General features: G+C 37.6%; 60 protein-coding genes and 1 pseudogene. 59 read left to right on the top strand and 2 right to left on the bottom strand.

Annotated elements, in window-relative coordinates; translation table 11 throughout:
• Positions 1 to 170: 170 nt before the first annotated feature.
• From J2S74_RS24160 to J2S74_RS23955, 42 genes and pseudogenes are all read left to right on the top strand, one after another.
• The gene (locus tag J2S74_RS24160; RefSeq protein WP_307331292.1) at positions 171 to 797 is read left to right on the top strand and encodes a YphA family membrane protein; all 627 of its coding nucleotides are present in this window, start codon (positions 171 to 173) and stop codon (positions 795 to 797) included.
• Between the two features lie 213 nt (positions 798 to 1,010).
• The gene (der, locus tag J2S74_RS24155; protein ID WP_307331324.1) at positions 1,011 to 2,327 is read left to right on the top strand and encodes a ribosome biogenesis GTPase Der; all 1,317 of its coding nucleotides are present in this window, start codon (positions 1,011 to 1,013) and stop codon (positions 2,325 to 2,327) included.
• Positions 2,328 to 2,341: 14 nt separating this feature from the next.
• A complete protein-coding gene (gene plsY, locus J2S74_RS24150; RefSeq protein WP_307331288.1) occupies positions 2,342 to 2,953 on the top strand; it encodes a glycerol-3-phosphate 1-O-acyltransferase PlsY in 612 nt (203 codons plus the stop codon).
• A gap of 11 nt (positions 2,954 to 2,964) precedes the next feature.
• Positions 2,965 to 3,996, top strand: a complete 1,032-nt coding sequence (locus J2S74_RS24145; protein ID WP_307331285.1) for an NAD(P)H-dependent glycerol-3-phosphate dehydrogenase — start codon at positions 2,965 to 2,967, stop codon at positions 3,994 to 3,996.
• 82 nt (positions 3,997 to 4,078) lie between these two features.
• Positions 4,079 to 4,345, top strand: a complete 267-nt coding sequence (locus J2S74_RS24140) for a stage VI sporulation protein F (protein WP_307331282.1) — start codon at positions 4,079 to 4,081, stop codon at positions 4,343 to 4,345.
• A gap of 361 nt (positions 4,346 to 4,706) precedes the next feature.
• Positions 4,707 to 4,910 carry a DUF2768 domain-containing protein gene (locus tag J2S74_RS24135; protein WP_307331279.1) on the top strand — a complete coding sequence of 68 codons (204 nt, stop codon included), beginning with the start codon at positions 4,707 to 4,709 and terminating at the stop codon, positions 4,908 to 4,910.
• 33 nt (positions 4,911 to 4,943) lie between these two features.
• Complete coding sequence (locus J2S74_RS24130) at positions 4,944 to 5,672, top strand: YphF family lipoprotein (RefSeq protein WP_307331276.1); 729 nt, start codon at positions 4,944 to 4,946, stop codon at positions 5,670 to 5,672.
• A 342-nt stretch (positions 5,673 to 6,014) separates the two neighbouring features.
• On the top strand, positions 6,015 to 7,493 hold the full coding sequence (spoIVA, locus tag J2S74_RS24125; protein ID WP_307331274.1) for a stage IV sporulation protein A: 1,479 nt from the start codon (positions 6,015 to 6,017) through the stop codon (positions 7,491 to 7,493).
• Positions 7,494 to 8,046: 553 nt separating this feature from the next.
• Positions 8,047 to 8,319, top strand: a complete 273-nt coding sequence (gene hbs / locus J2S74_RS24120; RefSeq protein ID WP_307331272.1) for a non-specific DNA-binding protein Hbs — start codon at positions 8,047 to 8,049, stop codon at positions 8,317 to 8,319.
• 179 nt (positions 8,320 to 8,498) lie between these two features.
• On the top strand, positions 8,499 to 9,065 hold the full coding sequence (folE, locus tag J2S74_RS24115; protein WP_307331269.1) for a GTP cyclohydrolase I FolE: 567 nt from the start codon (positions 8,499 to 8,501) through the stop codon (positions 9,063 to 9,065).
• 66 nt (positions 9,066 to 9,131) lie between these two features.
• Positions 9,132 to 9,350, top strand: a complete 219-nt coding sequence (gene mtrB, locus J2S74_RS24110) for a trp RNA-binding attenuation protein MtrB (protein ID WP_307331266.1) — start codon at positions 9,132 to 9,134, stop codon at positions 9,348 to 9,350.
• Between the two features lie 169 nt (positions 9,351 to 9,519).
• Positions 9,520 to 10,335: a heptaprenyl diphosphate synthase component 1 gene (locus J2S74_RS24105; RefSeq protein ID WP_307331263.1), complete on the top strand. Its 816-nt coding sequence runs from the start codon at positions 9,520 to 9,522 to the stop codon at positions 10,333 to 10,335.
• A 3-nt stretch (positions 10,336 to 10,338) separates the two neighbouring features.
• On the top strand, positions 10,339 to 11,043 hold the full coding sequence (locus J2S74_RS24100) for a demethylmenaquinone methyltransferase (RefSeq protein ID WP_307331261.1): 705 nt from the start codon (positions 10,339 to 10,341) through the stop codon (positions 11,041 to 11,043).
• 37 nt (positions 11,044 to 11,080) lie between these two features.
• Positions 11,081 to 11,941, top strand: coding sequence for a UbiA-like polyprenyltransferase (locus tag J2S74_RS24095; RefSeq protein ID WP_307331255.1), 861 nt, complete (start codon positions 11,081 to 11,083; stop codon positions 11,939 to 11,941).
• Positions 11,938 to 12,540, top strand: a complete 603-nt coding sequence (locus J2S74_RS24090) for a UbiX family flavin prenyltransferase (protein ID WP_307331251.1) — start codon at positions 11,938 to 11,940, stop codon at positions 12,538 to 12,540. The genes J2S74_RS24095 and J2S74_RS24090 overlap by 4 nt, the downstream gene beginning before the upstream one ends.
• A complete protein-coding gene (locus J2S74_RS24085; RefSeq protein WP_307331250.1) occupies positions 12,537 to 13,394 on the top strand; it encodes a menaquinone biosynthesis protein in 858 nt (285 codons plus the stop codon). The genes J2S74_RS24090 and J2S74_RS24085 overlap by 4 nt, the downstream gene beginning before the upstream one ends.
• A 14-nt stretch (positions 13,395 to 13,408) precedes the next feature.
• Entirely contained in the window at positions 13,409 to 14,380 is a 972-nt protein-coding gene (gene hepT / locus J2S74_RS24080; RefSeq protein ID WP_307331248.1) for a heptaprenyl diphosphate synthase component II, read from the top strand.
• 154 nt (positions 14,381 to 14,534) lie between these two features.
• Complete coding sequence (gene ndk, locus J2S74_RS24075) at positions 14,535 to 14,978, top strand: nucleoside-diphosphate kinase (RefSeq protein ID WP_307331322.1); 444 nt, start codon at positions 14,535 to 14,537, stop codon at positions 14,976 to 14,978.
• A 233-nt stretch (positions 14,979 to 15,211) separates the two neighbouring features.
• Positions 15,212 to 15,988, top strand: coding sequence for a CheR family methyltransferase (locus J2S74_RS24070; RefSeq protein ID WP_307331319.1), 777 nt, complete (start codon positions 15,212 to 15,214; stop codon positions 15,986 to 15,988).
• 180 nt (positions 15,989 to 16,168) lie between these two features.
• Entirely contained in the window at positions 16,169 to 17,341 is a 1,173-nt protein-coding gene (gene aroC / locus J2S74_RS24065; RefSeq protein ID WP_307331245.1) for a chorismate synthase, read from the top strand.
• Positions 17,341 to 18,420, top strand: a complete 1,080-nt coding sequence (gene aroB, locus J2S74_RS24060) for a 3-dehydroquinate synthase (RefSeq protein WP_307331242.1) — start codon at positions 17,341 to 17,343, stop codon at positions 18,418 to 18,420. The genes aroC and aroB overlap by 1 nt, the downstream gene beginning before the upstream one ends.
• Positions 18,421 to 18,423: 3 nt before the next feature.
• The gene (aroH, locus tag J2S74_RS24055; RefSeq protein ID WP_307331240.1) at positions 18,424 to 18,807 is read left to right on the top strand and encodes a chorismate mutase; all 384 of its coding nucleotides are present in this window, start codon (positions 18,424 to 18,426) and stop codon (positions 18,805 to 18,807) included.
• Positions 18,808 to 19,075: 268 nt separating this feature from the next.
• Positions 19,076 to 20,584: an anthranilate synthase component I family protein gene (locus J2S74_RS24050; protein WP_307331237.1), complete on the top strand. Its 1,509-nt coding sequence runs from the start codon at positions 19,076 to 19,078 to the stop codon at positions 20,582 to 20,584.
• Positions 20,581 to 21,597: an anthranilate phosphoribosyltransferase gene (gene trpD / locus J2S74_RS24045; protein WP_307331235.1), complete on the top strand. Its 1,017-nt coding sequence runs from the start codon at positions 20,581 to 20,583 to the stop codon at positions 21,595 to 21,597. Before J2S74_RS24050 ends, trpD begins: the two co-directional genes overlap by 4 nt.
• An 8-nt stretch (positions 21,598 to 21,605) precedes the next feature.
• The gene (gene trpC, locus J2S74_RS24040; RefSeq protein ID WP_307331316.1) at positions 21,606 to 22,388 is read left to right on the top strand and encodes an indole-3-glycerol phosphate synthase TrpC; all 783 of its coding nucleotides are present in this window, start codon (positions 21,606 to 21,608) and stop codon (positions 22,386 to 22,388) included.
• Positions 22,372 to 22,983 (top strand): annotated as a pseudogene (locus J2S74_RS24035) (phosphoribosylanthranilate isomerase); the annotation flags it as partial. The gene trpC and the pseudogene J2S74_RS24035, both read left to right, overlap by 17 nt.
• Before the next feature lie 3 nt (positions 22,984 to 22,986).
• Positions 22,987 to 24,201, top strand: coding sequence for a tryptophan synthase subunit beta (gene trpB / locus J2S74_RS24030; protein WP_307331314.1), 1,215 nt, complete (start codon positions 22,987 to 22,989; stop codon positions 24,199 to 24,201).
• Entirely contained in the window at positions 24,198 to 24,995 is a 798-nt protein-coding gene (trpA, locus tag J2S74_RS24025) for a tryptophan synthase subunit alpha (protein ID WP_307331232.1), read from the top strand. The genes trpB and trpA overlap by 4 nt, the downstream gene beginning before the upstream one ends.
• A gap of 54 nt (positions 24,996 to 25,049) precedes the next feature.
• Positions 25,050 to 26,129: a histidinol-phosphate transaminase gene (hisC, locus tag J2S74_RS24020; protein ID WP_307331229.1), complete on the top strand. Its 1,080-nt coding sequence runs from the start codon at positions 25,050 to 25,052 to the stop codon at positions 26,127 to 26,129.
• Between the two features lie 13 nt (positions 26,130 to 26,142).
• The gene (locus J2S74_RS24015) at positions 26,143 to 27,246 is read left to right on the top strand and encodes a prephenate dehydrogenase (protein WP_307331226.1); all 1,104 of its coding nucleotides are present in this window, start codon (positions 26,143 to 26,145) and stop codon (positions 27,244 to 27,246) included.
• An 11-nt stretch (positions 27,247 to 27,257) separates the two neighbouring features.
• Positions 27,258 to 28,547: a 3-phosphoshikimate 1-carboxyvinyltransferase gene (aroA, locus tag J2S74_RS24010; protein WP_307331224.1), complete on the top strand. Its 1,290-nt coding sequence runs from the start codon at positions 27,258 to 27,260 to the stop codon at positions 28,545 to 28,547.
• Between the two features lie 317 nt (positions 28,548 to 28,864).
• The gene (locus J2S74_RS24005; protein ID WP_307331221.1) at positions 28,865 to 29,758 is read left to right on the top strand and encodes a hypothetical protein; all 894 of its coding nucleotides are present in this window, start codon (positions 28,865 to 28,867) and stop codon (positions 29,756 to 29,758) included.
• An 89-nt stretch (positions 29,759 to 29,847) separates the two neighbouring features.
• Positions 29,848 to 31,122 carry a tetratricopeptide repeat protein gene (locus J2S74_RS24000; RefSeq protein WP_307331219.1) on the top strand — a complete coding sequence of 425 codons (1,275 nt, stop codon included), beginning with the start codon at positions 29,848 to 29,850 and terminating at the stop codon, positions 31,120 to 31,122.
• A gap of 120 nt (positions 31,123 to 31,242) precedes the next feature.
• Positions 31,243 to 32,262 carry a hypothetical protein gene (locus J2S74_RS23995; RefSeq protein ID WP_307331216.1) on the top strand — a complete coding sequence of 340 codons (1,020 nt, stop codon included), beginning with the start codon at positions 31,243 to 31,245 and terminating at the stop codon, positions 32,260 to 32,262.
• A gap of 180 nt (positions 32,263 to 32,442) precedes the next feature.
• Entirely contained in the window at positions 32,443 to 32,988 is a 546-nt protein-coding gene (locus J2S74_RS23990; protein ID WP_307331213.1) for a ReoY family proteolytic degradation factor, read from the top strand.
• Positions 32,989 to 33,103: 115 nt separating this feature from the next.
• Positions 33,104 to 33,580 carry a YpiF family protein gene (locus tag J2S74_RS23985; RefSeq protein WP_307331210.1) on the top strand — a complete coding sequence of 159 codons (477 nt, stop codon included), beginning with the start codon at positions 33,104 to 33,106 and terminating at the stop codon, positions 33,578 to 33,580.
• 176 nt (positions 33,581 to 33,756) lie between these two features.
• Entirely contained in the window at positions 33,757 to 34,263 is a 507-nt protein-coding gene (locus J2S74_RS23980; protein ID WP_307331208.1) for a Rieske (2Fe-2S) protein, read from the top strand.
• 24 nt (positions 34,264 to 34,287) lie between these two features.
• The gene (qcrB, locus tag J2S74_RS23975; protein ID WP_307331205.1) at positions 34,288 to 34,959 is read left to right on the top strand and encodes a menaquinol-cytochrome c reductase cytochrome b subunit; all 672 of its coding nucleotides are present in this window, start codon (positions 34,288 to 34,290) and stop codon (positions 34,957 to 34,959) included.
• 31 nt (positions 34,960 to 34,990) lie between these two features.
• Positions 34,991 to 35,785 carry a menaquinol-cytochrome c reductase cytochrome b/c subunit gene (locus J2S74_RS23970; protein ID WP_307331203.1) on the top strand — a complete coding sequence of 265 codons (795 nt, stop codon included), beginning with the start codon at positions 34,991 to 34,993 and terminating at the stop codon, positions 35,783 to 35,785.
• 122 nt (positions 35,786 to 35,907) lie between these two features.
• Positions 35,908 to 36,495 carry a lipoprotein heptaprenylglyceryl N-acetyltransferase LhaT gene (gene lhaT, locus J2S74_RS23965; protein WP_307331311.1) on the top strand — a complete coding sequence of 196 codons (588 nt, stop codon included), beginning with the start codon at positions 35,908 to 35,910 and terminating at the stop codon, positions 36,493 to 36,495.
• 109 nt (positions 36,496 to 36,604) lie between these two features.
• Positions 36,605 to 37,426, top strand: coding sequence for a sporulation protein YpjB (locus J2S74_RS23960; protein WP_307331200.1), 822 nt, complete (start codon positions 36,605 to 36,607; stop codon positions 37,424 to 37,426).
• A gap of 105 nt (positions 37,427 to 37,531) precedes the next feature.
• Positions 37,532 to 38,221 (top strand): zinc metallopeptidase, encoded by a 690-nt coding sequence (locus J2S74_RS23955; protein WP_307331196.1) that lies wholly within the window; start codon positions 37,532 to 37,534, stop codon positions 38,219 to 38,221.
• Between the two features lie 60 nt (positions 38,222 to 38,281).
• Here the strand turns inward: J2S74_RS23955 and J2S74_RS23950 are convergent, their stop codons facing one another.
• Complete coding sequence (locus J2S74_RS23950) at positions 38,282 to 39,154, bottom strand: YitT family protein (RefSeq protein ID WP_307331193.1); 873 nt, start codon at positions 39,152 to 39,154, stop codon at positions 38,282 to 38,284.
• 156 nt (positions 39,155 to 39,310) lie between these two features.
• Between J2S74_RS23950 and J2S74_RS23945 the strand changes: the two genes are divergently transcribed.
• The 14 genes from J2S74_RS23945 to J2S74_RS23880 all read left to right on the top strand — a co-directional run bounded on the left by J2S74_RS23945 (position 39,311) and on the right by J2S74_RS23880 (position 53,887).
• Complete coding sequence (locus J2S74_RS23945; RefSeq protein WP_307331190.1) at positions 39,311 to 39,652, top strand: nucleotide pyrophosphohydrolase; 342 nt, start codon at positions 39,311 to 39,313, stop codon at positions 39,650 to 39,652.
• A 1-nt stretch (position 39,653) separates the two neighbouring features.
• Entirely contained in the window at positions 39,654 to 40,448 is a 795-nt protein-coding gene (gene dapB / locus J2S74_RS23940) for a 4-hydroxy-tetrahydrodipicolinate reductase (protein WP_307331188.1), read from the top strand.
• 172 nt (positions 40,449 to 40,620) lie between these two features.
• A complete protein-coding gene (gene mgsA, locus J2S74_RS23935) occupies positions 40,621 to 41,046 on the top strand; it encodes a methylglyoxal synthase (RefSeq protein WP_307331185.1) in 426 nt (141 codons plus the stop codon).
• Positions 41,043 to 41,756, top strand: a complete 714-nt coding sequence (gene bshB1 / locus J2S74_RS23930) for a bacillithiol biosynthesis deacetylase BshB1 (RefSeq protein WP_307331183.1) — start codon at positions 41,043 to 41,045, stop codon at positions 41,754 to 41,756. The genes mgsA and bshB1 overlap by 4 nt, the downstream gene beginning before the upstream one ends.
• Positions 41,753 to 42,898, top strand: coding sequence for an N-acetyl-alpha-D-glucosaminyl L-malate synthase BshA (gene bshA, locus J2S74_RS23925; RefSeq protein ID WP_307331180.1), 1,146 nt, complete (start codon positions 41,753 to 41,755; stop codon positions 42,896 to 42,898). Before bshB1 ends, bshA begins: the two co-directional genes overlap by 4 nt.
• The gene (locus J2S74_RS23920) at positions 42,892 to 44,058 is read left to right on the top strand and encodes a CCA tRNA nucleotidyltransferase (RefSeq protein WP_307331177.1); all 1,167 of its coding nucleotides are present in this window, start codon (positions 42,892 to 42,894) and stop codon (positions 44,056 to 44,058) included. The genes bshA and J2S74_RS23920 overlap by 7 nt, the downstream gene beginning before the upstream one ends.
• Entirely contained in the window at positions 44,055 to 45,023 is a 969-nt protein-coding gene (locus tag J2S74_RS23915) for a biotin--[acetyl-CoA-carboxylase] ligase (RefSeq protein WP_307331174.1), read from the top strand. The genes J2S74_RS23920 and J2S74_RS23915 overlap by 4 nt, the downstream gene beginning before the upstream one ends.
• 477 nt (positions 45,024 to 45,500) lie before the next feature.
• Positions 45,501 to 46,334: a 3-methyl-2-oxobutanoate hydroxymethyltransferase gene (gene panB, locus J2S74_RS23910; protein ID WP_307331171.1), complete on the top strand. Its 834-nt coding sequence runs from the start codon at positions 45,501 to 45,503 to the stop codon at positions 46,332 to 46,334.
• A gap of 5 nt (positions 46,335 to 46,339) precedes the next feature.
• Positions 46,340 to 47,188, top strand: a complete 849-nt coding sequence (gene panC / locus J2S74_RS23905; protein WP_307331168.1) for a pantoate--beta-alanine ligase — start codon at positions 46,340 to 46,342, stop codon at positions 47,186 to 47,188.
• Positions 47,189 to 47,303: 115 nt separating this feature from the next.
• Complete coding sequence (gene panD / locus J2S74_RS23900; protein ID WP_307331308.1) at positions 47,304 to 47,687, top strand: aspartate 1-decarboxylase; 384 nt, start codon at positions 47,304 to 47,306, stop codon at positions 47,685 to 47,687.
• 82 nt (positions 47,688 to 47,769) lie between these two features.
• Positions 47,770 to 48,816 (top strand): tetratricopeptide repeat protein, encoded by a 1,047-nt coding sequence (locus J2S74_RS23895; RefSeq protein WP_307331165.1) that lies wholly within the window; start codon positions 47,770 to 47,772, stop codon positions 48,814 to 48,816.
• 65 nt (positions 48,817 to 48,881) lie between these two features.
• Positions 48,882 to 51,650, top strand: a complete 2,769-nt coding sequence (dinG, locus tag J2S74_RS23890; RefSeq protein ID WP_307331162.1) for an ATP-dependent DNA helicase DinG — start codon at positions 48,882 to 48,884, stop codon at positions 51,648 to 51,650.
• A gap of 72 nt (positions 51,651 to 51,722) precedes the next feature.
• Positions 51,723 to 52,580: a ComEC/Rec2 family competence protein gene (locus tag J2S74_RS23885; RefSeq protein ID WP_307331160.1), complete on the top strand. Its 858-nt coding sequence runs from the start codon at positions 51,723 to 51,725 to the stop codon at positions 52,578 to 52,580.
• A gap of 11 nt (positions 52,581 to 52,591) precedes the next feature.
• Positions 52,592 to 53,887 carry an amidohydrolase gene (locus J2S74_RS23880; RefSeq protein ID WP_307331158.1) on the top strand — a complete coding sequence of 432 codons (1,296 nt, stop codon included), beginning with the start codon at positions 52,592 to 52,594 and terminating at the stop codon, positions 53,885 to 53,887.
• A gap of 125 nt (positions 53,888 to 54,012) precedes the next feature.
• Here the strand turns inward: J2S74_RS23880 and J2S74_RS23875 are convergent, their stop codons facing one another.
• Positions 54,013 to 54,183 carry a hypothetical protein gene (locus J2S74_RS23875; RefSeq protein WP_307331156.1) on the bottom strand — a complete coding sequence of 57 codons (171 nt, stop codon included), beginning with the start codon at positions 54,181 to 54,183 and terminating at the stop codon, positions 54,013 to 54,015.
• 164 nt (positions 54,184 to 54,347) lie between these two features.
• Between J2S74_RS23875 and J2S74_RS23870 the strand changes: the two genes are divergently transcribed.
• From J2S74_RS23870 to asnS, 3 genes are all read left to right on the top strand, one after another.
• Positions 54,348 to 54,857: a cell wall elongation regulator TseB-like domain-containing protein gene (locus tag J2S74_RS23870; protein ID WP_307331152.1), complete on the top strand. Its 510-nt coding sequence runs from the start codon at positions 54,348 to 54,350 to the stop codon at positions 54,855 to 54,857.
• A gap of 21 nt (positions 54,858 to 54,878) precedes the next feature.
• A complete protein-coding gene (locus tag J2S74_RS23865) occupies positions 54,879 to 56,066 on the top strand; it encodes a pyridoxal phosphate-dependent aminotransferase (protein ID WP_307331149.1) in 1,188 nt (395 codons plus the stop codon).
• Between the two features lie 148 nt (positions 56,067 to 56,214).
• Positions 56,215 to 57,504, top strand: a complete 1,290-nt coding sequence (gene asnS / locus J2S74_RS23860; RefSeq protein WP_307331147.1) for an asparagine--tRNA ligase — start codon at positions 56,215 to 56,217, stop codon at positions 57,502 to 57,504.
• The last annotated feature ends 167 nt before the right edge of the window (positions 57,505 to 57,671 follow it).

Here is a 57,671-nt window from a genome sequence, read left to right as displayed (position 1 = left end):
AAGACTTGTTGCTTTTCCCGCTGGAGTCACCGCGCCTTCCGCTACGCCAAGCTTTTTAAACAAAGCAACAAACTGTTGTGAAAACAGCCTTTTCAAACAATTAAGTATATTTTACCCATTATTTTGACGATTATGTTATAAGAGATTTTTTTTTGAGAGGAGGTTTAATAATGGAGGGTTTTTGGTTCTTTTGGGTAATGTGGCTTATTATTATTGGTTTTTTCTTTTTTGACAATAATAAGAAACGAAGTGAAAAGTGGGTATTCCTATGTCTATTACTAATCATTTGTTCAACTATAGTTATTCCCGTTTGGAACATTACTTTGCGATTGTCTTTTATTATTTTGGGATGTTTGTGTTTTTATCATATTGGAAAACTTAAATGGAGTGATAAAATTTATTGTTATGTAGTCCTCACTTTTATATCAGGGATGTATTTATTAGTACAATATTTCATCTATTTTGAACCTGTATGGTTGTATGTTTCTCCCCGTACAATGACGTGCTTTATTGCACTTATCACAACCATTATTTTTATTAAAAACCATATAAAACGAATTACAATTATGATTGCAGGACTTTTTCAAGGAGAATTATTGTTCTCTTTAATGTTGTGGGAACGTTCCCATATATACTTTTATTCCGTTATTCTCGGTGATTATCTCTTTATGGATATTTTTTCCATATCTCTTTTGGGTATAATCAGCTGGAATGGTCTTGAGTTGGCAGTGAATTTGTTCCGCAATAGAATAACCTATCAACCAGCTCCAACGAGTCACAAAAAACTAAATGCATAGATTAAAAAAAATTTGTGGAACGGTATTTCATTTTGATATAATGTTGTAGCCATGTTTTTCCTTTCCTAAACCAATGATTTAGGAAGGGTATTCTTTGTGGAAAAAATCAGTTTTAATAAAAACAGCATAAAAATGTTATAAAAGTGTTTTGCCAGAAATTTATTGGCACAAACTAATCTATACCAAAAGTAACTTAGGAAGCGAGGAATGGAAGTGCCTAAACCAGTATTAGCAATTGTAGGAAGACCTAATGTGGGTAAATCAACAATATTTAATCGTTTAGTTGGTGAACGTATTGCCATTGTAGAAGATAAACCAGGAGTAACTCGAGATAGAATTTATAGCTCTTCTGAATGGTTAAATCGAGAGTTTCATGTGATTGATACAGGTGGTATTGAAATTAATGATGAACCCCTAATGGTTCAAATGCGATACCAAGCAGAACTTGCAATAGAAGAAGCGGATGTTATTTGCTTTGTTGTTAATGGAAGAGAAGGAGTAACTGGCGCAGATGAGGAAGTAGCACAACTTTTATTCCGTTCTAAAAAACCAATAGTTCTTGGGGTGAATAAAATGGACGACCCCTCCTTGCATGATCGTTTATATGAATTTTATAGCTTAGGAATAGGTGATCCCATACCAATCTCAGGTTCTCATGGAATTGGTTTAGGTGATTTATTAGATAAGGTTGTGGAACATTTCCCTGTCGATGAAGGGGAGGAGTATGACGATGATACGATCCGAATAAGCTTAATCGGTAGACCAAATGTGGGAAAATCTTCACTGGTTAATGCTATTTTAGGAGAAGAACGAGTAATTGTCAGTGATATACCAGGTACTACACGTGACGCTATAGACACCCCCTTTACTAGGGATGGACAGGACTATGTGGTTATCGATACTGCAGGGATGAGGAAAAAAGGAAAAGTATATGAAACTACAGAAAAATACTCAGTATTAAGAGCGTTAAAGGCAATAGAACGGTCTGATGTAGTACTAATGGTTATTAACGGTGAAGAAGGATTGATTGAGCAAGACAAAAAAATTGCAGGCTACGCTCATGAAGCTGGACGGGCTGTTATTTTAGTCGTTAATAAATGGGATGTTGTTGAAAAAGACGATAAAACTATGCAAAAATATGAGGAAAAGCTCCGGGAAGAACTGTTATACTTAACTTATGCACCTATTCTGTTCCTTTCTGCCAAAACAAAGAGGAGATTACATCACCTCCTTCCATTAGTACAAGAGGTAAGTGAAAATCATAATTTACGTGTACCAACGCATGTATTAAATGATGTAATAGTGGATGCAGTTACGATGACACCGACACCAACGGATCATGGAGGAAAAAGACTTAGAATTAACTACGCAACACAAGTCTCTGTTGCACCGCCTACCTTTGTGTTATTTGTTAACGATCCAGAATTGCTACATTTCTCGTATCGAAGATATTTAGAGAATAACATTAGAAAAACATTTAATTTCAAGGGTACACCAATTAGAATACTCGCAAGAAAGAAAAATGAATAATCTGGAGGCAAGCCATGGCAGGGTTAATATGTATTGTAATTTCTTATTTAATCGGTTCCATTAGTTTTAGCTATTTAATAGCTAAGAAGATTAAAAAAGTGGACATACGTCAACATGGAAGCGGAAATGCAGGGGCTACCAATACTTTACGTGTTTTAGGGGTAGGTCCTGCCATAGCTGTTCTGTTATTAGATTGTGCAAAGGGAATTGCTGCAGTATTATTAGGGATTGTCTTAACTAGCGACCCTTTGATAGCAGCAGCAAGCGGATTGGCTTCCATTGTAGGTCATAATTGGCCAGTATTTTTTGGATTTCGTGGTGGAAAGGGTGTTGCTACAACTGTAGGGGTTTTAGCTACACTTGTTTTTACTGCTGCACTTATTTCAGGAATTATTGCAATTATTACAATTGTTATAACTCGATTCGTTTCATTAGGTTCCTTAATTTTTATTGTTGGAACCTCTATAATATCAGTAGTATTTAGTCCCCAGTTGGCTTATCCAAGCTATTATCTATATTTTCTAGTAGCGATAAGTCTTTTATCGATTTGGAGACACCGAACGAACATAGAGAGGTTACTTAAAGGGGAAGAAAGTAGAATTGGGCAAAAAGCAACCTCAAAATAAGGAGGGTTTTTATGGCTAAGGTAGCAGTTTTAGGTTCAGGCAGCTGGGGAACAGCACTATCCATTGTTTTGGCGGACAATGATCATAAGGTGTACTTGTGGGGGCGTTCGGAAGAACAAATAAAGGATATTAATGAAAATCATGAAAATAAGCGCTATTTGCCTAACGTAAATATACCAGAATCAATTGTTGGAAGTACGAGCCTTAAGGAGTCACTAGTAGATGCTGATGCCATATTATTAGTCGTTCCCACAAAAGCCATGCGTAGTGTATTGAAAGATATCATAGGAAATATTTCAAGTCCAACCATTTTTATTCATGCAAGTAAGGGGATTGAACCGGAAACACACTATCGGGTATCGGAAATTATTGAAGAAGAAGTCCCCCATAATCTAAGGGCTGCAGTTGTAGCCCTATCAGGGCCTAGTCATGCAGAAGAGGTAAGTATGCGACAGCCTACCACTGTAACTAGCTCCTCATTAAATACAGAAGCTGCTACATATGTGCAAGACTTATTTATGAACCAACACTTTAGGGTTTACACAAATCCAGATTTAATTGGAGTGGAAATAGGAGGATCCTTAAAGAATATCATCGCTATTGGGGCTGGCATGACTAATGGTTTAGGATTTGGAGACAATGCGAAGGCTGCCCTTATGACAAGGGGGCTGGCAGAGATTGCAAGACTTGGGGTAAAGCTAGGGGCGAATCCATTAACATTTGCGGGTCTGTCAGGACTTGGAGATCTAATTGTTACTTGTACAAGCGTCCATAGTCGTAATTGGCGAGCAGGGAACATGTTAGGAAAAGGAAAAGCTCTAGAGGAAGTCTTAGAAGAAATGGGAATGGTTGTAGAAGGAATCAGGACAACGAAGGCAGCTTATCAACTGGCTAAGCAAATGGGAGTGGATATGCCCATTACAAAAGTTCTGTATGATGTTTTATTTCATAATAAGACACCAGAAGATGCTGTCTCGGAGTTAATGGGTAGAGTAAAGAAACATGAGGTAGAATATTTAAAAATAGACAAATTGGACACATAGTTTATTAAACTTATGTATAAAATCACACTCTCTTCACCAGTGCATATGATATCTTGACATCTTGCATGAGGAGGGCTCCACTTTGGACGAGAAAAAAAATCCTTTATTTGATCAGTTGGAAAAAAAGACAAACGTGAAGCAACAAGACTTATTTAACTTAGCTAACTCCGTTAGCAACGCCGACTTACAAAAAGAAGAAAATGTTCGTCAGCTTATTCACCAGGTTGCCCAACTGGCCAACGTCCCGGTTTCTAAGGAGAAGGAAGATGAACTTGTAAAGGCAATTACCACTAAAAATGTGCCAACAGACTTTGTTAGCTTGGCAAAAATGTTTCAACAGAAGAAGTAATTTTTAGGCATCTGTTCCATCGAACCCCTTTTCTCAAGCATATACTAAAACGGAAAACCATAAAAAGGGCTGATATTCCATGAGTTAGTATTTAGTCTGTAAGGTTGAAGAAAATTTGCCCCTTTTTTCAACCTTTATTATTTTTATAGAGTTCAAAGACGGTCTAAGAAAATAAACAAAAGCTAGACTTTATACAAAGAGGGAGTCTCCTAAGGTATGACTTTAACCTTAGGAGACTCCCTCTTAAGTTACCACTATTTCAACGGTATTTAGTTATAAAACTGTGCATCTCTTTTGTATTTATGATATAATAATCCGGTGAATTTACTATAGAAATATAGGTGACTAATGGGGTGAAAGCGTGACAAATGATCCAATGTTAAACATGTGGATTTCTTTTATTGGTATGGGGTTAATGTTCGTTTCCGTTGTGGTAACCATTTTTGCCAAGGAGAAATTACATGGTTTTTTAAGATACTTTTTATTAACAATTAGTTTTATATGTTTAGTTGTTGCAGGTATCATCGTATTTTTAACTGTTTTTGCCGGACCTACCCCGGAATAATACTTAAATTCAGTTTATAAGGGGATATTTTTTATGAGTTTTATTCGTACAAGTCTACTATTTTTCTTAGCTATCCTTTTATTGACAGGGTGTATGTATCCAGATGAACGTCGTGTTGAGAACAGGGTTCCTTATCCTGATCAAATTCAATCTGTTCAGTCAGCAGTGATTCAATATCGTCAGGGCAACGGTGTCCTCCCTGTTAGTGATAGGGGTGAAGAAACTTCTATATTTCAAAGGTATCCAGTTAACTTTTCACAGCTTATTCCTAATTACTTACAATCTCCCCCTGGTAACTCCTTTGAAAGTGGTGGTGTTTTTCAATATGTTCTACTTTATCCGGATGAAATACCAGAGGTTAAGGTAATAGATTTAACCATGAGTAGAACAATTCAAGAATTTTCAAGAAGAGTTCAATTGTACCGAAGGGAGCATAGTTTTGCCCCTGTAGCTGAATTTGCCGGTGATGAATTATTAAGATTGGATTTTGAAGCACTAAATTATGATGAGGAACCAACGGTGGATAGTCCTTACCATCCAAATCACCGATTACCACTTCTCATGCAGACTAATGGAGAGATTGTAGTAGATTATACATTAGATATTAAATATTTCATCGAAGAGTACGGTCTAGGTGAGTATTCCTATGGAGATGATCTCCGTTGGTTATTGGTTGAACACTCTCCTTTTATACCGGTTAACTCTCGTCCACAGACAATTAATGAAGACGGTACTGCGGAATTTTTAAAGATAAACAATTAAATATTTTTTTATAAATAGGATTTTCCTATGTTCTAAACTGCCTCCCTTCTCAATATACATACAAGAGAAAGGGAGGCTTTTTTCTTGACATTAGTAAAATCCCCCTTTTCTCCAAGGCTCGCAGTGCGAATTCTCAGGGGATGTGGTAATGATACTAATACTTTATCCAGTATATAAATGAATAGTTTAGGTTATGAAATGGGACAAATTACATGAATTTAGCATCGATTGAATAATACCTTGTCATAATTGTTGGACAACATCATAAATATATACTGTCTTTCTATCGTAAGGGATGCTAAAGGAGAATTTAATTTTTGAATATGATCGGGAGGGGATTTTGTGGAGAAAATTGATATTTTCAAAGATATTGCGGAACGAACTGGTGGTGATATTTATTTAGGAGTAGTAGGGTCAGTTAGAACTGGTAAATCAACTTTTATTAAAAAATTTATGGAGCTGGCTGTTATCCCTAATATTGAAAATGAAGCCGATCGAGCTAGAGCACAGGATGAACTTCCACAAAGTGCAGCAGGAAAGCAAATAATGACAACAGAGCCAAAGTTTGTACCAAACCAAGCGGTTTCCATTCAGGTAGATGAGGGCTTAGAAGTAAATGTCCGTGTAGTTGACAGTGTTGGCTATGCTGTCCCTGGTGCCAGAGGATATGAGGATGAAAATGGGCCAAGAATGATTAACACTCCTTGGTATGAAGACCCTATCCCGTTCCATGAGGCGGCAGAAATTGGTACTAGAAAAGTTATTCAAGAGCATTCTACATTAGGGGTTGTCATTACTACTGATGGGTCCATTGGTGAAATTCCACGTCATGACTACGTAGAATCTGAAGAACGTGTTATTGAGGAACTAAAAGAGGTTGGAAAACCATTCATTGTGATCGTGAATAGTGTTCATCCTCAAAATCCAGACACAGAGGCACTGCGAGCTGATTTGCAAGAAAGACATGACGTTCCTGTATTGGCTATGAACATTGAGGGGATGGGCGAGCATGAAATCAATACTGTCCTGAAAGAAGTATTATTTGAGTTCCCTGTACACGAGGTTAATGTTAACCTGCCAAGCTGGGTCATGGTCCTTAAGGAAGACCACTGGTTACGTGATAATTATGAGCTTGCTGTAAGAGATACAGTAAAAGATATTAAGCGTTTAAGGGACGTTGACAGGGTTGTAGGTCATTTCTATGAGTATGAGTTTATTGCTGAAGCAAGACTCGCAGGCATTGAAATGGGTCAAGGTGTAGCGGAAATCGACCTCTATGCGCCAGATGATCTTTATGATCAAATCCTTAAGGAAGTTGTTGGCGTTGAAATAAGAGGGAAGGATCATTTGCTAGAGTTAATGCAAGATTTTGCCCATGCTAAGGCTGAATATGATCAAGTATCAGAAGCTTTAACAATGGTAAAACAAACTGGTTACGGTATTGCAGCCCCATCTATTACGGATATGAGTTTAGATGAGCCTGAAATTATCCGGCAAGGATCTCGATTTGGAGTTCGTTTAAAGGCTGTTGCACCATCTATCCATATGATTAAGGTTGATGTAGAATCTGAATTTGCCCCGATTATTGGTACAGAAAAGCAAAGTGAAGAGTTAGTGCGATATTTAATGCAAGACTTTGAGGAAAATCCATTATCCATTTGGAATTCAGATATCTTTGGACGTTCCCTTAATTCCATTGTAAGAGAAGGAATTTCCGCTAAGCTTTCATTGATGCCAGAAAATGCACGTTACAAACTAAAAGAGACACTTGAAAGAATTATTAACGAAGGATCTGGCGGACTGATTGCTATTATACTTTAAACTCTCCTAACGGGGAGTTTTTTGTTTTTTTTAATTTGCTCTTTTCGTATAAATTACTCCTGCGATTACTCGTCGCACAAAGCCATGTTATTTTTAAGAATATATTTTTACTTGGATATGCTACAAGCGTAAAATTCGACAATGTTGTCCACAGTTAAAATTCCCCAATTACTCAATTTGTTTTTTTAAATTATTCAAACATTTAACCAAAATTTTCTATTTTTTTGAGCAAACCCCTTTTAAATTAAATGAAATCGTGGTACGCTCCATAATAAGATGGACATGTTTTCCTATTATTTTGTTTGAAAATCAATTGGTAATATGTATACATATTTTAGGGGGATATGGTTATCAAAAACGAATTTCTTGGCAAAAAAGGTAAAAAAGTCTTAAAAATGCAAGGAATTCCTCAAAAATTGTTGAATTATTCTTCAGTATCGTATAAGATAAGCCTTGTTATCCTATGAAATAAGGGAAAACAAGTATAAAAAGCTTATGATTGTGCAAGAAAGAGAATAACACTATTTTGATTTTATGGGAGGAGGTGAATGGTATGAATAAGACAGAACTTATCAATGCAGTTGCTGAGCAAACAGATCTTTCTAAGAAAGATGCAACTAGCGCTGTTGATGCAGTCTTTGACGTCATCACTGGTTCTCTTCAAAAAGGAGAAAAAGTACAATTGATTGGTTTCGGTAACTTTGAAGTTCGTGAGCGTGCTGCTCGTAAAGGTCGTAACCCACAAACAGGTGAAGAAATCGAAATTCCTGCAAGTAATGTACCAGCTTTCAAACCTGGTAAAGCCCTTAAAGATGCTGTTAAATAATGTACATATAGGGCAGCTTTAAATAAAAAGAAGAACCACAATTGTGGTTCTTCTTTTTCTCAATTAGGGGAGTTCATTCTTATATTTTTTAACTCGAAAAGCGACGTCACTTGTATTGTCACTCCCCTATATGCTAGAATTTTAACGAATTGTTGGCATCTATGAGGGAGGTAATGAGTGTGAGTAACTTTGATCATAAAAAAATTGAACAAGCTGTAATTATGATATTAGAGGCAATAGGTGAGAACCCTGACCGTGAAGGGCTTCTTGATACACCGAAACGAGTTGCCAGAATGTATGAAGAAGTTTTTCAAGGTCTAAATCAAGATCCAAAAGAGCACTTTGCAACAATATTTGGTGAAGAACATGAAGAGTTGGTATTAGTTAAGGATATTCCGTTTTACTCTATGTGTGAACATCATTTAGTTCCTTTCTACGGTTCTGCTCACGTTGGATATATCCCTAGAGGTGGAAAAGTTACGGGATTAAGTAAACTTGCAAGGGCAGTGGAAGCTGTGGCACGTAGACCCCAATTACAAGAAAGAATTACATCCACAATAGCCGATTCTATCTTAGAAACATTAGATCCGCTTGGAGTTATTGTAGTCGTAGAGGCAGAGCATATGTGTATGACAATGCGCGGGGTGAAGAAGCCTGGTTCTCGTACTGTAACTTCTGCTGTTCGTGGAGCTTTTGAAAAAAATGCTGCTGCCCGTTCCGAAGTATTGTCTTTAATTAAAGGCTAACGCTTTAAAAGTAAATATTTCTAGTTTGAATCTTTCGATGGGAATTCAAAATAAGGGGAGAAAACCATGGGACAAACAAATGACTTTGTTATTATTAAAGCAAAGGAAAATGGTGTAAATGTAATTGGTTTAACTAGAGGTTCAGATACAAGATTTCATCATTCAGAAAAATTAGATAAAAATGAAATTATGATTGCGCAATTTACAGAGCATACTTCTGCCATTAAAATAAGGGGCAAGGCTAAAATTTTATCTGCTTATGGTGAAATGGATAGCGACGAATAAAAGCGGGAATTTTCCGCTTTTTCTTTATGTAAATAGCAATGAAAAAGTATTCACAGAATGCTCTATAATCGAAACTTATCCCAATGTTGCAATTGTGGTATAATATAAATGTGCATAATTTATCTGACTGTGGCATAAAATTATGATTTCAGCTCTGGGGGACCTTCGAATGACATCTTCTTACTTTCACAATGAAGAATTAAAAGAAATTATAGAAAGTTTTTATACATATGTGAAGCATCCTTATTTGCAAAAGTACTTGGAGGATCCTCCTGTTGATCACGACCAAGCGACTTTTCTTTATCTTATGTTAAAGGATAAAGAGTTAGACATCACTTACATTCGGCAATGTATAATCACAACTATTCTCGTACAGGCTGCCCTCGATACACATGAAAGTGTAAGTATTAAGAATCTAGTTAATGATTCATTGAAAAAGAAAAGACAACTTACTGTTTTGGCCGGGGATTATTATAGCAGCCTGTATTATTATGTTTTATCAAAGGTAAATGATATAGCTTTAATCAGGGTTTTGGCTCAATCCATTAAAGATATTAATGAATCAAAGATGAATGTTTACCAAAATAACCATAAACATTTTCATGGCAGTTTTCAGGATTTGAAAGTCATCGACTCATCACTTTTACAAAACATTGCAACGATGCTTCACTTACCTAATTGGAGACAAATGGTTGATGAATTTTTCTTTTTTAAGCGTCTATTAAGGGAAAGGTTGCAGTATATGGAAACAGGGTTTAAAGGAAGAGTAGCTGAAATGCTTTTACGTGAAAAGGGGTATAGTGGCCAAGGGCAGAGTGAAGCAGATTTGCTTATGGACTTTGATCTTCAAATTGAGGCGTCAAAGGACAAATTAATAAATTTTTCCCGTGATTGGACATCAATACAAACTTTTTTTCATTCAAGAATGGAAGATTTATTAAGGGAGAATCAATACAACGAACAATGTGTGATGGAGGAAGGTTAAAAAATGTCTCAATCTAAAGAAGAACGTGTACATCAAGTTTTTGAGTCAATTTATAGTAATTATGATAAAATGAACTCGATTATCAGTTTCCAAAGGCATATAGCTTGGCGTAAGGATACAATGAAAAAAATGGATGTTCAAGCAGGCGCTTCAGCGTTAGATGTTTGCTGTGGAACAGCTGACTGGACCATTGCATTAGGTAAAGCCACAGGGGAAAAGGGAGAGGTTTACGGCTTAGATTTCAGTAAAAATATGCTCTCCGTTGGTGAAAAGAAAGTAAAGGAGCTAGGACTAAACAATATTAAATTAGTTCACGGAAATGCGATGGAGCTTCCATTTAAGGACAACTCCTTTGATTTTGTGACTATTGGTTTTGGGTTGAGGAATGTCCCGGATTACGTAGGTGTTTTAAATGAAATGAGAAGGGTGGTAAAGCCCGGTGGGCTGGTTGTATGCTTAGAAACATCTCAACCAACCATGTTTGGCTTTAAACAAGTTTATTGGCTTTATTTTAAATATATTATGCCTTTATTTGGTAAAGTGTTTGCGAAAAGCTACGAGGAGTATTCTTGGTTACAAGAATCAACACAAACTTTTCCTAATAAAAAGGAATTGAATAAATTGTTTCACGAAGCAGGATTTCATACTGTAAGTTATAAATCATATTCTGGCGGGGTAGCAGCAGCACATTTTGCCCGAAAAAAATAATCATAATAAAGATTTATCATCGTTAGTGGGGAAAATCATGAGAAAACTAAAAATAATACTAGAAATGATAAAGTTTGAACACACAATCTTTGCATTACCTTTTGCCTTTTTAGGAGCGGTATTAGGAAGTATACTTATTAATGGCACTTGGCCATCAATAAGTGACTGGGTCTGGATTACCCTTGCTATGGTAGGTGCCCGAAGCGCAGCCATGACCCTAAATCGAGTTATCGATGCGAAAATAGACTCAAAGAATCCAAGGACTGAAAATAGGGCTATCCCAGCAGGATTGTTATCTAAATTTGAAACAACAGCATTTATCATTCTATCATTTGCATTATTATTCTTTTCTGCTTTTCAGTTAAATATGTTAGCGGTCTATTTATTACCTATAGCCGTGTTTTTCTTAGTTTTTTACTCCTATACAAAGAGGTTTACTTGGGCTTGTCATTTGTTTTTAGGAATAACAATTGGAATTGCTCCTTTAGGTGGTTGGGTTGGAGCTACAGGGACGTTAACGTTGGATGCCTTCTTCCTTTTCTTGGCTGTTGCTTTTTGGACAGCTGGGTTTGATGTTATTTATGCAACTCAGGATGCTGATTATGATCGAGATGTAAAGCTTTATTCTATTCCGAGCTATTTTGGAATTCCAAAGGCCTTGTTTTTTGCAAAGGTATTTCATATTGTAAGCTTTATAGCTATGATTACATTATTTTTCATAACTCCTCTTGGATGGGTTTTCCTAATTGGAGTATTTATCGCTGGAGCGATAATGGTTTATGAACATTCCTTGGTTTCACCAAATGATCTTTCTAAGGTAAATGTTGCCTTTTTTACTATGAATGGAATAATAAGTATAGTCATGTTGGTATTTACGATTGGAGATTTACTTCTATGAATTCAAGTAAAAAAATTTTTGCAGTAGGAATTACAGGTGCAAGTGGAGCAATTTATGGGGTTCGTTTTGTTCAGTCATTACTAAAAGCGGGTCATCAAGTACATTTGTTGATGACAGAGGCTGCTTGGCAAGTATTCCATTATGAATTACACGTGAATACAGAGGATCGGCATCAATGCTTAGTGGACGTATTTGGTGAAGTGGATAACTTATTTTATCATACACAACAAGACTTTTCTGCTCCAATTGCGAGTGGCTCTGCTAAAAATGAAGGAATGATTATCATCCCTTGTTCTATGGGAACGTTAGCTAAAATATCACAAGGAATTTCAGGAAATTTATTAGAGCGGACTGCTGATGTTATGTTAAAGGAACGGAGAAGGTTGATCATTGTTCCGAGAGAGACTCCTTTACATTCTATTCATTTAGAAAACATGAAACGATTAAGTGATCTTGGGGGGCAAATTGTTCCTGCTATGCCTGGGTTTTATCATGACCCAAACTCCATGGATGATCTTATTAATTTTGTAGTGGGAAAAGTTTTAGATCAAGTTGGAGTTGACCATGACCTGTTCACAAGATGGGGGGAGACATCATGAGTTTAGTAATTGGGGAAATTTCTTATACGAATATACTGCCTGTCTTTTATTATCTAAATCGAAACAAATTGATATCAAAAGGCTGTGAATTTGTTCCTAGGGTTCCTGCTAAATTAAATGAAGGAATGGCAGATGGTACGGTACATGTTGGTGGGATATCGTCCTTTTCTTATGGAGAACATGTAAACGAGTATGTTATATTTCCTGACTTATCCGTCTCTGCTTATAAAGAGGTAGGCTCCATATTTTTGTTTTCTAAAGTTCCTATCACTCAACTTGATGGGAAGTCTATAGCTTTAACCTCTAGCTCAGCATCATCTGTAAATTTGTTGAAGATAATCTTAAAAAGGTATTATGAGTTAGAGGTTAATTATGAAACAATGGAACCAAACTTTCAAACAATGTTGCAAAAACATGATGCCTGTTTGTTAATTGGTGATGATGCAATAATGACATCGTGGAATAAAAAACATGAGATTCATCAGTATGATTTGGGAGCTCTTTGGGAGTACTTTACTGGATATCCAATGACCTATGCAGTATTTGCTGTGAGAAAGGATGCTTGTGCTAAGCACCCTGATTTATTGGAAGAGCTATATAATCAATTTAGTTATAGTAAACAAAAATCAATTAATAATCAATTTCATGAAATGATCAGAACGATTCAGCTTCAGCTTGGAGGTTCTAGGTCGTTTTGGGAACAATATTTTAGTGGACTTAACTATGATTTAACGGAAAGACATGTAGAGGGGTTATATCATTATTTTTCCCTTGCACATGAATTAAACTTACTGACTAAAAAGGTTCAAAGGATTTCCCTATGGCACCCCACTAAACATTGTCATTCTGTATAACAAGGTGGACAAACATGAAACTCACTGATATTTACTGGCATTTAAAATCAGATATAGGAAAAATAGAAAAAGATATAGAGAAAAATATTGATACAAATAATCCGATTTTACAGGAAGCTTCCACCCACTTATTGAGAGCTGGCGGGAAAAGAATTAGACCTGTTTTTGTATTATTATCTGCACAATTCGGCAATTATGATATTAATGAAATCAAAAAAATAGCTGTTCCTTTAGAAATGATTCATATGGGTTCCCTGGTTCATGATGATGTAATTGATAACGCGGATCTTCGTAGAGGAAGGAAAACAATAAAGTCTCAATGGGATAATCGAGTAGCCATGTACACAGGGGATTATATTTTTGCAAGAGCTATCGAGATAGCTACTCATTGCAAGGCCCAAGGGGTAAATAGTGTTTTAGCTGATGCCATGGTAGAAATGTGTCTAGGTGAAGTGGAGCAAATTAGGGATCAATACAATTGGAATCAAAACTTAAGGATGTATTTCAGACGGATAAAACGGAAAACGGCCCTTTTAATAGCTGTAAGCTGTCAGTTAGGTGCACTAGCTGCTGATGCACCGCGAAAATATCAAAGGGCATTAGCAAGATATGGCTATTACGTAGGTATGGCTTTTCAAATAACAGATGATATTCTTGATTTTGTTGGGACGGAAAAAGAGTTAGGGAAGCCCGCTGGTGGCGATCTTATTCAAGGAAATGTTACATTGCCTACCCTATATGCTATGTATCATAATTCGTCACTTAAGGGAATGATCACTCGCCATTTAGATCAAAAAAACATGGATAAACAAGAATTGGATGAAATTATTTCACTTATTAAGGAATCAGGAGCTATTGAATACTCCAAAGGGATTACTGATCGCTATTTGGAGAAATCCAGGAAAGCGTTAGAAGGACTTCCTAACATTCAAGCAAAAAAAGCACTCATACAAATAGCCGATTATATTGGGGATAGAAAATTTTAAAATACGGGGACTCTACAGTGCATATTTAATGGGGTCCCTTTAGTATCTATTATTCAATTAATATCCTCCCCTCACTATCATTGTGATTACACTGATAATTTGATATAATCAAAAAGGTTTCTTTGTTTTTATAATACATAGGGGGTTTTTTATGATGGAACGTACTTTTTTAATGGTTAAACCAGATGGAGTTCAACGAAATCTAATTGGTGAGGTAGTTTCTCGTTTTGAAAGGAAAGGGTTTACGTTAGTAGGTTCGAAAATGTTAGCGGTTTCAAAGGGGTTAGCTGAAACTCATTATGGGGAACATAAAGAAAAACCATTTTTTGGTGAGTTGGTTTCTTTTATTACTTCAGGCCCTGTTTTCGCAATGGTATGGGAAGGGGAAAATGTGATTGCAGAAGCTAGAAAGATGATGGGTAAAACGAACCCCCAAGAAGCGGCCCCTGGAACAATTAGAGGTGACTTTGGTGTCCAAATGTCCATGAATGTAATTCATGGTTCTGATTCACCTGACAGTGCTAAACGTGAAATTGAATTATTTTTTAATGAATCAGAATTAGTTTCTTACGAAAAAACTATCTCAACGTGGGTGTAAGAAGAAACCAAAACATCTGAATTACAAATTTCATAATTTCTTAATGTAAAGCTGTCGCTCATACGACAGCTTTTTCTAGTATAATAATACATAGAATTTGGGATAGAAAGTTGCTTTTTTTATAAAGCTTGGAGAAGCGGAAAGCGTCCGCCTGTAGCGTATCCAAGTAAAAAATATGCTTAAACAACAAGATTTGCAAAAACAGTCATTAAAAAACATTGGTTTGAGAGGGAATAGAGATGTCAGATTATTGGGGTTTTGTTGAGAGTATTAAAAGGAAAACAGGAATTGATCTATCGTTATATAAAGAAGCACAGATGAAAAGAAGGCTTACGTCACTTAGAGATAAAAGGGGGTTTCACTCCTTTGAACATTACTTCAAAGCCCTAATGGGGGATAAACGACTCCTGGATGAGTTTTTAGATAGAATGACAATAAACGTTTCTGAATTTTTCCGTAACCCAGGGCGGTGGGAGGTATTAGACAAAAAGATTCTTCCGAAGCTAATGGAGAACAATAAAAAGTTAAAGATCTGGAGTGCTGCTTGTTCGACAGGAGAAGAACCATATACTTTGGCTATGCTATTAAAGAAAAAGCAACAAGCCGCGGATATTTTAGCAACAGATTTAGACGAAATGATTTTAAAGCGTGCTAAACATGGTTATTACAGCGAGCGTTCATTGAAGGGGGTCCCAAAGGAGATATTGCAAGTAAATTTCACTAAGGATGAGTTAGGCTTCCAAATCAAAGCTGAGCTGAAAAAAGACATAAGGTTTATAAAACATAATCTTTTATCTGAGTCGTTTGAAAAGGGGTTTGACTTAATTGTTTGTAGAAATGTGATGATCTATTTTACAGAGGAGGCGAAGGAGGTAATTTACAGAAAATTTAGTGCCTCACTAAAAACTAATGGAATTTTATTTGTAGGGAGCACAGAACAAATTTTTAATCCAAAAAAATATAAATTAGTAACCGAGGATACATTTTTTTATCGAAAAATGGGGACATAATTAAGGTTTTTTTAAAGATGGGAAGGGGCATCTTAAAGGAAAAAGATCCACCTTTTTTATTTTTTTATTTTTTTTTCATGGAAAACCCTTGAAAAAGACAGTAAAATAATCGACAATGATACATAACAAAATAATTTAATGCGTAAAAGCGGTAAAGAAAAGAAAGCTGAGGTTGATATAATGAGATTTTTAACAGCAGGAGAATCACATGGACCCGAGCTTACAGCAATAATCGAAGGGGTTCCTAGTCAATTACCATTAACAGAAGAGCAAATAAATGAACACCTGCAGCGGAGACAAAAGGGGTATGGCCGCGGAAGAAGAATGCAAATTGAAAAAGATAGAGTTCGAATTACTAGTGGTGTAAGGCATGGTAAAACAACAGGTGCTCCAATTACGTTAATTGTGGAAAATAAAGATTGGAAGCATTGGGAAAAAATTATGGGTGCAGCACCGATTACAGAGGAAGAAGAGCAGGACGTAAAACGAAAAATAACAAGGCCACGACCTGGACATGCCGATTTAAATGGGGCAATAAAATACCGTCATCGAGATATGAGAAATGTTTTAGAAAGGTCATCTGCAAGGGAAACAACAGTACGTGTTGCAGTTGGTGCTGTGGCGCAAGTATTACTAAAATCTCTCGATGTTGAAATTTGCGGACATGTACTAGAAATTGGAAACATTCGAAGTGAAGCGTCAGCCTTTGAATCCATAAAGGAACTAAAAGAAAAGACAGAAGCATCAGAAGTAAGATGCTTAGATCTAGAAGCAAGTGAAAAGATGAAAAAAGCCATTGATGAGGCAAAGGAAAATGGTGACTCCATAGGTGGGGTTGTGGAAGTAGTTGCTGTGAACCTCCCAATCGGCTTGGGAAGTCATGTTCAATATGATCGTAAGCTCGACGGTAAGATTGCCCAAGGAGTTATGAGTATAAACGCCTTTAAGGGTGTGGAGATTGGTATTGGGTTTGAAGCAGCAAGATTATTAGGAAGTAAGGTTCATGATGAAATTCTTCATAGTGAGGAGAGAGGATTTTATCGAAGAACAAATCGCCTCGGTGGTTTTGAAGGTGGTATGACCAATGGTATGCCTGTAGTGGTTCGAGGTGCTATGAAGCCTATTCCGACCTTATATAAACCATTACAAAGTGTAGATATTGAAACGAAAGAAGTTTTCTCTGCTAGTATCGAAAGATCCGATAGCTGTGCCGTACCAGCTGCAGCGGTTGTTTGTGAAGCTGCAGTTGCGTGGGAGCTGGCAAATGCCATGCTAGAAAAGTTCGGTTCAGATACACTAGAGGATATTTTGGAAAGTCTTGAGAATTACAGAGAAAAAGCGAGGAATTTTTAATGAACTTACAGGTTAATTCCTCCGTTCATCCTTATTCCATTATTATTGAGCCTGGAAGCAGAAAGCAACTCTATGAATATATCATAGAGCAAACAAAGAAGCATCCCACTTCGTTTTTGGTAATAACAGATGATTGCGTAGCAGATCTGTACTTAGAGGAGGTCCTGAACTCCTTTCCAAATCATATTCGAGTAGAGACGTCAATTGTACCTCATGGAGAAAAGGCAAAGTCATTTCAACAGTACGAGAACCTACTAACCGCGGCCTTGCAATTTAAACTTGATAGGGGGGCAATGATAATTGCCCTCGGTGGGGGAGTAGTGGGAGATTTGGCTGGATTTGTTGCAGCCACCTATATGAGGGGAATACCCTTTGTACAAGTACCCACTACCCTCTTAGCACATGACAGCAGTGTTGGTGGTAAAGTAGGTATTAATCATCAGTTGGGAAAAAATATGGTGGGGGCTTTTCACCAACCATCCCTTGTATTATATGACCCTGAGTTGTTAATGACCTTACCTGAGCATGAATGGCGCTCTGGATTTGCCGAAGTGATTAAACATGGTTTTATAGCGGATAAGGAATTTCTTGAATGGCTAAGACGAAACGTAACGTCTTTTCAACATTGGGATATGAATATATTATCAGAAATGATATATCGATCTATTGCAGTGAAGGCAAAAATAGTGGAAGAAGATGAAAAAGAAGCTGGAAATCGGGCCTTTTTAAACTTTGGTCATACGTTAGGCCATGCTATTGAAGCTGAGCTTGGGTATGGAGAAATTACACATGGGGAAGCAGTGGCTATAGGGATGAAATTCGCTTTAGCAGTCAGTGAAAAAGTGTTTCATGTAAATTTAAATTATGAAACCTATTTAAAAATGTTAGAAAGTTTAGGCTATGATCTAACGATTCCAGATGTGAATATTCACAAATTGCTCGATCGAATGAAGGTGGATAAGAAATCTTATAATCAATCCATTCGCTTTGTGTTATTAAAGGAGTTTGGGAATCCGGAACTTATAGAAATAACAGAGGAGATTTTATTGGAAGAACTCTCAATGAAGAAAGGTGGTTGAACCGTGGTAAGGGGAATTAGGGGAGCTATCACAGTGGAAAATAATAATAGTGATGAAATTATAGCTGCTGCCGCTAGATTAGTAAAGGAAATGCAAGATGCTAATCAATATCATCCAGACGACATTTCGCATATGTTAATTACTGTAACCCATGATTTAAATGCTGCATTTCCAGCAGCAGGTTTAAGGCAGTTGGATGGATATGACTTAGTGCCAGTTATGTGTGCACAAGAGATTCCAGTGCCGAATAGTTTAGAAAAGTGTATAAGAATTATGGCAACGGTAAATACATCGAAACGTCCTGATGAAGTTCAGCATATTTACTTAGAAAGGGCAGTTAAATTAAGGCCTGATTTGGCCTTGACAAATAAATGTGATTCACGATAGGATGTATTACAAGATAAGTTAAGAATAGTTAGTTTATTTAGTGAGAAGAGAGTAAGTTTAGCAGAGTATGAGTTGAGGAGAGCAGAGTAGAGTTTACATGGGCGATAATAGCGTCTACCTCTACGGTAGACGTTTTCATTATCTTTTTGTTTTATTAATTTAAAGTGCTGAAGTGATGTGATATGCCATCTATTAAGGCACTTCCCTATACCCCAACTAAATGCCTCCTCGAATCAATCACTCTAATTATAATGAAGAGGTGAAGAAAGTGATTGAAACGAGTCTACAAACATTTCAAGAATATGCTGCAACTTATAATACAATCCCAATGTCTACGACTATCGTTGCAGATACAAAAACTCCTATTCAATTATTTCAATTATTTGATGATCAGGCCGCATTTATTTTAGAAAGTAAAGACCCAATATCCAGTTGGTCAAATTACTCTTTTATTGGCCTTTCGCCAAGTTATTTTCTCTTTGAACGTGAAGGTTTATTTCAGTTAGAGAATACAAAAGGAGATATTCTATTAAAGGGGGACTCTTTTAACGATATTTGGAAAAGTAGTGTCGAATTTTTCAGTGTAGCCCCTATATGGCCGGATTTCCCATTTCCTGGTGGGGCTGTTGGTTATTTTAGCTTTGAATCATTCTCACTCTATGAAAAGAAGATTCAAACAAAAGCTGCAAAGGAAACGGACGTCCACCTCGTTTTCTGCGATACTATTTTGGCGTATAATCACCAAAAGGAAGAATTAACCATCTTTCATCTTCAAAAGGTTAATCACCGTAATGTAGTTGGTAGTTACGAAAATGGGAAAGGGATTATTCAACAAATTTTAACAGTTATTCAAAAGGGACTAAATACTGAACCTACTACCGTTTTATCATCTAAGCTGCCCATGGCAGAGGAAGCCTTTGATGGGGTAGTTTCCAATTATGATAAGGAATCCTTTATGAAAGCTATAGAAAAACTGAAGCAATATATTGAAGCCGGTGATATATTTCAAGGAGTCTTGTCACAACGGTTCGACTATCCAGTAAAATCCTCTGGTTTAGATTTATATCGAGTGTTGAGAAAGGTTAATCCTTCTCCTTATTTATATTATTTACGTCTAGGGGACCAAGAAATAATTGGAAGCTCACCAGAGAGACTTGTAAAGGTAGATCAATCGGGGGAATTGGAGATTCACCCGATTGCTGGTACAAGACCAAGGGGGAAAACAAAGGAAGAAGACCTAAAGTTAGCGGAAGAATTAAAAGGGGATGAAAAGGAACAGGCTGAGCATCTAATGCTTGTGGACCTAGCACGGAATGATTTAGGGAGAGTTAGTGATTTTGGCACCGTTAAGGTGGAGGATATGATGACAGTGTCCTACTTTTCCCATGTTATGCACCTAATAACAAAGGTAAAGGGACGACTAAGAAGTGAACTAGATCCATTTGAAGCGTTATTTTCAGCTCACCCTGCAGGAACCGTTTCTGGTGCACCTAAAGTAAGGGCAGTGGAGATCATTCAAGAGTTAGAAAAAGATCGACGAGGTGTTTATGCCGGGGCAATAGCGTACTGTGGCTGGAATGGAGCGGTGGATTCCTGTATAGCTATACGAACAATTATTTTAAAAAATGGCATAGCTTCTGTTCAAGCGGGGGCTGGTATTGTTTATGATTCTAAGCCGGAAGCGGAATGGGAAGAAACGAGAAATAAAGCTCGAGCGCTACTTTATGCTATAAAAATTGCGGAGCAACGGTATGAAATGGAGGAGGTATTCCAATGAGGACCTATATCGAAAACCTATTAAAAAAACATACGATGACAGAAGTGGAAGCAAAGGAATTAATCGTTCAAATGTTAAACGGCTCTGTTTGTAATGAGCAAATAGCATCCATCTTATCAATCCTCCGTTATCGTGGTGAGACAGTGGAAGAAATCGTAGGTTTCGCAAAGGGAATGAAAGAATCTAGTATTCAAGTTTATCCTCCCTTTCCAGTTCTAGATACTTGCGGTACAGGTGGAGATGGGGTAGGAACCTTTAATATTTCTACTGCAGTGGCTATCTTAGTGAGCTCTTTAAATATACCGGTGGCGAAACATGGGAATCGGAGTGTTTCGTCTAAAACAGGGAGTGCGGATGTATTAGAATGTTTAGGCATTCCCATTCAAACCAATAAGGTGGAGGCACTGGATTTCTTAATTGAAAATAATCTCTGTTTTCTTTTTGCTCCAATCTATCACTCAACCATGAAGCATGTGGCAAAGGCTAGAAAAGAATTAGGAGTAAAAACTATATTTAATATACTAGGCCCTTTAACAAACCCAGCAGGTGCTTCTAGAAGATTAATTGGTGTCTACGATCATCATCAAGCAAAGAAAATGGCTGAAGCATCAATCCAATTGGGAATAGATCGTGCCATGTTTGTTACTGGGGAGGATGGTTTAGATGAATTTACTATCACAGGGGCAACAAATGTGGTTGAATTGAATAATGGAAAGATAACAGAGTACTCCATTACCCCGGAAGAGGTTGGATTAACAAGGGGGAACATCGAGTCTATTTTAGTCCATTCTCCTGAAGAAAGTGCGGAAATGATAAAATCTATTTTTAGGAAGAAGGGGCCAAAAGAGGGAGAGAATATTTTACTCTTAAACGCCGGTGCTGCTTTATATATATATGGATCAGCTCCAACTATAGCCTCAGGAGTTCTAAAGGCCAAAGAGGCTTTAGGAGAACGGGTACAAAAGCAGCTTCAGAAGCTTGCAGCAGGAAATAGGGAGGTAATGTCTCAATGAGTGCAAACATTCTTGATCAGATCGTGGAACAAAAAAAACAGGAAGTTACCCAATTGGGCGAAATAAATGTTGAGGGAGTAACTGTAGAAGGTCGTTCCTTTTATGAGGCATTACTTAACCCAAACCATGAATTAGGGGTAATTGCTGAGGTAAAGAAAGCTAGTCCATCAAAAGGAGTTTTAGTAGAGAATTTTGAACCTGTTCAAATTGCAAAAGAATATGAAAAAAGTGGAGCAGATGCCATATCTGTGTTGACGGACGAACGTTATTTTAAAGGTCATCGTTCCTATTTAACTCAAGTAAAAAAGCACACAGCTCTGCCAGTATTACGGAAGGATTTCATCATTGATGAAATACAAATCTATGAATCAAAAAGTATGGGTGCAGATGCCATTTTACTTATTGCAGCTATACTAAGTAAAACTCAGATTAAAGAATATATGTCTTTAGCAGAAGAATTAAGCTTGGATGTTTTAATGGAGGTTCATGATGAAGAGGAATTGGATAAAGTTATGTCCACAGTCCACCCAAAAATCCTTGGTGTAAATAATAGGAATTTAAAAACCTTTGAAACAACTTTGGAAACATCTAATCGGTTATCCAAACTTATTCCAAAGGATGTATTGTTTATTAGTGAAAGTGGAATTCGTTCGAAAGAGGATATTAATTTTTTGAAGGAAATAAATGCCAATGGAATACTTGTTGGAGAAACCTTAATGGTGGAAAAAAATAAAACAAAGGTTTTCAACCAATGGTTTGGGGAGGCATCGCTCAATGGAGCCACTTCTTAAATTTTGTGGAATGAGATCCTTAACGGATTACGAAAAGGCAGTGAATTGTGGAGTTGACTATATTGGTTTTGTATTTGCCCCTAGTAAAAGGCAAGTTACCTTTAAAGAAGTCCAACGTTGGACAGAGGAAATACCACCTAAGTCCCATCAAAAAATTGTAGGGGTTTTTGTAAATGAAAAAAAGGAAAATATAGCAGAAGCTTCTAGGAAATGCAAACTACATGTAGTTCAATGTCATGGAAATGAATCACCAGCATTTATAAAAGAACTCAAAGAAGAAATACCCTGCTCCATTTATAAAACCATTCACCATGGACCAGAAAGTCTTAATAAGATGAAAGCCTATGACGGAATTGTAGACGGCTATGTAGTGGATACAAAAACAGAGTATGAATGGGGAGGAACTGGGATTTCCTTTGATTGGGAGCAAATTCCCTCCTATACAAAAGAGGCAAGGAAACAACAGGTCCCCTGTCTAATTGCAGGTGGTGTTAAACCAGAGAATATAAAGAAGTTATTCAACTTTAGACCACTAGGGATTGATGTATCATCTGGGATAGAAACAAATAGTGAAAAAAATGAGGGGAAGATGAGAGATATGGTTGATGCAGTGAAGAGTCAATATCAAGCACCAGACTCACTTGGAAGATTCGGTGTATTCGGGGGCCGTTATGTACCTGAAACATTAATGTATGCCTTAGAAGAATTAGAGCATGCATTTGAAACGATAAAAAATGATGAAAGCTTTTATAAGGAATTACACAGGGAATGGGAGCGTTATTCTGGCCGTCCAACACCATTAACGAAGGCGGATCGATTGACCGACTTTATTGGAGGGGCCTCCATCTATTTAAAAAGGGAAGATTTAAATCATACTGGTGCCCATAAAATTAATAATGCGATAGCACAGGCCCTTCTTGCGAAAAGGATGGGTAAGAAAAACATCATAGCAGAAACGGGGGCAGGTCAACACGGTGTAGCAGCAGCTACTGTAGCTGCAAGGTATGGGTTAAGCTGCAAAGTATTCATGGGCGAAGAAGATATGAAACGTCAGGAACTAAACGTTTTTAGAATGCGTTTATTGGGTGCTGAAGTCATCCAAGTCACTAGTGGGGGGAAAACCTTAAAGGATGCAACGAACGAAGCCATTCGCCATTGGGTAACCCATGTAAATGATACCTTTTACTTAATTGGTTCTGCAGTAGGACCTCACCCATACCCGAAGATGGTTCGTGAATTTCAATCCGTTATTGGCAGGGAAAGTAAAGAGCAATTCTTAAATGAAACAGGGAAATTACCGGATGAGATTATTGCCTGTGTAGGCGGAGGAAGTAATGCCATTGGAATGTTTTATCCTTTTATTGAGGAGAATGTTCGCCTAACTGGAATAGAAGCAGCGGGAAAGGGAACAGAAACGAACGAGCATGCAGCTACACTCACAAAAGGAGTGAAGGGAGTTCTTCATGGATCTTTATCTTATTTATTACAAGATGAAGCGGGGAATATTGTAGAACCGTATTCTATTTCTGCTGGATTAGATTATCCTGGTATTGGACCAGAACACGCTTATTTAAGGGATCTTGGAAGAGTAAGCTATGAGGCTATAACCGATGACGAAGCGTTAGCAGCTCTACAAACCTTATGCGAGCTAGAAGGTATTCTCCCAGCAATAGAATCGGCTCATGCCCTTGCCTATGCTTTAAAACGGGCAAAGGAAATGGATACCTCTGAAAGTATTTTAGTTTGCCTGTCTGGAAGAGGAGATAAGGATGTTCATACGATCCAACAAGTGTTAGGAGGGAACGAAGAATGAATCGCCTAAAGAACCCTAGCTTTCAATCAAAAGAAAATCTATTTGTACCTTATATAATGGCAGGGGATCCCTCCATTGAAGCATCCATAGATATTGCCTTAACATTACAGGAGGCAGGAGTAGATGCATTGGAATGGGGCGTACCCTTTAGTGATCCACTTGCAGATGGTCCCATTATTCAAGAAGCAGGAGAGCGTTCTAGAAAAAGGGGAATGACCCTAACGAAAGCTATTGAAGGCGTTAAAATAGCTAGAAAAAAAGGACTTACAATTCCTATTGTTTTATTCACTTATATAAATCCTGTTTTAGCTGTTGGGGAAGAAAAGGTTATCACTCTCATGAAAGAAGCGGAAATTGACGGTCTTTTAATCCCGGACCTTCCGGTGGAGGAAAGTGATACAATAAGAGCCCTTTGTCATGAAGTCGACATTTCCTTAATTTCCTTAGTTACCCTCAGCTCCCAGACACGAATGGAAAAAATTTGCCGGCATGGAGATGGGTTTCTGTACTTTGTATCTTCACTAGGTGTAACAGGTACTAGGGATACCTTTTCAGAGGATTTAGGACAATCTATAAATGCAGTAAAAAACTTAACATCTGTTCCGGTTTTAGTAGGGTTTGGTATTTCGAAGCGGGAGCATGTTCAGTATTTCAATGGAATCTCAGATGGGGTTATAGTAGGAAGTGCTTTAGTAAAACTGATTGCAGAAAAAAACAAAGCCCTTTCGGACGAACATTTAAAAGAAGTTGCACTAAAAGAAATTAAAGAATTTGTCGTACAAATGATTTCATAATACGATATACTAGTAGAAAATATTATTAATAGCACACAGAACGGGGGAATTAAATTGAAAGTAAAGCAGTCAATGGTTGGGCTTGTTCCCTATCAACCAGGAAAACCAATAGAAGAGGTAAAAAGGGAGCTTGGTTTAGAGGAAGTGGTTAAGCTAGCTTCTAATGAAAACCCCTATGGCTATTCTCCGAAGGTAAGACAAGTAATTCAAGAATCCCTTGAGGACTTGGCCATTTATCCAGATGGATATGCAAGGGAATTAAGGGAAAAGGTATCAAGGAAGCTCGGAGTAAAGGAGACGGAACTTCTTTTTGGAAACGGGTCAGATGAAGTAATTTTAATTCTTTGCCGTTCTATTCTATCTAAAGGGGATAATATTGTTACAGCCACCCCTACTTTTCCTCAATACAGACATAATGCAGTGATAGAAGGAGCATTGGTGAAAGAAGTACCTTTAGTAAATGGGGTACATGATTTGGATAGGATGCTAGAAGCGATAGATGAAAATACGAAGATTGTTTTCGTTTGTAACCCAAATAATCCTACTGGTACTTATGTGAGTGAAAAAGAATTTCTAGATTTTTTAAAGCAGGTACCTGAACATTTACTAGTAGTTAGCGATGAAGCTTATTATGAATATGTGTCGACAGATGATTATCCAGAAACCATCCCCTTATTAAAGGATTACCCTAATCTAATGATTTTAAGGACATTCTCAAAGGCTTATGGATTAGCGGCGCTGCGTGTAGGCTACGGTGTTGCAAATGAGGAGTTAATTAAAGCGATTGATCCGGGAAGAGAACCATTTAATACGAATACCCTCGCCCAGAGAGCAGCTGTTGAAGCTTTAGCTGATCAGGAGTTTGTTCAAACATGCTTTGAGAAAAATCGTACTGAAATGGCACGCTTTGAGAAATTCTGTGAAGAGTTTGGTTATGACTACTATCCTTCTCAGGCTAATTTTATTTTAATGGACTTAAAGAAGCCAGGTGGTGAAGTGTTTCAAAAACTTTTAGCAAAAGGGTTTATTACTAGAAACGGGGAAGCACTTGGTTTCCCATCTTCTGTAAGGATCACACTTGGTACAGAGGAGCAAAACCAACGTATTATAAACGTATTATCTAAATTGGAGTAGCAGGAGGTCACTAGTGAGGAAGCAGGTTTTATTAATTGGATTAGGGTTAATCGGAGGCTCATTAGCCTTAACCATAAAGAAAGAACATCCAGACTGTGAAATAGTGGGCTATGATGTGGAGATGGAAGCTGGAAAGCTTGCCCTCTCCCTTCAAGTAGTGGACCGTATTACTGATAATTATTTACAAGAAGCAGGCACAAGTGACTTAATAATCTTAGCTACACCAGTACAAAGTGCTATTGCAATTATTGAAGAATTATCATCCATAGCCTTAAAAGAAAATTGTCTTATTACTGACGTTGGAAGTACAAAAGCGACTATCGTCCAAAAGGGGGAGAAACTTACCCAAAAAGGTGTCTACTTTATTGGCGGACACCCAATGGCCGGTTCACACAAATCAGGAGTAACAGCTTCTAATGAAAGGCTCTTTGAGAATGCTTTTTACATAATAACGCCAACAAAAAATACACCAACCTCGAAGGTAATTCAATTGCAAAACTGGTTAAGGGGAACAAAAGCTCGGTTTATGGAGTTAGACCCGAAAGATCATGATAAATTCACAGGAATGATCAGTCATTTACCCCATGTTATTGCATCAGCCCTCGTCCAGCAAACAGGTGAAATGGGCAAGGAACACCCTGTAGTTTCCCAGTTAGCTGCAGGAGGGTTTCGGGATATTACCCGGATCGCTTCAGCTTCACCTTCCATGTGGAGAGATATTCTTCTACAAAATAAACAAATACTGTTGGACTTATTAAAGGATTGGGAAGAAGGTATGAAGGGCATTCGCCAAATCATTGAGAAAGAGGATGGTGAGGCAATTTATGCTTTTTTTGAGAACGCCAAAAAATTACGTGATGAACTTCCAGTAGGGGAAAAGGGCGCCCTTATGCCCTTTAATGATTTATATGTGGATGTACCGGACCATCCAGGTGTAATTTCCGATGTAACGGGTATCTTAGCGGAGGAGAAAATTAGTATAACGAACATTCGAATAATAGAAGCGAGGGAAGATATAATGGGTGTTCTCCGCTTAAGTTTTCGCTCAAAAGAAGATTTGCTAAAAGCAAAGGAAGCATTAGAAAATCATATGTACGAAACATACGACACACCCTAGGAGATGAGATAATGGAACAACAATTAGTAAAAGTAGTTTCTAAAGGATTAAATGGCTGCTTATCTGTACCGGGGGACAAATCTATCTCCCATCGAGCGGTCATGTTCGGCTCCATCGCGAAAGGACGAACGGAGGTTACAGGATTTTTAACGGGAGAGGATTGTTTAAGTACTATTAAGTGTATGGAGAAGCTCGGGGTCACTATAGAACAGGACGGAGATAAAGTGTCCATCGAAGGAGCAGGATTTGACGGGTTGAAGGAACCGACTGGTGTTTTAGATGTTGGGAATTCAGGAACAACTATACGATTAATTTCTGGTATTCTCTCATCTCTCCCTTTTTCATCTGTACTAGTTGGAGACGATTCCATTGCCAAGCGTCCAATGGCACGGGTGACTGGCCCTTTGAAAATGATGAATGCAACTATTGATGGGAGAGAACATGGACAGTATACTCCCTTGTTTATTCGTGGAGGGCATTTAAATGGGGTTAACTTTGTTTCCCCAATTGCAAGTGCACAGGTGAAGTCGTCTATCCTATTGGCTGGATTAAGGGCAAAGGGAAAAACCACAGTTACAGAGCCTCATCGATCTCGAGATCACACAGAGCGGATGCTTAAGGCATTTGGGGTAGATGTTGAAGTAAACGGTCTTTCCGTTTCTATTCAAGGAGGACAGGAGTTAGAGGGAGCAAATATTCCGATTCCAGGAGATATTTCTTCAGCAGCCTTTATGCTTGTGGCAGGGGCTATGGTACCAAATAGTGAAATTACATTAACGAATGTAGGTGTTAATCCAACGAGAACAGGCATTTTAGATGTGCTAATAGAAATGGGTGCAGATTTAGTTGTGGCCGATGAGAAACTGTTTGGTCAGGAACCAGTGGCAACCTTAACCATTAAAACTAGTCAATTAAAAGGGATAACAATCGGCGGAGAGATTATTCCACGATTAATTGATGAAATTCCGGCCATTGCCGTTTTAGCAACTCAAGCGGAAGGGACAACCATTATTAAGGACGCAGAAGAGTTGAAGGTAAAAGAAACCAATAGAATTGATACAATGGTTAATCAACTAAAACAGCTAGGGGCAAATATTGAAGCAACGGAAGATGGTATGAAAATTACAGGTCCAACGCCCCTTAAGGGAGGTACAATGCAGAGCTATGGTGATCATAGAATTGGTATGGCCATGGCTTTATGTGGATTAATTTCTAAAGAAAAGGTTTATGTAAAGGATACAGAGGCTATAGCCGTGTCCTATCCAAGCTTTTTTAAAGACCTAGAAAAATTAATGGAATAAATAATTAGACTGTTTTCGTAAACTTTGTTTTTTTAGCTTGGAGAAGCAAAAGGCGGTGACTCCAGCGTTACCCGCGGAACCAGGACGGTGACATTACGCCGTTGCCCACAAGCGGGACCTGAGACGCTTCCTCGAGTAGTTTGCGTAGAGTAATCGCAGACGCAGGACGTGGTCTGCTTTTAGGCGTAATTGGTCCGCCTGTAGCGTATCCAAGCAAAAAATATGCTTTAAAACAACATCTATGCGAAAAGAGCCAAATAATTAACATATTTCTCCTCCCTCTATCATAGCTTGACGATAGAGGGGAGGGGAGTTTATTGAAATATGAAATGGATGTTTTAGATGTTGAAACAAACAAGAAAAGAAGATTATGGATTGAAAATGGTAAAGTAAGGTATTCGGAAATAAATTCTGAACATTCTGGAATGTACTTGCTTAATACAGATCAATTTGAAATTGTTCCTGGTAAAGTAACATTAGACCATAATATTTCGCAAGCTTATTTAGATGGAACGGGAACTTCCTATGTCAAACGTCTTCTTTTATTTGGTTTTACCTCCTTTGTAAATGTCATTGAAATCGATCATGAACGATCCTTCACAGATGCATTAATGAAGAGTAGAAATTCTTTATTAACTTGCCCTCTTGATTATGTCCATGCTATTCGTTTACCGCTCTCTAGATTGACAGATTCTTGGATGAGAAAAATTAAATTAGAATCCATACCGATTATTTTTTTTTCGACGGATTCTCTTAATCAACTGGAAGGAATGCCTTGGAAAAGATTATTGGAAGGGATGTTTCCAAAAAGGATTCTTTTAGTATGTGAAGCCTCACCGACTGTTAAAGGACAATCAGAAAGACAGGAAATACATCAGGCGTGGAAACAAATAGTTCAAGAGAATAGAATGAATTCCTTTTTTCATTTTCCTCCTTCTGGGCAAGCTATTTCTCCATTACTGGCAAAACGGATTGGATTGTTTCCAAAAAAAGGTGTTCTAGTAATGGGGAGTGATGCAGATTATACAATGTATGAAAGGTACCCTTGGGAGGAACAGCCCATAAAGCTACCAGATGTTATTGCTCTTAAAGGACATATTGTGAAGGCTGGGAAGCAGTGGAATTTAGATCAAATAGAGGGAGAAGAATTAACTAGTATTGTTCCTGAACAGTTTTTACCAATTCAAGATGTTTACAGATATGAAGATTAACTAACAATAGGAAGAGGAGTCATTAGTTGACTCCTCTTTTCCATGGGTTAAAATGTAATATACATAGAAGTATGAGGGAGAGTTGACCATTGAATCATCAATTACAAGAAGCTATTCAATTAATTGAACAAGGTTATCATGAAAAGGGTCTAATGAAAATAGAAAAGTTACGTAATATTGCAGATGACGAAGGAAAACGTTCCATCGCTGAATTATATTATGAGCTAGGTTTAGTAGATCGATCATTAGAATTAATAGAAGAGTTAATGTTTCAATATCCAGATCACGGAGAACTGTTTGCTTTTGCAGCAGAGTGCTATAGTGAGCTTGGTAAAGAAGACGATGCCATTGATATGTTAATGGAAATAAAAAAAGGAGATTCGGCTTACGTTCAAGCACAGCTCCTTTTAGCAGATATTTATCAAAATCAGGGGCTTGAAGAGGTGGCTGAGCAGAAGCTGTTGGAAGCGGAGAAGTCTTCTCCTGATGAACCAATCCTATTATATGGATTAGGTGAATTCTATTTAAGTAGAGGGGATTATCAACAATCTATTCCTTACTTTAAAAGGGTAATCTACCAGGACGACCTTAAAAATATAGAGGAATTGAATCCTTACTTACGAATAGCAGAGGCCTATAGTGCCACTGGTCAGTTTGAGGATGCTTTGACGAACTATGAGAAGGGGATAGAAACAAATGAGGATATTAATGGTTTATTTGGTTACGGCTATACAGCACTCCAAATAGAAGATTATGAAACAGCTATAAAGCAGTTTTCTCGTTTAAAAGAACTGGATCCTGATTTTACTACATTATATCCTTTCTTAGCAAAGGCATTAAGGAATAAAAATCGCATGAAGGAAGCTTTAGAAGTTTTGCAAGAAGGAATTTATAAGGATGAATATAATGAAGAGCTTTATTTAGAAATGGCGAAAACCCAATTCGCTACAGGAAATTCAGAAGAAGGGAAGAGCTTTTTAGAAAAAGTTATTGCTATTAACCCTTCCAACGTAACAGCCGTCAAGGAGCTGTTAATGTTTTTTATGGAAATGGAAGATTTCGGAGGCGTAATAGAGCTCCTTTCCTTCCTAGAGGACTATGGTGAGTATGATCCTTTATTTGAACGATATAAAGCGAAAGCTCTTTATGAAGAAGATGATTTAAAAAATGCACTAAAAGCCTATGAAGCAGCTTTAGATGCATTTGGAGATGATATAGAGGTATTAGAAGAGGCAGCTTATGCTTATTTAGAGGCAGGGGAGAAAGAGAACGGTATCCGACTCCTTGAAAAACTTTTTACCCTGTCTCCGGACAGAACAGATGTGGAAGAAAGATTAAGGGATCTAACAGAAGGGGCTAATTAAGAAAAAGTTGAGCAAAAGGTTGATTACACACCTTTTGACTCAACTTTTTTATAAAATTATGATAGTTTAGAAATAACTTCACATACTAAGGGTAACTAAGGAATGAGAGGAGTTTTAGCTATGAAACTTATGCAAGTTCTCTTATCTCAGCCGCAAAAGGAATTAGTGAAGAGGATAAAAAATATTGGCATTACATGCAACCTCCATTCAAAACAACAAGTTACAGAAGAATTAACGAATTTTTTATTGGATAGTGAGAGGGTAGAAGAAAATTGGGGGGCGTTAGGGGAAATAGAGAGGGACTTGCTTCTCCACATGTGCTACAGTCCATCCATTATGGCCGTTTCACCATATGAACTTCATACCTACTTGAAACGTGAAGATAGGGACAGTTTTCAAATTGTTCTAGAGTCTTTAATGGATAAAGGATGGATTTATCAGGATGACGCCAACTCCTTAATCTTGCCTCAGGAGTTAAGGGAATATATTCATCAAATATATATAAATGGTTGGATAGAACATAGTATATATATTCCCTTAAAGGATGAATTATCATATGATATTATACAAGATCTTTTTGAGATGATGGATTTTATTGATTCCAAAAAGATTCCATTGACGAAGAATCAAACAATATATAAAAAGGATTTAACAAATATTCTTCAGCTTTTATCTAAAAAAGAAGAACTTCCTACAGAACAATGGAGATTTGGCTATGGCAGACATTATAATGTCTATCCAGATTACTTTTCCCTATTGTATGATTTTTCCTATGATCAAGGTTGGTTAGAAGAAGGGGAAAGTTTATTAACAACTAAAAATTGGGAAACAGGCCAGGAATTACACATGAATGAGTTATTAGATCGATTATTGCGTTTTTATATTCGTTTATATAGAAGGCCCATTCCACAATTGCCCTTTATTATTGAATTATTCAAACGGATTCTTAGCAGGGGAGATGCCATTGAAAAATGTCAACTAATAGAAAGAATAAAAGACTTTGTAGATCCATATTATTATGATAAACCACCTGTCATTGTGGAAAAACGAATCATAAATATGTTATGCTATATACACTTTCTTTCTTCAACAGAAATAGATGGATGCGAATATATATTCCTACATCCACGATATCAATAGTTAAAAAAGAATTTTCAAAAAACTCAAAGGAGATTTGGTTTTTTAAAGGATTTTTTATTAACTATGTAGAATATATAAGAGAAATAGAAATCATGAAAGTGTCAAAATGAATTCCGTCGTCACTTCAACGTAGACTGTCATCCTCGAGTTGACCTTAAGATTATGGGGGAGGGGAAAAGGATGAATAATGCTGTTCCTGTGATGGAGAAACGTGACTTTTTAAAGTGGTTTTTAGATCAATATCAACTCAAACGAAGAGAATGTGCATGGTTGTTGAATTTTCTAATGAGTGATGATATTTTAATGGAGCGTGTTCATTTTGTGGAACAAGCTGAGTATTGTCCGAAGGCACTGATGATCTCGGCCAATGATGTGGATAGTGTTCCCTTTGCTTTTCACAAAAATCAGCATGTGACGATGGATGCCGAGAAATCCTTTCATGACATTCGGCTAAACCGTAATGAGGACATTTTCGTACAGCTTAATTTCAAAAATAAGCAGTCCATTCCTCAATATATGGCAGTGTTAGAGGAAAATCCGTATCTTCCTATCAATAAGGAAGAAGCAAATGTAAATAGCCTATTAGCAGAAATGATTTTAGATCAATCCATTCGTTCGCATCGTCTTACCATGTTAGAAGAGGAGATTGATCAGGCGTTGATTAAGGGAGACGAAAAGACCTTTCATGAATTAGTGAAACAGTATAAAGCTTTAAAAGCCCTCTAGTTCAAGGGCTTTTCTTTTGGAATGAATGTTTTCAATATTGGCTTTTGCTTCCTTGAATTTGATTTTTATGGTATAACAACGAAGAAAATGTACATAAGTAAAGGAGAGGAATTTTTTGAAGTGGACAACCAGTCAAATGGATATGTACTTAAATTCAAAGGAGTATGTGGATACTGCTATCATCCCCCTGATCCCTCTAGATTGGAAGGAAGACCCTAAAGGTAAAGTCTCCATGGGTGAATTTTCTTCAATCTTAGTAGAAGAGGTGGAGAGACAGTTTAAAGGACGTGTGTTCCAATTGGCACCGTTCACCTATTTGAGCACGGAGGAGGAAAATTCAAGACTTGAACGATTGGTTAGCTGGGATAAGCATTTCTATGATAATGGGTTTACTCATATAGTTTATATTACTTCTGATGGAGTGTGGAAAAGGGTAGAAAAGGATTTGCCTGACATGCTGATTTGGATTCCATCCTTATCCTTAGAATCAATGGATGATACATATGCAAAGGAAATTATTTCACAGCAAATGAAGCAAATATTACCTCTAATTACTGCTAAATGGCAAGAGGAACCGAAAGAAAGACAGTAAATAAAAAGGCTTATAATTTGTTAGTTAACTATCGTAGAAGAGTGTATTTCTAATGAAAAAGGTAAAAACAACTCATAGAATTTGTTGACATGCGTAGAAAAATTGGGCTATCATGAGTATGTCTTAGTATCTTTTTTTGTGATGTTAATAGAACATGGATGTGAGGAGGGAAATTCGTGAGCGAGAAGGAACATAAAGTATCAAGACGACAATTCTTAACTTATACATTAATGGGTGTAGGCGGTTTTATGGTTGCAGGTGCAATCAGTCCAATGGTTCGATTTGCCTTAGATCCAGCTTTACAAGCTGGTGGGGAAACGGAATTTGTTTCTGTTGCAACGGTAGATGACTTAACAGACGAACCGCAGCGCTTTGATTTCCAGCTTGAGATTGAAGATGCATGGTACACTTCTGAGCAATCTAGAACTGCTTGGATTTACAAAGATGGTAACGACATTGTCGCACTTTCACCAGTATGTACACATTTAGGCTGTACAGTTAACTGGGAAGGTAGTGAAGATCATCCGAACCAATTCTATTGCCCATGTCACTTTGGACGATTTGAGAAGTCTGGACAAAATGTGGCACAAACACCGCCAACAAGACCGTTGGATTTGTATGAAATAGAAGTTCGTGATGGGGTAGTTTATTTAGGAAGTATTATACAACGTAGATCCGTTTAAGTTACGTAGAAGGGAGGCGCAACTATGTTACAGAAAATATATGATTGGGTAGATGAACGTCTAGATATTACTCCCATGTGGCGTGATATTGCTGACCATGAGGTTCCAGAACACGTAAACCCTGCCCATCATTTCTCAGCATTTGTCTATTGCTTTGGAGGATTAACATTCTTCGTTACTGTTATTCAAATATTATCTGGTATGTTCCTTACAATGTATTACGTGCCAGACATTATTCATGCATATGAATCTGTATATTTCTTACAAAATGAAGTAACACACGGAGTAATTGTTCGTGGGATGCACCACTGGGGAGCGAGTCTTGTTATTGTAATGATGTTCTTACACACTCTTCGTGTATTCTTTACAGGTTCATATAAAAAACCAAGGGAGCTTAACTGGGTAGTAGGTGTACTAATTTTCTTCGTTATGTTGGGGTTAGGATTCACTGGATACTTATTACCATGGGATATGAAAGCTTACTTTGCAACAGTTGTAGGTCTTGAAATTGCGGAAGCGGCACCAGTTGTTGGTGGCTTTGCAAGGGTCCTATTAGCTGGTGGGGAAATTATTGGGGCTCAAACATTAACTCGTTTCTTTGCAATTCATGTATTCTTTTTACCAGGTGCACTTTTAGGTCTTCTTGGTGCCCATTTCTATATGATTCGTAAGCAAGGAATTTCTGGACCATTGTAAAATGGACTGGATTTGAAAAGGAGGGAAAGCTATGCATCGCGGGAAAGGTATGAAATTTGTCGGAGATTCTCGTATTCCGGCAAAGGAACATCGTATGAAAAACATACCAAAAGATTATTCTGAGTATCCTGGAAAGACAGAGGCATTCTGGCCGAACTTTTTATTACGTGAATGGATGGTAGGGGCTGTCTTTTTAATAGGGTATTTGTGTTTAACAGTAGCGCACCCAGCGCCGTTAGAGCGTGTTGCTGATCCAACGGACTCTGGTTACATACCATTGCCTGACTGGTATTTCTTATTTTTGTATCAACTCTTGAAATATGAGTTTGCTGCTGGACAATACACAGTAATTGGGGCTGTTGTTATGCCAGGGATAGCATTTGGAGCATTATTGCTTGCTCCATGGCTTGATAATGGACCAGAACGTCGGCCAATTAAACGTCCTATAGCGAGTAGTATTATGCTTTTAGCTGTAATATCTATTATCTTCTTAACTTGGGAGTCAGTTGCAGAGCATGATTGGGAAGCAGCAGCTCAACAAGGGGCAATAGTAGAGGACATCGAGGTGGATGAAACGTCGGAAGCCTTTGAAATTTGGTCAATGCAGCAATCCTGTATTAACTGTCACGGTGGTGACATGTTAGGTGGGGCGGCAGGGCCAAGTGTATTCCAAAGTGATTACACAAAAGAACAAGTTATTGCTATCATCAAGGAAGGTGCACCAGGAATGCCTCCGGACCAATTTGAAGGTACAGAAGAGGAATTGGAAACATTAGCAGCCTTTATTGCTAATGATGGGCAAGTACCGGATGAGGATGAGGAATAAAATAATTTATAAGGAAGCTGACTGAAGAAAGATTCAGTCAGCTTTTTCTACAAATGATGGCGTAAAAAGGTTCGTCTTAGGGGAATCCTCTACAAATTCAAAAAAGGACGATTATCATGATTATGGAAAATTTAATGCAACTATTAAAAAATAGACTTTTTTTAATGTTGCTGTTACTTATTAATATTGGTGGTACAATATACGGATACATATGGTATAAGTCACAATTAGCAATAACACCACCTATTTTTTTAATTTTTGTACCAGATAGCCCAACGGCGAGTTTATTTTTTTGTTTTGTCTTGGCAGCGTTTTTATTCAGAAAGAATATACCATTAGTAGAAGCATTAGCGGCAGTTACGCTTTTAAAATACGGTGTATGGGCAGTGGTAATGATTGTTGCAGCCTGGGCAGCCGGAGATACGTTAACCTGGCAACAATATATGCTAATCGGGTCCCATTTAGGGATGGCAGTACAGGGTCTGCTATATGCACCTTACTATCGAATAAAAGCTTGGCATTTAGGTGTCGTAGCAGTATGGACGCTACATAATGATGTAATTGATTACATTTACGGTATGCATCCTTGGGTGAGCAGTTCCATTACTATCTACATACAGGAGATCGCCTATTTTACATTCTGGTTGAGTATTTTTTCCTTATTAACAGTTTATGTACTTAATAAAAGTATAAGAAAACGGGAGATTTAATACTCGTTCCTTGAGGTGACCTTAAATTTTGGACAAACTCTTTAATCTTTCAGGTCTACTCTTGTCCAACTCTTCATACGATAGAGTATGAACTAGAGGAGGGACAGGCATGGCTGAAAGATTAATTAAAATAATTGTTGTTCTATCAATCCTAATCGTTTGGCCGTTTCAAATAGGATACGCGGAAGAAGTGCAGCGGAATGATAATATTTGGCGGGAATTAAATCAAACGAGTGATACGATCTTACGGTATGTGAGGGAAGGTCACTATGAAGAGGCGAAGAAATTATTAAATTATTTTTCTGAACAATTTTTAACGATTCGAGCGTCTGAACACCATTTATCCATGAGGGAATTACAGGTAATTACCTCAGTCTACGATGAAGTAACCAAAGCAGTTACTAGTGTAAGTCTATCCCACGAAGACCGTGTTCAGAAGGCATCAAAGCTGAGACTATTAGTAGATGTTTATGATGACAATCATAAGGATCTTTGGTTAAACACAAGAAACACATTAATAAATCCAATTAAAAATATGAGGAAAGCTGCAGAAGAAGGGAACTCTCAAAGATTTCAAGATGAAATATTTACTTTTGTGAAAAACTATGAGATGGTTCGACCGGCTTGGGCGGTACGGTTGCCAGTGGAAACCTATCAAAAGGTTGATTCACAAGTACAGTATTTACAGCAATTGAGGGGGAAACCTTTGAATGATCCAGCCATCTCAGAGCATCTAAACTTGTTGGAAACACAATTGAACTTTATTTATGACGGCAAGGAAGAGGAGTCCTCAGATCCTTCTTTAATATGGGTAATGTTAACAATTGGAGGGGCAATTGTTTTAGCATTAACCTATGCAGGTTGGAAAAAATACTGGGGGGAAAAGGAAAAGGAAAGGGAGTTAAGGCGGAAAAAAAGGCGTGCCCCATAAGGATGTTTCGTATGCACTTTTATTGACACCTTTCAAATCTTTGAATAAAATTGATTATAGAATACAACTAAAGAGAAATGCAGAGTGAATAGGAGGTATTTAAAGATGTTTGAGACATTTGGAGGATTTTTAATATATATTGCCATTTTGATGTTGATTCCATTGTGGGCTCAATCAAAAGTGAAAAGTGCATACAAAAAATACTCTCAAGTAGCTTCGTCTTCAGGGATGACAGGTGCACAAGTGGCAAGGAAAATTTTAAATGATAATGGGTTATATGATGTTACTGTAGAACCAGTTAAAGGTCAGCTAACTGACCACTATGATCCACGTGCAAAGGCTGTACGATTATCTGAACAGAACTATTACGGAAACTCCATAGCAGGAGCAGCAGTTGCTGCCCACGAGGTAGGACACGCGTTACAGGATGAAGAAGGATACGCATTTTTACGTTTCCGCCACGCATTAGTTCCAGTAGCTAATTTTGGTTCGAACTTTTCATTTATTTTAATCCTTGCTGGTATCTTAATGAGTGCCTCAGGGATGTTATTAGCAGGTATTGTATTAATGTCAGCCGCCGTACTTTTCCAACTAGTTACATTGCCAGTGGAGTTTAACGCGAGCAATAGAGCTATGGAACAAATTGTTTCAGCGGGAGTTATTAGAAACGATGAAGAACGCGAGACAAAGAAAGTTCTAAACGCTGCAGCATTAACTTATGTTGCTGCCGCATTAGTTGCAGTAATGGAACTTGTCCGCTTTATCTTAATGTATGTAGCAATGAATCGAGATTAATTAGTAAAAACATCAAGCCTAGGCTTGATGTTTTTTTAGTAAAAATATAATTTGTAGCAGCTAATGTCCTATAGGCCGTTTATTCTCGTCTAAAGTAAAACCTTCCCCCATCACATCCTGAACATCCCCTAAAGTAACAAACGCATGGGGATCAATCCGGCCAATTAAATTTTTTAAGCGGACTACTTCATTTCTACCCACAACACAGTATAATACTTCCCTGTCAGCTCCTGTAAAACTTCCTTTCCCTTTCAAAATAGTAGCACCACGGTCCATTTCTTTTAAAATAGAAGCGGCAATGTCAGGAGTACGGTCGGAAACAATCATAGCCGCTTTTCCTGAGTAAGCCCCCTGCTGCATAAAATCGATAACCTTAGCTGCAATAAATACAGCAACCAATGTGTACATTGCTTCCCGATAATTTAAATAGACAAGTGAAGTGGTAATGACAGCAGCATCGAAGATAAACATTGTTTTTCCCATACTCCATCCGTAATATTTAAACCCTAAGCGAGCTATTATATCTACTCCTCCAGTGGTACCACCAAATCGAAAGACGATTCCTAGACCAACACCTATGAATACTCCTGCAAATAATGCCGCAAGTGTTAAGTCGTCATATAGTGGTAAGGATATAATTGGAAAACGCTGAAATAACCAAAGAAACACAGAGACAGAGATGGTTCCAATAATCGTATAAATAAAAGCATTTCGTCCTAGCACCTTCCAACCGATAATGAATAAAGGTATATTTAATACGAGATTAGAGTAGGCAGGATCAATATTAAAAATAAAGTAAAGGATGAGGGTAATTCCAGTAAAACCTCCATCGGCAAGATTATTTTCCATATTAAAGTAGACTAGCCCAAAGGACATAATTGCCGTACCAATGATAATAAAGAATGTATTTTTTAAATTAATGGATCCCAACATTTTAACACCTCCCCTGATTGCTATTACCGGGTTTATTATAAAGGAATAACACCCCCCATTCAAACCTAACCGTTTTTAATATTTGTCAAATGACGTTGTTTTCGCTAACATGAACATGTACATATTCTTTTTTTCTGAAAGCGAGGGTAAGGGAAGGTGGACAACAAAACAATTCAAGATGCACAGAAAGAAGTGGATCTATACATAAGTCAATTTAAAGAGGGGTATTTCAGTCCATTGGCCATGATGGCACGGCTCACGGAGGAAATGGGTGAGTTAGCAAGAGAAATAAACCACTTTTATGGAGAGAAGCCCAAAAAAGAAACAGAAGGGGAAAAAACAATAGATCAAGAAATTGGAGATTTATTTTTTGTTCTTATTTGTTTAGCAAATTCATTAGATGTTGATATGGACAAAGCCTTTGATTTAGTTATGGAAAAATTCAGAACTCGGGATAAAGATCGCTGGACAAAAATAGATACAAAAGGAGAAGAGTAAAATGATTAAGATTGTTATTGCAGGGCCAAGAGGGAATATGGGGAAGGAAGCAGTCAAAATGGCTACAGGGGAAGAGAGCTTTGAGCTGGTGGCTGTTGTCGATCACAGATATAATGGTGTTAAAATGAATGAAATACCAACAATGGAGCAATTAGATATCCCTGTGTATGATAATATGACACAGTGCTTTGAAAATCATCCTTGTGATGTACTCATTGATTTAACAACTCCAGAGGTTGGGAAAAAACATATGCTGACTGCGTTTGAATATGGTGTTCGACCAGTGGTTGGTACAACAGGATTTACGGATGAAGATGTGGAAGAATTATCACAAATTGCTCAAGAGAAGCAGTTAGGGGCTATTATTGCACCGAATTTTGCCATTGGGGCTATTTTAATGATGAAGTTTTCCCAAATGGCAGCAAGGTACATGCCTAATGTGGAAATAATCGAACAGCATCATGATAGAAAACTAGACGCTCCTTCAGGAACTGCTGTTAAAACGGCAAAAATGATATCAGAAGTACGGGAGGAGATGAAGCAGGGACACCCTAATGAAACAGAGCAAATGGCTGGTGCAAGGGGAGCAGATCACGAAGGACTTCGAATACATAGTATCCGACTCCCGGGTCTTGTAGCCCATCAGGAGGTTATTTTCGGAGGAGAAGGCCAAACGTTAAAAATCCGTCATGACTCTTTAAATCGAGCTTCCTTTATGCCAGGAGTCAAACTAGCCTGTGAAACAGTTATGAAACTAGATATACTTGTTTATGGCTTAGAACACATCATAGAATAAATTCAGTTTTAAGGAAAATGTATTGTGCTTGGATAATTTCCCGCCATGGAGAATGAAAATTGTACATTGTCTCTCGAATCCGTTACACGCGGACGACAACACGGATTTCATATTTTCAGGGTAGACTTCCCAAAAATTATATTTAGCCAGAGGGCGCTAGGAGGAGTTAGATTTGAATATTGCATTCATTGCACACGATAAGAAGAAAGACGATATGGTACAATTTGTAACAGCTTATGAAAAAGTATTACAAGAGCACACCCTTTTTACTACAGGGACAACGGGACAGCGTATAATGGATGCTACTTCATTAAAGGTACACCGATTTCAATCAGGTCCATTAGGCGGAGATCAGCAAATAGGTGCTAAGATTGCTGAAAACAATATGGATTGTGTCATCTTTTTTAAAGACCCACTGACGGCTCAGCCTCATGAACCGGATATTTCAGCGTTAATTCGTTTATGTGATGTTTATAGTATTCCATTAGCTACTAACATGGCAACAGCGGAAATACTTTTAAAAGGACTCCAACGTGGTGACTTTCAATGGAGAGAAATTGTGAAGGGTAAGGAAGCAGAAGGGAAGAGTCGTTCATGACAGACGGAAGGTTAGATATCCTTGCTATAGGAGCTCATCCTGATGATGTTGAAATAGGGATGGGTGGGACTCTGGCTAAATATGGTGATGCAGGATATCAAACAGGGATCATTAATCTAACAAAGGCTGAGCTCTCTTCAAATGGTACGGTTGAAGAGAGACAACTGGAGGCAGAGAAGGCAGCTAAAATCTTGAAAGTTGCCAAAAGGATTCAATGGTCCTATCCGGACCGCCAACTTCTTTCTTACAAAGACAAATGTATAGAATCGTTAGTTAGGGCTATTCGACAAATTCGCCCGAAGCTTGTTTTTGCTCCATATTATAAAGATCGACATCCAGACCATGGACATTGTCATGAAATAGTGAAGGAAGCGGTCTTTTCAGCTGGCATTAAACGATTTTTACCAGAAGCAGTGGGGGAGGCTTACAGACCAGAAGCCCTCTATTACTATCAAATAAATGGGATGATAGATCCCCATTTTGTAGTTGATATTTCAAAGTATATGGATAGAAAGCTAGAAGCTTTAGCTTGTTTCAAAAGCCAATTTAATCTTAAAAAAGGGGGAGTAAACACCCCCCTAAATAACGGTTATCTTCAGAGACTGGAAGGCCGTGAGAGTATTCTGGGAAATGAAGTAGGTGTTACCTTTGGTGAAGGGTTCCGCTCAGATAAACCATTAATAATCTCATTATTAGGAGAAACAGAATGACATATAAAATAGGAATTACCTGCTACCCTACTGTTGGGGGGTCTGGTGTAGTAGCAACTGAATTAGGAAAGGCATTGGCTGAAAAGGGGCACCAAGTACATTTTATTACATCAAGTGTTCCTTTCCGTTTAGATGGTTGTAAAGCAAATATTTATTATCATGAAGTGGAGGTAAACCAATATTCTGTATTTCGGTACCCCCCTTATGATATTGCACTAGCTAGTAAAATGGCAGAAATTGCAAAGAGAGAATCCCTTGATATTTTACATGTCCACTATGCGATTCCACACGCGATCAGTGCTTTTTTAGCTAAAGAGATGGTGGGGGATCATTTAAAGGTAGTTACTACTTTGCATGGGACAGATATAACTGTATTGGGTTATGATCCATCCTTGTCAGATATGATTCGTTTTGGAATTGAGCGTTCCGATGTAGTTACGGCAGTTTCTAATGATTTAGTGAGGCAAACTGGTGAGCTTCTTCACACACAGAAACAAATTGAAACCATTTATAACTTTGTGGATCATCGTACATATTTTCCGAGAAATACAGTGGCGCTAAAAGAGGACTACGGCATAAACAAAGAACAAAAGGTACTTGTACATGTTTCTAACTTTCGAAAGGTAAAGCGAGTTCCTGATGTAGTACAAGCTTTTCATCTCATTCAACAACAAGTGGACTCCGTTCTCCTCTTAATAGGTGAAGGGCCTGAACTCCCTGTAGTAACTCAATTAGTGAGGCGCTTAGGGTTAGAGGACAAAGTTAGATTTTTAGGAAATCAGAAACGGGTAGCAGAGCTTCTCTCCATGAGTGACCTAAAGCTTCTCCTTTCTGAAAAAGAGAGCTTTGGTCTTGTCATATTAGAAGCAATGGCATGCGGAGTCCCTGCAATAGGTACTAATATAGGTGGGATACCTGAAGTAATAGATGATGGGAAAAATGGTTTTATATGTCCCCTTGGGGATATAGAGAAAATTGCAGCAGCAGCAATTGAAATATTAACGAAAGATGAACTTCAAAGGGAATTTGGGGAAAATGCTGTCAAAAAAGTCAACTATGAATTTCACCGTGATAGAGTAGTGGGTCAATATGAAGAGGTATATGAAAAAGCTATAAACAAAATTGGTGAAACACAATGCTAACCTGGGAAGAATCAGCCAAAACTGTTCTTCGTAAACTGCAGGATAATCAATATGAGGCCTATATTGTAGGTGGGGCTGTCCGTGATAAGTTAATGAAACGTTCAATAAGAGACGTGGATATTTGTACAAATGCTTCCGTAGAAGACCTTCAAAGGATTTTTCCTAGAACAGTGGATGTTGGTGTGCAACATGGTACAATCATCATACCAATTGAGGGGAAATCTATAGAGGTTACTCAGTATAGAAATAGGGATAGAAGCAAACTGCCTACCTTGCATAGTGATTTAGCCATGCGAGATTTTACCTGCAATGCAATGGCGATGAATATAAATGGGGATCTTATTGACCCCTTCCATGGCCAAGAAGCGATTAAGAATAGACAGCTTCAAGTAGTTACAAACAGTCCAGCCCCCTTTAAGGAAGACCCCCTTCGTTTGTTGAGGGGGGTACGTTTTTCACTGCAGCTAAGTTTTTCCCTAGAAAAGTCCACAAAAGAGTGGATGAAAGAATATGCCCCTCTAATTTGCCAACCGGCAGTGGAGCGTATTGCGAATGAACTGGAAAAAATAGCTAATGTGATTTTAAGAAAGAGGGATATTCAATTTTTATTAGATTGTAAAGTAATAAGAGAATTACCTTATATATTCCCAAATAGAGACTTATTTCAAAATAAGCTAAAGGCTATGGAAGACACTTTTTCTATTAGTGGAATAATGGAACTGTGGAGTATGCTTTCATTCTCTCAATTTCCTGAGGAGTCACAGAGAGCAGTGAATCACTATAAACTTCCTAGACAATTAAAAAAAGATATTCTTACAATTATTTACTTTGTTCATCTTAGTCTGAGAAAGGAATGGACGAACTTCGCTTTATATCAATTAGGGAAAGTACGTATTACATCTGCTGAAAAACTGTTGGCCCTCCTTCAAGGTAGAAAACTAAAAGTGGAGGAAATGATCAGCCAATTTGATAGTCTACCAATTAAATCCAAAAAAGAAATGGCTGTGTCTGGGAAGGATATCATGGAGTGGTACCCGAACAAACAAGGGGAATGGGTTGGTAACTCCTTAGCCCTGGTCGAAAAGGCAATTGTCTTAAATCATCTTCCAAATCAAAAACAAGAAATATATCATTGGTTAACGAAGGAGCATAAGGAATGAAGGGGAAAGTATTGCAATTATTAAGGGATCATAGGGATGACTTTCTATCTGGGGAAAGGATCAGTGAAGAATTATCTTGTAGTCGTACAATGGTCTGGAAATATATTGATTCCCTTCGGAAAGAAGGTTATGAGATTTTAGCTGTTTCCAATAAAGGCTATCAGTTAAAAGGGGAGTCAGATGTCGTTAGCGTCCATGCCATTGAATCCCGCTTAATTAGGGACTCCATGTTCCAACATATTAATTACGAGGAATCGGCTGTATCTACCCAAATTTCAGCTCATAAATTGGACGCTGAAGGTGCACTAGCTGGGACAGTTGTCGTTGCCAATGAACAAACGGGGGGACGAGGAAGGTTAGGTAGATCATGGTACTCTCCTCCTGACACGGGAATATGGATGAGCATGATTTTACGGCCAGAAGTAGAGCTTAGGGAAGCACCGCAGATTACCTTAGTAACTGCCATTGCAGTGGTACGGGGAATTGAAAAGGCAACGGATATAGAGGTGGACATTAAGTGGCCTAATGATTTACTTCTATGTGGGAAGAAGATAGCCGGAATCTTAACAGAAATGCAAGCCGATCCCGATCGAGTAAATTCAGTTATCGTTGGGATTGGCATAAATGTTAATCAAACCTCTTTTCCAGAAGACGTTAAGGGAGTTGCCACATCTCTTTCCGCTATGACAGGAAAGATTTATCATAGGGCAGCTATCATTGCTGAGATTTTAAATGAGTTCCAATGGTTGTATGATACCTATTTAACGAAAGGCTTTTCATTTCTTAAACCCTTATGGGAAGCAAGGGCAGTTACGATTGGTAAAAAAATAATTGCCCGTACACCAAAGGAATCCATTGAAGGAATAGCTGAAGGTATCGATGAAGAAGGCGTCTTACTATTAAGGGATAATAACAATAAACTCCATCGTATTTATTCAGCAGATATCGATCTTTCAAAAAATTGACACATTACGTATATAATCTGTTATACTTTTGTTGGGCAGTATCTCAAGAAGAACTGTACCATTAGTTAAAGATTTATATAGCCAATTGAAAAATATTTAGCTCTTTTCGTATAGATTATTGACTCTATAAATAACTCGAAGGAGTGTAAGGTGGCGACTCCAGCGTTGCCCGTGGGATCAAGACGGTGACATTACGCCTGAAACGAATTCGAGCGATTTACTTATCTTTGTAAAAACAATAATCTTTTAGAAAATAGCTAGATAATTCTGCCTTGATCCGAAGGGCTCGGACTGGGACAGAGGGTGTGACATCAGATAAAGGGATAAATATGCCCTTTTCTTAGGAGCGAACACAAACCTTCTTCCAGTTGGAAGAAGGTTTTTTTGATACAACTACAGTTTTACTTTAATCCGTCAGAGTTATCGTTCCTCCAATTGTTGCCCTTTTTCTCAGTAAATACGAAAGGGGAGAAAATGGTGAAAACAACGTCTGATTTTCGGAAGATGAAACAAAACGGAGAAAGAATTTCAATGTTAACGGCCTATGATGCACCTAGTGCTAAACTAGCTGAGGATGCAGGTATTGACACAATTTTAGTTGGAGATTCATTAGGTATGGTTGTTTTAGGATACGATTCTACTGTTCCTGTAACACTAGAGGATATGATTCATCACACCAAAGCGGTAAGAAGAGGAGCAAAGGATACCTTTGTTATTGCAGATATGCCGTTCCTAACTTATCATTCCTCCTTAACAGAAACCTTTCATCATGCAAAACGCTTGATACAAGAGGGCGGCGCACATGCAGTCAAAATGGAAGGGGGAGGGGAAGTTTTAGAGTCAGCCAAAAAGCTAATTGATGCAGGTGTTCCAGTAGTGGCTCACTTAGGTTTAACCCCTCAATCTGTTGGTGTTCTTGGAGGATACGGGGTACAAGGGAAAGATGAGCAAAGTGCCTCTTTACTAATTGCGGAAGCAAAAAAAGCAGAGGAAATTGGAGTTAGTATGCTTGTAATTGAATGCGTACCAGAAATACTCGGGGAGGAAATTTCGAATACGATTTCCACACCTGTTATTGGTATTGGTGCTGGTAGATATACAGATGGTCAAGTTCTGGTATTCCACGATTTAATAGGCTTTACACAAGGTCACGTTCCAAAGTTTGTAAAACGTTATAGTGACGTATCTACAACGATTAAAGAAGCAATTCAAAGTTTTCAAATAGAGGTGAAGGAAAATAGATTTCCAGAAGAAAAGCACGTTTTCCAAGCTAAGCAGGAAGGAAAACAAAAGCTGTACGGAGGAAAATAACCAAGATGAAGAAATTTACGGAAATTAAAGAACTAAAAGAATGGATTAGAGAACTGAAACTAACAGGTATGTCCATAGGGTTTGTTCCAACGATGGGATACCTTCATGAAGGTCATCTCTCCTTGGTGGAGCAAGCAAAAAATGAAAATGACCTAGTTATTTTAAGTATTTTTGTAAATCCACTTCAGTTTGGTGAAGGGGAAGATTTTGATCGATATCCCAAGGATAAAGAGAGAGATTTGAGTTTAGCCAGTAAAGTCGGGGTAGATGCCGTTTTTATGCCAACAGTAAAAGAGATGTATCCAAAAAAAATGAGTGCTACCTTGGTAGTTCATGAAGGTACAGATGTATTATGTGGTGCAAAACGACCTGGACATTTTGACGGTGTCGCTACTGTCGTAATGAAGTTATTTGGAATTGTTGCTCCAGACCGAGCTTACTTTGGCCTTAAGGATGCTCAGCAGGTCGCAGTAATTGAACGATTAGTAAATGATTATCATTTAGATATTGAAATAGTCCGGGGAGCAACCGTTAGGGAAGCAGATGGATTAGCCAAAAGCTCTAGAAATGTTAACCTAACTTCCAAAGAACGGGTGGAGGCACCTATTATATTTCGATCATTATTAAAAATAAAAGACCGAATCTTAAACGGAACGTATAAGAAGGTAAGCGATGTAGAAGAGGGCCTTAAAGAAGAGCTCTCTCAGCATATCACTGGTTATATTGATTACGCTGAAGTTAGAAGTTTTCCTTCCCTCAAGGAACTAAATTTCCTGCAGGGGGAACTTATCATAGCTGTAGCCGTTAAATATTCAAAAGTAAGACTCATAGATAACCTTATTGTGAATGTATAAGGCTGTTTTCGTAATTATTGTTGCTTTTTTTAAAAAGCTTGGAGAAGCGAAAGGCGGCGACTCCAGCGGAGCCAAGCAAACAGTCATGTATAAACAACAGGAGAGGAGATGTATCATGTATAGGGAAATGATGAGTGGCAAGCTTCACCGCGCCACTGTTACAGAAGCAAACTTAAATTATGTAGGAAGTATAACAATAGATGAAGATTTAATGGATAGTGTAGGTATTTTGGAAAATGAAAAAGTCCAAGTGGTGAATAATAACAATGGTGCCCGACTAGAGACCTATGTTATTAAAGGAACACGTGGTTCCAAAACAGTTTGTTTAAATGGAGCGGCCGCAAGACTTGTACAACCGGGAGACAAAGTCATTATTATCTCTTATAAATGGGTGAGTGAACAAGATAGTTACAATCATCAACCAAAGGTAGCCATATTAAATGATCAAAATGAGATCATTGAAATGATGAACACAGAACCCGCCTCAACGATAAGATAAAATTCGATCTTTTACCTCGTATAGCAATCCCTCTTTCATTGGAACACTGTATATAGGTGTCGATGTAAAGGAGGGTTTTCTTTTGTTGTCTTTACAAAAATGGAAGTCCATATCTAAATGGCTATTAGAAAACAAAGAAGAGCTAACAGAGGAAGAAAAACAATACTGGATTGAACAATTATCTTATCAGAATCAAAAAATGCTTGAAACTTGGAGTGAGCAGTTAGAACTTTTGGATGAAGTAAAGGAAAAGCTCGTAGATTCTGCCCCATTATCTTTTAAAAAGAAAGGAGAAAGTTTACAGGGAGTTAGCTATTTTCATTTAGGTCTTTATGATAGGGCAGTTGATGCGTTAAAGTACGAATTGGATTTTAGTGAACAGCCTTCAAGGGTTTACTTATATTTAGGTTATGCTTATTTATACTTGGATGAGGATCATTTTGCAAAGGAGCATTTGTTAAATGTTATTCATCGAACTGACGATACATTAGAAAAGCACTTTGCCCTTTTAGCTTTAGGGATGCAAGCGGCACGCGATGATGATATTGAACAGGCAATATCCTATTTTGAAAATGCAGAGAAACTCCTATTTAATGCTGATGTAGTGTATAATTTAGGCATCTGCTATCTTTTGCTTAAAATGCCTAAGGAAGCACGTCCCTATTTTGAAAAGGTCATCGAATCAGGAGAGGGAGATGGTGAGGCATTTTATTGGTTAGGAAAATGCTATATGGATTCGGGGAATAAAACCATGGCAATGGAAACCTGGTATAAAGCAGTACATGAATTTGATTCAGAGGACTTGCTTTTGTCTTTAGCAGTAGAATTTGAGGAAAGAGGTTTATTTTCCTGTTCTTTATTTTGCTATGAGAGACTACGTGACCTGGGCTGCAGGGAGGACATAGTATTACACGGGCTTTCTTGGAATTACGGGTTAATGGACGATCAAACGAAAGCTCAGGAAGGATTCAAAAAACTTTTAACAAAATACCCCGAGAATACAAATGGTTGGATTTCCTATTTATGGCTCCTTACTAAATGGGGAAAACAAGATGAAATACACAATGTGAAGAAACAAATCCAATCCCATGGGATTGACCACCCCCTTATAGAAAAGATGACAGACTAAAAAGACAAGGACTATGTTTTGACAAAGGGAATGAATTGGGAGAAGGTTTATGGAGGAATCTAAGAATGGAACGGTTTGTGGTTATTGATGTGGAAACAACAGGTGTTTCTTTTGAAAAAGGGGATAGAATAATACAGGTAGCCTACGTAGTTATTCAAGATAATACCATTGTGGAGCGGTACTCCAGCTACGTTAATCCAAAGAGAAGTATTCCTCTTTTTATACAGTCATTAACAAATATTGATAATACTTTTGTAAAAGAAGCTCCTGTATTTGAAGAAATAGCTCCAAAGCTTCTGGAAGCACTTAATGGTGCTTTTTTTGTGGCTCATAATGTAGATTTTGATCTTAACTTTTTAAATAAAGAACTTTCAGCTGCTGGTTATAATCCATTTGACGGTCTTGTTATTGATACGGTGGAATTAGCTAAAATAGCTTTTCCTACAGCAGATGGTTTTCGACTATCACAGCTATCAAAAAACTTTCATATGGATCACGATCAACCCCATCGTGCAGATAGTGATGCGGAGGCTACTGGACAGCTTTTCATTGAAATACTGGAACGTTTATCAAGATTACCGATAGAAACATTGTCAAAATTAAATCAATTAGCACCTCGATTAAAAAGTAATATGAAAATACTTCTTCATCGCTGGATGTTACAAAATGATCGTTCATTACAGAAAGATGATTTTGATTACGATTACTCATATGGTTTAGCCCTTCGTAAAGTATCGGAAGATGAAATAATGGAAACACACAATGGAGAAATAGATTTTAATCACTTTTTTAACACCTTCCTAAAAAACGAGAAGTGGTGTAAGGAGCGAATGGAAGGCTTTGAATTAAGGCCGGGACAGCTAGAGATGCTATCCTTTATTCATGAAACAATGAAGGAGGGGAACCATGGGCTAATAGAAGCTGGAACCGGTACAGGGAAAACATTAGCGTATTTAATTTCTGCTGCTTTTTTAGCAAAAGAAAAAAACAAAAGGGTGATCATTAGTACACAGACAATTCAGCTTCAAGAGCAGCTCCTTCAAAAGGAATTGCCAAATGCTATGAAATTTTTGCCATTTCCTATACGAATAGCTCTGTTAAAGGGGAGGAGTCACTATCTTTGCTTGCAAAAGTTTAAGAACCTTCTAAAGAATGATATTAACGATACATATGATCGAGCTGTTTCCAAAGCACAAATCTTAGTATGGTTAACAGAAACGGAAACGGGGGACGTAGAAGAGCTTAGTCTTGCTACCCAAAATAAACGATTTTGGTATGAAGTAAGCAGTGATTCCTATTCATGTGTAACCCATAGCTGTTTTTATCAAAGGGCTAGGAAGAGAGCACAGATGGCAGACATTGTTGTAACTAATCATTCCCTCGTACTATCGGATATCCGAGCAGGTCATCAACTTCTTCCAGCTTATGAATATATAATCTTAGATGAAGGTCATCACTTTGAAGAAACAGCAACAGAGCAATTAGGATTTCAACTAGATTATTTGATAGTAACACAATTGTTAAATGAAAGTGGGGCTATCGATGGGGACGGATTCCTCCATGTAATTTCCAAAACATTACTGTTAGATAAGGAAATTGGGAATACTATTTTTAATTTGGATGAGGGAGGAAAGGTTTTAAAACAAGAATGGTACGAGTTATTTTTATTACTTTATGATTATATATGTAAGAAACAAGGACAATTTAATGAACGTGGCCGAATGACTGTGAAAATGGATGTTTATGATGAGGAATGGTTTCCTGTTCAAGAGTCGGTGGATCGCTTTTCTGCCCTTTTGGACGAGTGGATCAAAGATTTATTGAAGTTAAGTAAACACTTGGAACAACATTTTGTAAATGAGTTGGATATAAAGCAGACATTACAGGCTTATATTGAACGTGTAAAAAAAATTCAAGATACATATAATAACCTTTTTATAAACCAACAACCAGAAATGATCCATTGGTTAGAAGCGGAGACAAAAGGACCAAAAACATCTATATTTATCAAAGGGAGACCTGTACAAGTAGCCGAATATTTAGGGGATGATTTCTTTTCAACTAAAGAAAGTGTTATTCTAACATCCGCTACATTAACTGTTAGTAACAAATTTAAATATATGATCCAAAGGCTAGGGCTTGAATCTTTCCCTGTAAAAACAAAAAGAGTAGTCTCCCCATTTCACTGGGATAAACAAGTTCAATTGGTTGTACCAACAGACATGCCATTAATTCAGGAGTCAGGTGAGGACGCTTATATTGATGCAGTTGTAATGCAAATTTACAGATTAGCACAAGTAACAAAGGGAAAGATGTTAGTTTTATTTACCTCATATGATATGTTGAAAAAGAGCTATCTATTATTGAAGGAAATGCTAGAGGATGAATATGTATTAATTGCACAAGGAGTACAAACAGGAAGCAGAAATAAACTCACAAGAAATTTCCAACAGTTTGAGCAGGCTATTTTATTAGGGTCGAGCAGCTTTTGGGAAGGGGTAGATATTCCTGGTCGTAATTTAAGTGTCATTGTTATCGTTCGACTTCCCTTTACGCCACCTGACGATCCTGTGTTCCAGGCTAAGTCAGCATTGTTAAAGGAAGCAGGAGAGAATCCCTTTATGAAATTAGCATTGCCGCAAGCTGTCATTCGTTTTAAGCAAGGATTTGGCAGACTTATTCGCCGGTCCTCAGATAGAGGGATCGTAGTTGTATTAGACCGTAGAATAATTTCTACACGTTATGGAAAATCGTTTATAAAATCACTGCCAAATATTCCGTTAATGGAAAAACCAATGGATGAATTAGAAAATGACATTTTAAAATGGTTATGATTTAAGTCATTAAAAAATATAGGAAATAGTTAGGAAAGGATGTCCTAGATGAGGAAGCTGTTACTACTATTTTTGAGTACAATTTATCTACTATCTGTTGTGCCGTCTTTTGCTTTAGCGGATAAGGTGGAGTTGAATTTAACTAGAAATGAAGTGGCTTATACTTTCTTTGATTTAACCCATGGGGAGGCAACACTAATTCAAGGTATAAATGACCAATCCGTTCTTATAAATACCGGGCACAGTGACAGTGAAGATGAGTTAAAGGAACGTTTAGACATGTATAATGTTTCGTCCATTGATACTCTTGTACTTACAAGTAAACAAATTGAATATATCGGGAACCTTCCTTGGCTGCTCACAAACTATTCAGTAGATACAATTTTTATCCCAAAATCTTTGGAATCTAATTTTGCGTCTATTTTATCTAATTTTGACATAGAAATTTCACTTTTTGAAAAAGGAGATAAATATTCCCTATTGAATGGTTTAAATATAGAAGTTCTTTATGTTGAAGAGAGAAAAGGGACCGATGAAGGTGGCTGTGCCTTTTTTATTCAACATCATGATCAAAAGCTTTTATACATGACCATTGCAAATCCATATGTGGAAGAAGAGTTAGTGAAAGAGTACGATTTAAAATCCACTATGTTTAAAGTACCTGATTTCGGAAGTGATCGTGGTACGTCTGATTCTTTATTGGAAGAAGTTGACCCACAAATTGCGGTTATTTTTAGAAATGGTGAAGATCAACCAAGTAGCTTTGTGTTAGAAAGGTTGCAGGAAACTTGGATTGATATTTATCAAACAAGCAGGATTGGGACGGTCACTATTAAATGTAATGACGAGGATTACGAGGTTATCACTGTTAGGCCGTCAAAAGAAAATATTCTTCCTAACAGTTGGTTAACTCGAAATAAAAGAACGTAGAAGGTGGTAAGGTGAATAAACTTATACATTCCGTAACAGTTGTTACGATGGATAATAAAAATTCGGTATTCGATGGCTTTGTTATTGTGAAGGATGATAAATTTCATGAAGTTAAACAAGGAACTCCTTCTGAGTATGATAAGAATCAAGCAGATGAGATAATAAATGGGAGCGGGAAGTGGTTATTGCCAGGTCTAATTAATTCCCATGGTCATTTAGGAAGTGCTTTTTTAAGAGGAGCTGGGGATGACATTCCTTTAATGACTTGGTTAAAAACGGTTATGTGGCCTAACGAACAAAAATTTACGGAAGAAATAGTAAAGAATGCAGCATCTTTAGCAATGGTTGAAATGGTGAAATCTGGTACTACGACCTTTTTGGATATGTATCATTTATACATGGACAAAATGGCGGAACTGGCTATTTCTAGCGAAATGAGAACAGTTCTTTGCAGGGGGATGATTGGATTATGTCCTGATAGAGAACAAGATGAAAAAATTGCCGAGTCTATACAATTATTTCATGATTATAATGGTGTAAATAAGGGTAAAGTTACAGTGGCATTATCCCCACATGCTCCCTACACATGTCCTCCTTCTTTTATGATAAAAGTAGTGGATGCAGCAAAGAAAAACGGAATGTGGATCCATACTCATTTAGCGGAAACGAAAGGGGAAGTAGACCGACACATTGCCGAACATGGAGTTAGTCCTGTTAAACATATGGACGACCTTGGTTTATTTGATGTGCCAAGTCTTATTGCCCATGGGGTTCACTTGACTGTGGAAGACCTACATATTCTTTGTGAAAAAAATGTCTCTGTAGCTCACAATCCAATGAGTAATTTAAAACTGGGATCAGGTATTGCCCCTATCCCTGATATGATCAATAAAGGTATCACTATTTCTTTAGGAACAGATTCAACAGCAAGTAATAACAACTTAGACCTATTTGAAGAAATGCGTTTTGCAGCCCTTATACATAAAGGTACTCACGAAGACCCTACAGTAACGACAAGTGAGATGATTTTACGTATGGCGACTAACTGGGGGGCAAAGGCATTGCAATTGGAGAAACTAGGAAAAATCAAAGCTGGTTATCAAGCAGATTTTATTTTAGTAAATCCAAACAGTGCCCACTTGTTACCTTCGGATAAAAAAAGGGTGTTGTCACATCTCGTTTATTCAGCAAAAGGATCAGATGTTACAGACAGCTTTGTTGGTGGAGTGCATATTATGAAAGACAAAGAACTCTTATCATTAGACGAAGAGAAAATTATATTCGAAGCCAAAGCCTTTCAAATATAACAGCAACATTTGCCCACAGAAAGTAGCCGCCTGTAACGAATTCGAATAATAGCAATCCTTTTAGAAAACAGCTTAAAAAAAGAGCACCATCTTGGGTGCTCAGTGGTGTAAGTGTAGGTTAGGTTTTAGTTTGGATCACATTGTTCAGGAAATTTTGTTTGCCTAAAAGCAATGTCAATTGTGTTAAAATGATGGGGACGGTGAGGTGACCTTAACGAAATGACATGCTTTTCACGTTGGTACCAATCAGCAGTGGTCACTGCTGCTGAGTTGTATCTTTTTTCATTGTCATTCACGCTCATCATCCTTTTCTATTTGGAGCGGTAATAATAGTATCGCCTAATGAAAATGGACTATGTTAACAATATTTATCCTTACAAGGAAGACAATTTAATGCATATTCTCAGGGGCAAAACCATTAGGATTTAGATTTTAATGAAGCATAAGTAGGTGTTTGTTAATGAAGGCATGGATCTTATCAATAATTACAATAATTATTGTATCAGTAGCAGGTTTTGCTGCTTATATGTATATGGCAATTTCAGACCCATTAGTACAGCGCCAGCAGGCTGCTTCGAGTATTCTTGAAGGTTATGAGGCTGTAGCAGAAATTCAACATATATCTTATTACCATGGGCGTCGATCCTTTCAGGTTATTGAAGGAAAAAATAGTGATGGTGACGAAGTATATGTATGGGTGGAGGAATTAACAGAAGAACAAAAAGAAAATGAAGAGGAACCACAGATAATTTCCCGTTTGAAATCTGAGGGGCTGTCCAAACAAGAAATAAGGGATCTCGCCCACTCTAGATTAGATATTAAACAAATAAAAAGCATTAATTTGGGTATTATTGGGAGTACTCCTGTTTATGAAGTTATTTATGAAGATCAACTAAACAGGCATTCATTCTATTATGTTAAATTTGAAGATGGTACATACATTCGTCACTACCAATTTCAGAAAAATTAAATGAAGGGAAAGGTGTCACACATGAATTTTTCATCTCGCGTTTCATCTATTACGCCATCAACAACGTTGGCAATTACAGCAAAGGCAAAGGAATTAAAAGCACAAGGACATGATGTTATTGGTTTAGGAGCTGGTGAACCAGATTTTAATACGCCAGAGTATATTATAGAAGCCAGTTACCAATCGATGCTTGCGGGCCATACGAAGTATACCCCTGCCGGAGGACTTGCAGAACTAAAAAAAGTAATAGGGAAGAAATTTAAGGAAGATCAAGGGTTGGATTATACACCTGAAGAAATTATTGTAACAAATGGAGCAAAGCACGCCCTCGCTCTTTTATTCCAAACTATATTGGAAGAAGGGGAAGAGGTTATTATCCCTACTCCTTATTGGGTTAGTTATCCGGAACAAGTAAAAATTTCTGGAGGAGTTCCAGTTTATGTAGAAGGTAAGGAAGAAAATGAATTTAAAGTAACTGTCCAACAATTGGAAAATGTAATAACAGATAAGACGAAGGCGTTTATTTTAAATTCTCCAAGTAATCCAACAGGAGTTATGTATACAGAAGAAGAGTTACGTAAAATAGGGGAAGTTTGTGTAAAGCATAACATCCTGATTGTTTCAGATGAAATATACGAAAAGTTAATTTATGGAGAGGAAAAACATATTTCCATTGCTCAATTGTCACCTGAATTAAAGGAACAGACGTTAATTGTGAATGGTGTATCTAAATCACATTCCATGACAGGTTGGAGAATTGGTTATACTGCCGGAAGAAAGGATATTATTAAAATGATGTCTAACTTGGCTAGTCATACCACATCAAATCCTGCAGTTATGGCTCAATATGGTACGATCGCCGCTTATGAACAAGAGGATGGCTCTGTTGAAAAAATGCGTCAAGCCTTTGAAGAACGTTTAAATACTGTATTTGATAAAGTACTTTCTATTCCAGGATTTTCATGTGTGAAACCACAAGGTGCATTTTATTTATTTCCTAATGTAAAGAAAGCTGTAGTAAGCGGTGGATTTTCTTCCACGGATGAATGGGTAGAAGCACTATTAGAGGAAGCCAAGGTAGCCGTAGTCCCGGGTAGTGGTTTTGGGGCTGATGATAATATCCGTTTATCCTATGCAACAAGCCTAGAGCAATTTGAAGAAGCGTTAGATCGTATCCACAAGTTTGTAGAAAGCCGTCAAAAGGCTTAAAAAGACCCAAAGGAAAATGTCGGTATGTTGTTTCATTGTTTGCTAAAGCATACCGACATTGACTTCTTTTTTTCGACAGATGTATAATTATATAGGTGGTTTTTTCATAAAATTGGATGAAAAGTAGTGGATTTTTGGAGGGAAGACAGTGAAAACAACGATTGCAGAAGTGGGTAAGCATGTTGGACAAACAGTAACCATCGGTGCTTGGCTTGCTAATAAACGTTCAAGCGGTAAAATTGCCTTTTTACAATTACGAGATGGAACAGGATTTATCCAAGGAGTTGTGGTAAAAGCAGAGGTTGAGGAAGAGGTTTTTAAATTAGCTAAAGAACTGACACAAGAGAGTTCCTTATTCGTTACTGGTACCGTACGTGAGGATGATCGAGCACCATCAGGATATGAGTTGACTGTTCAATCACTTGAACTTATTCATGAAGCAAAGGATTATCCTATTACACCAAAGGAACATGGTACCGAGTTTTTAATGGATCACCGTCATTTATGGCTCCGTTCTAAGCGACAACATGCAATAATGAAGGTTAGAAACGAGATTATTCGTGCTACATATGAGTTTTTTAACGAAAATGGGTTTACTAAAGTGGATCCTCCAATTTTAACTGGGAGCTCCGCTGAAGGGACAACTAATTTATTCCATACGAAATATTTTGATGAAGATGCTTACTTGTCACAAAGTGGACAATTGTACATGGAAGCAGCGGCAATGGCTTTAGGAAAAGTATTTTCCTTTGGACCAACCTTCCGAGCCGAAAAGTCCAAAACACGCCGTCACTTAATTGAGTTTTGGATGATCGAACCTGAGATGGCCTTTATGGATCATGAAGATAACTTAAAGGTTCAAGAAGACTACGTATCCCATGTAGTACAATCTGTTTTGAAAAATTGTAAACAGGAACTTATTGCATTAGAAAGGGATGTAGCTAAGCTAGAGAATGTTGTAGCTCCATTCCCTAGAATTACTTATGATGAAGCAATTGAAATGCTGCAGAAGGAAGGACATGAAATTAAGTGGGGGGAAGACTTCGGTGCTCCACACGAAACGGCTATTGCTGAGAAATTTGATAAGCCAGTTTTCATTACTCACTATCCTGCAGAAATTAAGGCTTTTTATATGAAGCCAGATCCTAATCGTGAAGAGGTAGTACTGTGTGCTGATCTCATTGCTCCAGAAGGTTATGGAGAAATTATTGGAGGATCTCAGCGCATTGATGACGAAGAGTTGCTAAATCAACGATACGAGGAGCATAATCTATCTCAAGAGGCATATCAATGGTATATGGATTTGCGTAAATATGGATCTGTGCCCCATTCTGGCTTTGGACTTGGTTTAGAAAGAACAGTAGCCTGGATCAGCGGTACAGAACACGTTCGTGAAACCATTCCATTCCCAAGGCTGTTGAATAGACTATACCCTTAATAAAGGCCAAATTATTTTTAAACAATGCGCATGTATTTTCTAAGTAGTCAAGAAAATACATGCTTTTTTTGGTTGTTTAGCGTACAATGTCAAATACTTTTTTCAAGATTTAGAGTAACTCAAACACACCTACTTTAATTTCCTTTTTTTACAAGTAGCAATCAACC

The organism is Evansella vedderi (genome assembly GCF_030813435.1).
Lineage (GTDB): Bacteria > Bacillota > Bacilli > Bacillales > Salisediminibacteriaceae > Evansella > Evansella vedderi.
Note: the sequence above shows the minus strand (reverse complement) of the source record. Positions and strands in the feature narration are given on the sequence as shown.

Bases quoted from the DNA above. Each gene is read 5' to 3' on its own strand.
- J2S74_RS23920 (WP_307331177.1), top strand. From the start codon at position 42,892: ATGCTAACCTGGGAAGAATCAGCCAAAACTGTTCTTCGTAAACTGCAG.
- J2S74_RS23970 (WP_307331203.1), top strand. From the start codon at position 34,991: ATGCATCGCGGGAAAGGTATGAAATTTGTCGGAGATTCTCGTATTCCG.
- J2S74_RS23915 (WP_307331174.1), top strand. From the start codon at position 44,055: ATGAAGGGGAAAGTATTGCAATTATTAAGGGATCATAGGGATGACTTT.
- aroB (WP_307331242.1), top strand. From the start codon at position 17,341: ATGAACTTACAGGTTAATTCCTCCGTTCATCCTTATTCCATTATTATT.
- panD (WP_307331308.1), top strand. From the start codon at position 47,304: ATGTATAGGGAAATGATGAGTGGCAAGCTTCACCGCGCCACTGTTACA.
- J2S74_RS24085 (WP_307331250.1), top strand. From the start codon at position 12,537: ATGAGTTTAGTAATTGGGGAAATTTCTTATACGAATATACTGCCTGTC.
- ndk (WP_307331322.1), top strand. From the start codon at position 14,535: ATGGAACGTACTTTTTTAATGGTTAAACCAGATGGAGTTCAACGAAAT.
- bshB1 (WP_307331183.1), top strand. From the start codon at position 41,043: ATGACAGACGGAAGGTTAGATATCCTTGCTATAGGAGCTCATCCTGAT.
- panC (WP_307331168.1), top strand. From the start codon at position 46,340: ATGAAGAAATTTACGGAAATTAAAGAACTAAAAGAATGGATTAGAGAA.
- mtrB (WP_307331266.1), top strand. From the start codon at position 9,132: ATGGGACAAACAAATGACTTTGTTATTATTAAAGCAAAGGAAAATGGT.
- J2S74_RS23960 (WP_307331200.1), top strand. From the start codon at position 36,605: ATGGCTGAAAGATTAATTAAAATAATTGTTGTTCTATCAATCCTAATC.
- J2S74_RS23955 (WP_307331196.1), top strand. From the start codon at position 37,532: ATGTTTGAGACATTTGGAGGATTTTTAATATATATTGCCATTTTGATG.
- trpB (WP_307331314.1), top strand. From the start codon at position 22,987: ATGGTTGATGCAGTGAAGAGTCAATATCAAGCACCAGACTCACTTGGA.
- trpD (WP_307331235.1), top strand. From the start codon at position 20,581: ATGAGGACCTATATCGAAAACCTATTAAAAAAACATACGATGACAGAA.
- J2S74_RS23870 (WP_307331152.1), top strand. From the start codon at position 54,348: ATGAAGGCATGGATCTTATCAATAATTACAATAATTATTGTATCAGTA.
- dapB (WP_307331188.1), top strand. From the start codon at position 39,654: ATGATTAAGATTGTTATTGCAGGGCCAAGAGGGAATATGGGGAAGGAA.
- J2S74_RS23950 (WP_307331193.1), bottom strand. From the start codon at position 39,154: ATGTTGGGATCCATTAATTTAAAAAATACATTCTTTATTATCATTGGT.
- hepT (WP_307331248.1), top strand. From the start codon at position 13,409: ATGAAACTCACTGATATTTACTGGCATTTAAAATCAGATATAGGAAAA.
- J2S74_RS24105 (WP_307331263.1), top strand. From the start codon at position 9,520: ATGACATCTTCTTACTTTCACAATGAAGAATTAAAAGAAATTATAGAA.
- dinG (WP_307331162.1), top strand. From the start codon at position 48,882: ATGGAACGGTTTGTGGTTATTGATGTGGAAACAACAGGTGTTTCTTTT.
- plsY (WP_307331288.1), top strand. From the start codon at position 2,342: ATGGCAGGGTTAATATGTATTGTAATTTCTTATTTAATCGGTTCCATT.
- J2S74_RS24090 (WP_307331251.1), top strand. From the start codon at position 11,938: ATGAATTCAAGTAAAAAAATTTTTGCAGTAGGAATTACAGGTGCAAGT.
- qcrB (WP_307331205.1), top strand. From the start codon at position 34,288: ATGTTACAGAAAATATATGATTGGGTAGATGAACGTCTAGATATTACT.
- J2S74_RS24145 (WP_307331285.1), top strand. From the start codon at position 2,965: ATGGCTAAGGTAGCAGTTTTAGGTTCAGGCAGCTGGGGAACAGCACTA.
- J2S74_RS24100 (WP_307331261.1), top strand. From the start codon at position 10,339: ATGTCTCAATCTAAAGAAGAACGTGTACATCAAGTTTTTGAGTCAATT.
- J2S74_RS23865 (WP_307331149.1), top strand. From the start codon at position 54,879: ATGAATTTTTCATCTCGCGTTTCATCTATTACGCCATCAACAACGTTG.
- J2S74_RS24130 (WP_307331276.1), top strand. From the start codon at position 4,944: ATGAGTTTTATTCGTACAAGTCTACTATTTTTCTTAGCTATCCTTTTA.
- lhaT (WP_307331311.1), top strand. From the start codon at position 35,908: ATGGAAAATTTAATGCAACTATTAAAAAATAGACTTTTTTTAATGTTG.
- aroC (WP_307331245.1), top strand. From the start codon at position 16,169: ATGAGATTTTTAACAGCAGGAGAATCACATGGACCCGAGCTTACAGCA.
- J2S74_RS24095 (WP_307331255.1), top strand. From the start codon at position 11,081: ATGAGAAAACTAAAAATAATACTAGAAATGATAAAGTTTGAACACACA.
- J2S74_RS23995 (WP_307331216.1), top strand. From the start codon at position 31,243: ATGAAACTTATGCAAGTTCTCTTATCTCAGCCGCAAAAGGAATTAGTG.
- aroA (WP_307331224.1), top strand. From the start codon at position 27,258: ATGGAACAACAATTAGTAAAAGTAGTTTCTAAAGGATTAAATGGCTGC.
- trpA (WP_307331232.1), top strand. From the start codon at position 24,198: ATGAATCGCCTAAAGAACCCTAGCTTTCAATCAAAAGAAAATCTATTT.
- bshA (WP_307331180.1), top strand. From the start codon at position 41,753: ATGACATATAAAATAGGAATTACCTGCTACCCTACTGTTGGGGGGTCT.
- J2S74_RS24160 (WP_307331292.1), top strand. From the start codon at position 171: ATGGAGGGTTTTTGGTTCTTTTGGGTAATGTGGCTTATTATTATTGGT.
- hbs (WP_307331272.1), top strand. From the start codon at position 8,047: ATGAATAAGACAGAACTTATCAATGCAGTTGCTGAGCAAACAGATCTT.
- J2S74_RS23990 (WP_307331213.1), top strand. From the start codon at position 32,443: ATGAATAATGCTGTTCCTGTGATGGAGAAACGTGACTTTTTAAAGTGG.